Source organism: Breoghania sp., from assembly GCF_963674635.1.
GTDB lineage: Bacteria > Pseudomonadota > Alphaproteobacteria > Rhizobiales > Stappiaceae > Breoghania.
In genome coordinates this window covers 514,245-571,915 of record NZ_OY771475.1, presented here as the reverse complement: position 1 = coordinate 571,915, position 57,671 = coordinate 514,245, and the positions used below count along the sequence as shown (strand labels likewise).

The following is a 57,671-nucleotide window of genomic DNA, read 5'->3' as shown; positions in this document are numbered from 1 at the left end:
CTGAATCAATTCCTGAACCTGAATCAGATTCAGAACTTTAACCACTTCAAGTACCTGAATCAGGACTTGAAGAGATCGCGCGCAACGATCAGCCGCATGATCTCGTTCGTGCCCTCCAGAATCTGGTGAACCCGCACATCCCTCAGATACCGCTCGATCGGATAGTCGCGCAAATAGCCATAGCCGCCGTGAAGTTGCAGCGCCTCGTTGACCACGCGAAAACCCGTGTCGGTCGCGATGCGCTTGGCCATGGCGGCGAAGCGGGTCGCATCGTCCGTCTTTTCGTCCACCTTCATGGCGGCCTTGTGGAGAAGCAGCCGCGCCGCTTCCAGGTCGCTTGCCATGTCGGCAATGCGGAACTGAAGCGCCTGGAATTCGGCCAGCGCCTTGTTGAACTGGCGTCGCTCCTTCATGTAGGCGATGGCGAGATCGAGGCTCGCCTGGGCAGCCCCCAGCGAGCACGCACCGATGTTGAGCCGCCCGCCATCGAGCCCGGCCATGGCGATCTTGAAGCCCATGCCCTCCGCGCCGATGAGATTGGCGGCCGGAACACGACAATCTGAGAAATTGACCTGCGCAGTCGGCTGGCTCTTCCAGCCGAGCTTGATTTCCTGCGCGCCGAAAGAGAGGCCAGGCGTGTCCTTCTCCACCACGATGCAGGAAATCCCCTTCGGCCCTTCCTCGCCCATGCGCACCATCACGACGTAGAGATCCGCCGCGCCGCCGCCGGAGATGAATGCCTTGGAGCCATTGAGCACATAGGCGTCGCCGTCGCGAACGGCCTTTGTCCGCAGCGCCGCCGCATCCGACCCCGAGCCCGGCTCCGTCAGGCAATAGGCCGCGAAATGCTCCATGGAACAGAGCTTTGGCAGAAACCGTTCACGCTGTTCAGGCGCACCGAAACGGTCAATCATCCAGGTCGCCATATTGTGGATGGAGATATAGGCCGCCGTCGACGTGCAGCCCTTGGCAAGCTCCTCAAAGATCACCGCCGCATCGAGCCGTCCGAGCCCGGAGCCGCCCACATCCTCGCCGACATAAATGCCGCCAAAGCCGAGCGCCGCCGCCTTGCGCAGCGTCTCGACGGGGAAGATGCTCTTTTCATCCCACTCGCGCGCATGAGGCTCCATTTCCTCGCGCGCGAAATCCCCGGCCATCTGTTGAAAGGCGCGCTGCTCCTCGCTCAACGCAAAATCCATCCCGTTCCCTCCCCGGAACCGGCTGCCGAACTTGACTGATGTAATCCGGAACGGACCCCGCCCCGGTGCTCCGGTTTCGCGACAGCAAACGAACCGACCCGGCTTTCGGGCATATCCGGCGGATCACTCAGCGTCAACGCCGCGAAAGACGCTGCGTTCGTCGCATCGCCAAGGCGGCGACAATCCGCCTGCGCCCCTGCCCGACCAGGACAGCGAGACATTTGCGCCCGCGCTCGGGCCCTGATCGAAGGTCAAGATCTTCCCCCCGCAACCATGTTCCCCTTCCCGCACCGGGGTGCTACACCATGGCCGCTAGGGAGACATGCGCCGACAGGGAGCTAGAATGATGAACGCCGAACCGCGCAAGCGCAGAGCGATGCCCGAGATCGATATGAGCGAGATCCTTGGCGGCAAGCGCATGCGTCGCAATCGCCGGACCGACTGGTCGCGCAGGCTCGTTCGCGAAACGACGCTGACCGTGGACGACCTGATCTGGCCGATTTTCGTCATCGACGGCGAAAATCGCCGCGAACCCGTTACCTCCATGCCGGACTGCCATCGCCTTTCCATCGACGAGGCCGTGCGCGAGGCCGCCTATGCGGCCTCCCTCGGCATCCCGGCGCTGGCGCTGTTTCCCTATACGGATGACGCCCAGCGAGATGCCACCGGCTCCCAGGCGCTCGACCCGGACAATCTGGTGTGCCGTGCCTGCCGCGCCATCAAGAAGGAAGTGCCCCATATCGGCCTGATCACAGACGTGGCGCTCGACCCCTATACCAGCCACGGCCATGACGGCCTGCTGGAGGGCGAGACCATCCTCAATGACGAGACGGTGCGCGTTCTCATTGCCCAGTCGATCAACCAGGCCGAAGCCGGTTCGGATGTGATCGCGCCCTCCGACATGATGGACGGACGCATCGGCGCGATCCGCGCAGGGCTCGATGCGGTCGGTTTCACCGATATTCAGATCATGGCCTATTCGGCCAAATATGCCTCTGCCTTCTACGGCCCCTTCCGCGACGCCATCGGCACCAATGCCTGCCTGAAGGGCGACAAGCGCACCTACCAGATGGACTACCACAACTCCAATGAAGCGGTGGTGGAGGCGGGCCTCGATCTGGAAGAAGGCGCGGACATGATCATGGTCAAGCCGGGCCTGCCCTATCTGGACATCGTGCGCCGTCTGAAGGACGAGTTCGCGGTGCCGACCTTCGCCTATCAGGTGTCCGGCGAATACGCGATGATCTGCGCGGCCGCGCAAAACGGCTGGCTCGATTTCGACCGCGCGATGATTGAGAGCGTCGCCGCCTTCAAGCGCGCCGGAGCCGACGGCGTCCTCACCTATTTCGCACCGAAGATCGCAAAGCACCTGACCTCTGGGCTTTGAACGCGGGTGGGGCCATGCAAGGCCCCATTCGCCGTCTGATCCATCAGCACAAATGAGACTGGCGCAACCCGGCCCTGCCGCCACCGTTGTTACGGAATGGCCGCACTGCCTGCCATCGGCTGATCGAGCAGACCTTTCAGGATGGCAATCGCCGCCTGGAACCGCTCCTCGCCCGGCACGGCGCAGAAGCTGACGCGCACCGCCTGTGGGGGATTGGTGCGCTCCACCGCGAAACTCGCACCGTCACCAACGCGCACCCCCTGCGCCTCCGCTTCTGCACAGAATTCCGCCACCCGCCAGTTTTCCGGCACCGGCAGCCATGCGATCCCGCCTGTCAGGCGGGATCGGTCAAGCACGGGAAACAGCGCCTTCATCCTGTCGGCTCTGCGCGCCACGCCGGCGCGCACCTTTTCCACGCGCGTCTCCAACAGTCCGCTCGTCAGCACATGGGACGCCGCAGCCCCGAGGATCGGCGGCACCATCAGCGCCATCGCGTTCTGGGCCTGCGCCACCCGCCGCACCAGCCCCCTTGGCCCGACCGCGTAACCCACATGCAACGTCGGAGCCACGCATTTGGACAGTGAGGTGGAAACGATGGCCCGTGTGGGCAACAGCTCCGCGAAACTCGGAGCCGTCTCATCGAACAGGAACCCGTAGACCTCGTCCTGCAGCACGATCAGATCGTGCCTGTCGGCAACTTGCGCCAGTGCCTCGCGCCGCTTTGCGGGCATGGTCATGCCGGTCGGGTTCTGAATTCCCGGCATCAGGCAGACAATCGAGATCGCGTGTGCGCGGCAGGCCGCGTCCAGAGCCTCCGGGATCATTCCCAGGTCATCCATCTCGATCCCAATGACGCGCCGCCCGGAGAGTTCCGCCGCAGCAATCACCCCGGGATAGGTCACGGCATCGGCGGCGACCGCAGTGCCGGGGCGCATCAATCCCGCGAAACCGCAGGAAAAGACCGACTGCGCCCCATTGAACAGAGCGATGTTCTCAAGCTGCGCCTGTGGACACCAGCGCGAAAGCAGAGGCAAAGCGGCCTGCCTGTCCGTCTCGTCGCCCATCATGCCGACATACCGCAGCGGCACGGCCCCATCGCGCGCGCGTATCGCCGCCGCCTCCATGGCCTGCGCCACGATTTCGCCCGCCGGTTCCATGAGGAAGGTGTTGATCGCCATGTCGGCGAAGCGGTCCATTTCCTCATCGCGCAGATGCGACATGCGTTGCGGGGTACCCGTTCCCACAAACGTCCCTCGCCCGACCTCTCCACGAACGAGGCCGGCGACCGTCAGCGCCTGATAGGCCCGAGACACCGTTCCCGGCGCGCAGCCCAATTGCCATGCCGCTTCACGCACGGGAGGAAGCTGCACCCCCTCCGCCAGATCCCCGTTCTCGATTTGGGCCCGGAGAAAGGCTTCAACCTGACGCGCACCCGGCACGCCGTCGCGCCCGACCAGTTTCGAAAATATTGTCATAGATACAATGTATCATTTGTATCCGACAAGACCAGACACAATCATGGAGACAATCGGAAGACAAAAGCCCGGCAACGGACAACCTCTACTGGATTTGCGCCATGCTCACCGAATTGCCCGCCCATCTCCCGTCCTTCATGCCGGCAGAACGATATGCGCTGTTGAGCCTGTTCATACTTGCGGCGAGCGGCACTCCGGGCCCGGGCAACATGGCGCTTGCGGCGCTTGGCGGAACCCACGGCCCGACCCGTACCCTGCCGTTTCTGGCAGGAATGCTCGTCGGGTTCACAACCACCTTGTGGTTGGCGGCAGCCGGTCTGCTGGCCCTGATCTCCAGCGTGCCGGTCCTTCAGGGCGCCCTGCAACTCGCCTGTTTCGCCTATATTCTCTATCTCGCCTGGATCATCGCCTTCGCGCGCGCCGGCACAGTTTCGGGAAGCGCCGCGTCAAGGGCGCCCGGTTTTCTGCGCGGCTTGTGGGTGCATCCCTTGAACCCCAAGGCCTATGCAATGCAGATCGCGGCCTTGTCGCAGTTCGCCGCGCCCGACCATTATCTGCGCGATGTCAGCATCATTTCGCTGACCTTTGTGGTGCTCGGCGGCGGCGCCAATTTCTGCTGGGCGATGGCCGGAACGCTGATGGCGCGGCTGGCAGGCGCCCCCAGCCGCCTGCGCGCCATCAACGTCACACTGGCCGCGCTGATGGTTGCCAGCACGATGGCCAGCCTGCTCATCGCATAAACGCGTACCCCGCTTGCCAATCGCGACAAACGGGTGCACATCGCTGGGTCTCCCCAATATATGCGGTACCACAATGTCCAGCGATCAGGCCCAGCCCACCCCGACCGACCTTCCCGTCACCCTCGCCGATGTCGAGGAAGCCGCGCGGTTGATTGAGGGGCAGGTTGTTCACACGCCCTTCCTGCCCGCCCCGAGCCTCTCGCGGCTGACCGGGGCCGATGTCTGGGTCAAGTTCGAGAACCAGCAATACGTCAATTCCTTCAAGGAACGCGGCGCGCTGACCCGGTTGCTGGATCTGTCGGACGAAGAACGCGCGCGCGGCGTCATTGCCATGTCGGCGGGCAACCATGCGCAGGCCGTCGCCTATCACGCCTCCCGCCTCGGCATTCCCGCCACCATCGTCATGCCCACGACAACACCGCACGTGAAGGTGGCTGCAACCCGTTCCTTCGGCGCAACCGTCGTGCTGGCGGGCGAGACCATCGCCGATGCGCAGGAGACCGTGGAACGCCTGATCAGCGAGCGTGGCCTGGTGCTCGTACATCCCTATGACGACAAGCGCATCATCGCCGGTCAGGGCACCATCGGCCTGGAGATCCTGGACAAGAACGCCGAGCTCGACACGATCATCGTGCCCATCGGCGGCGGCGGGCTCATCTCCGGGATCGCGGTCGCCGTCAAGGCGAAAGCCCCCGAGATCGAGATCATCGGCGTGGAGGCCGCCCTCTACCCCTCCATGTATGCCGAACTGCATGGCGAAGAAGCCCGTTGCGGCGGCAACACGCTGGCGGAAGGCATCGCGGTCAAGAATGTCGGCAAGCTGACCCGGAAGATTACGCAAGCCCTTGTCGATGACGTGGTTCTGGTTGAGGAAGCCGCCATCGAGCGCGCCGTGAACGCGTTTCTGGCGCTTCAAAAGACGGTCGCGGAAGGCGCAGGTGCGGCCGGGCTCGCCGCCATCCTGCAGCACCCGGAACGTTTCCGCGGCAAGCGCGTGGGGCTGGTGCTGTGCGGCGGCAACATCGATCCGCGCCTGCTCGCCTCCATCATCGTGCGCGAGCTGGCACGCGAAGGCCGCATGGTCGCCATCCGCATGGGTATCCCGGACCGTCCCGGTGTCCTTGGAGAGATCTCCACGCTCATCGGCGAGATGGACGGCAACGTGGTGGAGGTCGCCCATCACCGGCTGTTCCTCGACGTGCCCGCCAAGGGCGCCATGCTCGATGTGACTATGGAAACCCGCGACAACGACCACGCCGACGAGATCATCCGCGCACTGGAAGGCCGAGGTTACAAGGTGGACCGGCTGGACGCGGCGGAAACGGCAGACTGAGCACCGCCAGTTCACGGCGCCCCAGCCGCCTCTGCGCACCCGCCTCGCGCCAGTCGTGCGGCGCCGTGCCCAACATTTCGCTGCAAAGGTCCGCATAATCCGGGATGCTCCGCCCGCAGGGAGCCTTCTAGACTATCGGGAACCCCGAAGGCCATCGTGTGAAAGTGCATCGATACGCCACGGACGATTGAAAATCCGCGCCGCGCCCCCAATTTTTAGCAGGGATAGCCCCCGACAGCCCGTAGATGCAAAGGACGCCACATCATGAGCACCATAGAACCCGACGCTCTTTCCGCGCGCGATCCGTTGAAATACATGGCGCTGTTCGAAGGGGTCCGCACGAAGCGCATTCTGGCCTTTGTCATCGATGTCATGGCCATCCTGTTCTTCACGTTCCTGGCCGGGATCGCCGTGTTCTTTCTCGGTATCTTCACGCTCGGCATTGGGTGGCTTGCCTATGCCTTTCTTTGGCAGGGCGTCGCCATTCTCTACAGCGCCTTCACGCTGGGTGGCCCCTCCTCCGCCACGCCCGGCATGCGCGCTTTCGGCCTTCAGCTCCGGCTCGATGACGGCAGCCGCCCCACCCCGCTCGTCGCCATCGCGCATGTAGTGCTCTTCTGGATCTCGATGGGCATGATCACGCCGCTGGTACTGGTGGTTTCCCTCTTCTCCGACAAGAAACGCCTGTTGCACGACATCATCGTGGGAGGCATCGTCGTGAACACCGCAGCACTCGCCCGTCCGTACTGAGCTACACCTCTCCCCCGTCAGCTATGCTTGCGCAGTCCCGGCGAAGTCGCTACCGATAACGCATTGAAGACAGTCTATTGATCGCATGACAGGTAGCGGAATGCCTGCAAGCGCGCGTGCCGGAATGCGCGAGCGAAGGCAAAGGCGGAAGGCTCCAAGAGGCTTCGCCTTCGCGCGTTTGCTGACTTCAGGCCCAGTTTGCTGACTTCAGGCTCAGTTTGCTGACTTCAGGCTCAAAGGGCGCGATCCGGCAGACGCCGGGCAGCTGCCATGCAGGCCGACAGGGGGAATCAAGTGCGGACGCACGTCAGATGACGGTTGCCGATATCCAGATGGCGCTCACCTTCGTGATCATCGGGGTCACGATTGTGCTCTATGCGTTGGAGCGTTTTTCGATCGAGGTCACCGCGCTCGGTTCCGTCGTCGCATTCGTGATCCTTTTCACCGTCCTGCCCATCGATGGCCCGGACGGCGATCTGGGCCCGCAGGTTCTGCTGATGGGCTTCGCCAATCCGGCGCTGATCACCATCATGGCCTTGCTGATCGTCGGTCAGTCGCTTTTTCATACCGATGCGCTCGACAAACCGACACAGCACATCCTGAAGGTGTTCCGAAAGCTCCGTCTAGCCCCCATCACGCCGATCCTCATCGGCGTTGCCGCCATCAGCGCCTTTCTCAACAACACCCCCGTGGTGGTCATGTTCCTGCCGGTACTGGCCGCCATGGCCGCGGCAAACGGCACCGCTGCCGCCCGGGTGCTGATGCCGCTTTCCTTCATCGCGATTCTGGGCGGCATGACGACGCTCATCGGCTCGTCCACCAACCTTCTGGTTGCCGATGTCGCCGAACGCGTGAGCGATATCCAGATCGGCTTCTTCTCCTTCACGCCCATCGGCGCGCTGATGGCAACGATCGGATCGCTCTACATCATCTTCGTGATGCCGAAGATATTGAAGCCGCGCAAGACCATGGCCGACGAAGTTCAGGGCCCTGCCGGCGGCAAGCAGTTCATCGCCCAGATCCCGGTCACCTACAATCACCCGCTCGTTGGCTCGCGCGCCGTCGCGGGCATGTTCCCGAACCTGCGCGACATGACCGTGCGCCTTGTCCAGCGTGGTGAAAAACCCTTCCTTCCTCCATTTGAAGGCGTGGAGCTTCAGGCAGGCGACACAGTCATTGTGGCTGCCACACGACAGACCCTGACCAAGGCGCTGTCGTTGCGCAAACCCATCATGCGCTCCAATGACGGAACAAACCCCACACCGGAACAGCAGATGCTGCCCGAAGGCACCGCGACGCTGGCCGAAGCAGTCGTCGCCCCCGGCTCCCGCATGATCGGGCGCACCACCGCCCAATCCAGCCTGCGCGCGGATAACAATTGCGTCGTCATGGGCCTGCAGCGCCGCTCGCGCATGCCGCGCATGGCCATGAGCGACATCCGCCTGGAAGCGGGCGATGTGCTGCTGCTGGCCGGTTCCCATGACGATATCCAGTCATTGCGCGGAAACCGCGACGTGCTGTTGTTGGACTGGTCGACTGCCGAAGTCCCCAAGCGCCGCCACGCACCGCGCGCGCTCGCCATCTTCATCGCCATTGTCGGATGCGCAGCCTTTGGCATCGTGCCGGTGGTCACAGCCGCTCTTGCCGGCGCCCTGGCGATGATGATTTCGGGATGTATCAACGTGCGCCAGTCGCTGCGTGCGCTCGACAGCCGGATTTTCATGCTCATCGGCGCATCGCTTGCAGCCGCAACCGCGCTGGAGCGCACCGGAGGCGCGAAAGCCGCCGCCGAGGCGCTGATGACGGTCATGGAAGGCCAACCACCGGCCGCGATCCTGTCCATGCTGTTCCTGCTCATCGCCGTCTTGACGAATGTGCTGTCAAACAACGCGACGGCTGTCCTGTTTGCGCCCATCGCGATCAACATTGCCCAACGCACAGGCGTTGACGTCAATGCCTTCGTCACCTGCCTGATCTTTGCCGCCAACTGTTCCTTCGCAACCCCCATCGGCTATCAGACGAACCTGATCGTCATGGGGCCGGGACACTATCGGTTTTCCGATTTCATCCGCGCAGGCGCTCCGCTGGTGCTGATCATGTGGCTTTCTTTTTCCCTGATCGCGCCGTGGTATTATGGTTTTTGACATATCTGATTGCGCAGGCTGAAAATGCGCGGAACAATCTTGTTCGACGCATTAGCCGAGTTTCTTTTTTCGGGTTTGAAATCCTGCCGTTACGGGATACTCCGAGCGACAACTTTGCCCGTTTCGGGAATGTGAATTAGGTGCGAGGCTTGGGCCATGACGAAGCCCATTACGGACAATCCGCAGTTTTATCTGACAGCCCCTTCTCCCTGTCCCTACCTGCCGGACCAGGAAGAGCGAAAGGTATTCACCCATCTTGTGGGCGAGAGGGCGACATTCCTCAACGACATCCTGACCCATGGCGGCTTTCGTCGTTCCCAGAACATCGCCTATCGCCCTGCCTGCGACAATTGCCGGGCCTGCACGTCCGTCCGGGTGCTCGTCGATGACTTCGACTACACCCGCTCCCTGCGCCGCATCCGCAATGCAGGCCGCATCTACGTGGGCAAGGAAGGGCCGCCAACCCCATCCACCGAGCAATACGAGCTTTTCCGCCGCTATCTCGGCACCCGTCACAGCGATGGCGGCATGGCCGACATGCGACTGCTCGACTACGCCCTGATGATCGAGGACACCCACGTCGACACAATCCTCTTGGAGTATCGACGCCGCGCCGAAGACAGGCCCGATCTTCCCGAGGAGGACCGCGGCGACGGCCCACTGGTCGCAGCAGCCCTCACCGATGTGCTCTCCGACGGACTGTCTATGGTCTATTCGTTCTTCGAACCGGAAATGAGCCACTTCTCCTTCGGCACATATCTCATCCTCGATCACATCGAACGCGCCCGGAAAATGGGCCTGCCCTATGTCTATCTCGGCTACTGGGTGCCGGGTTCAAAGAAGATGGAATACAAGACCCGCTTCCAGCCGCAGGAACGCCTCGGCCCGCAAGGATGGATGCCAACACAGCGCAGATGATCGCAATCCGCCGGATTTCAGCCCGGCCGCAGCCCACCTGGAAGGTCGGCAAACGCCTTTTGCTCTGCGGTCCGCCTCAGTTCAGATGCGCAGCGATCGCATCGAAGACATCCCGGAACATCTGCGTCGTGAGCCGTCCGGTATTCGTGTTGTAGCGCGAGCAGTGATAGCTGTCGAAAAGCGTGAAGTCGCCCATGTCATGCGCTGCGTTATGCGCGAACGGATAGGCGGCGCGACGCTTGCCAAGCGTCGTCAGAACCGTCTCGTGCGCAACCCGCCCGAGTGCCAGGATGCCCCCGAGATTGGGCATCTCCGCCAGGGTGTTGATCAGGAAGGGACGGCAGGCCTTGATCTCGGGTCCCGTCGGCTTGTTCTCCGGCGGAACGCAGCGCACGGCGTTGGTGATCGCCGCGCCCACCAGCTCCAACCCGTCATCGGGCCGCGCCTGAAACGTGCCGCGCGAAAAGCCGTAGAGATCGAGCGTCTCGTAAAGGAGATCCCCAGCGTAGTCCCCCGTGAAAGGCCGCCCCGACTTGTTGGCGCCACGCAGCCCCGGTGCAAGGCCAACGATCAGAAGCCGCACACTCTCAGGGCCGCCACGCGGCAGAAAGCTCGGCACAGGCGCGTTGAACCACTCCGGTTCGCGCGCACGATGGAACTCGCGAAACTCGACCAGCCTGGGACAGAGCGGGCAATCCCGATCCGGATCGCACACGGAGGCTGACTGAGACGCAGAAGACATGACACACTTTTCCCGATTTCTGACCGACGGCGCCGACCGGCACAGGCTCCCGATCCCTCGAATCGCCGCTCAGCTCCTGCATAAACCAGATCGGCCCGTCGGAAACGCCCAAACTCGGCACCGTCCAAACCGTTGAAACGAAAAAGCCGGAACCGTGTCGCCACGGTTCCGGCCCTGTCATGGATCGCGCACAAGACATCGGCTCATCGCCACGCGCCCGAAATGTTGGGACGCACGAAGAGCGGACCTCAAAGCGACGAATCAGAGATCGTCATATTCCTCTTCGCGCTCACGCTCCGCCTGACGCTGCTGACGCTCGGACGGATCGCGGCCGATCTTGTTGGCCAGCGCATTGAGGTCGATGAAGTGATCGGCCTGACGGCGCAGATCGTCGGCGATCATCGGCGGCTGGGTCTGCAGCGTGGAGACGACCGAAACCTTGCGACCGCGACGCTGGACAGCTTCCACGAGCGAGCGAAAATCACCATCGCCGGAGAAGAGCACCAGATGATCGACATGTTCGGCCATTTCCATGGCATCGACAGCAAGTTCGATATCCATGCTGCCCTTGATCTTGCGGCGACCGGAAGCATCGATGAATTCTTTGACCGGCTTCGTCACGACCTTGTAGCCATTGTAATCAAGCCAATCGATCAGCGGGCGAATGGACGAATACTCTTGATCCTCAACAAGGGCGGTATAATAGTACGCCCTCAGAAGATATCCCTTGCCCTGAAATTCCTTGAGAAGCCGCTTGTAGTCGATGTCAAAACCAAGAGACTTTGCAGTTGCATAGAGGTTTGCGCCATCGATGAACAACGCAACCTTCTCACGCGGGTCAAACATCTTTGTTCTCTTTTCTTCTATGGGAGTTAATTCGCCATGTGCACAGACAAGAATGAGACCGTTCAGCTACAAAATTCCGAACCCGTGACCAATATGAGCACTAAAAATATAGGCTTGGAATCCGAGCCAACCCGATCAACAGCATTTTTCAGTCGATGTAATATAAATTAATCCGATTTGCAAGAAAACAGTACCACTACAGATTCCCCGGGAATTCGGATCTCCTCTCGTTTTTTTTAAATAGCTTTGATTTTATTCCATTTTCCAAAAGCTGCTTAAAGGTTAGCAACAACGTTTCACCACGGGAAGCAGCCCTGACTACGTGTCTCCGCACACAAGGCGCGACAGCAAAGCGCAGGAAATGACAAGATATCAACAACTGAGGAAAGGATTTGGCGGCTTTTCCGCCAATGCTCATTTGCTTTGGGATTGTCCCCTGTGGGGCCTGCCGCATCCGCCAGCACGTTGAACGGATAGAGCGCGCGTATTCATGCGTTTTACTCTAGGCCAGCGCACGCCCCGCCGGTCCGAGCCGGGACCGTTTGCGCCAACCACGTCCAACGCCCGCGCGCTCTTGAAAATGCGCGGCACTTCGGCAGCGGCGGCAATGAGGTTGCCCCTTGCATTTGCGCTGCGAAAACCCTAATAAAGCGAATTCACTCTCACGAGCGCGTTTGTGCCTGTGGCCCTGCATGTCATGACAACCGCATGGTTGACGTTTGGGCCCAAGGCGAGCGCTCGCCAAAAGACAATGGTCCCGAGCCAGAGACTGGCGCTCCGGGACCCCGGACTGGAGATCTGCAATGGCGCGCGTGACCGTCGAAGATTGCATCGATAAGGTCGATAACCGCTTCGATCTGGTGCTGCTGGCCAGCCATCGTGCCCGGATGATTGCATCCGGCTCGCCGCTGACCATCGATCGCGACAATGACAAGAACCCGGTCGTCGCCCTGCGCGAAATCGCGGAACAGACCGTCAGCCCCGAAGATCTCAAGGAAGATCTGATCCACTCGCTTCAGAAATACGTCGAAGTGGACGAGCCGGAGCCGGAAGCTGTCCCGATGGTGCCCAGCGCAGCCGCAGCTGCCGCAGGCCCCGCTGATTCCGCCGAGCCGCCGATGGAGTTCGATCGCATGTCGGAAGAAGACCTGCTGAAGGGCCTGGAAGGGCTCGTTCCGCCGGATCGCAGCGACGACTACTGACCCTGCTACGGCAGCCCCGCAACAGGGTCCGCCAAACAGGACGAACGAGTTTTACAAAGGGGCGAAAGCGCTTTAGCGCGCGCCCCTTTGTCGTATTCCCCGCCCCCGTTTCCCAACGCGCCCCCTGCCTTGCAAGCTCCCTCGCGGTGCAAAACGCTCACCATTGCGGTGCGGGATGCTGGCGCTTTGCAGACGGGTAACTTATCTAAAGTAAAAATGGATTTCGTGCCGGAAACAGCCCGATTGCGGGCAACCACAGGACTGCGTACCCTGCGCCATGATGCGTCAATACGAGCTCGTTGAACGGGTCAACCGCTATAATCCGACCACTGACGAGGCCCTTCTCAACAAGGCCTACGTCTATGCCATGCAGAAGCACGGCATGCAGACGCGCGCCTCCGGCGACCCCTATTTCTCGCATCCCCTCGAAGTCGCGGCCATCCTGACCGACCTGCGCCTGGACGACGCCACCATTGCCGTCGCCCTGCTGCACGACACCATCGAGGACACCGATGCGACCCGCACCGAGATCGACACCATCTTTGGTGAGGAGATCGGCAAGCTGGTGGAGGGGCTGACCAAGATCAGCCGTCTCGATCTCGTCTCGCGGCGCGCCAAGCAGGCGGAGAATTTCCGCAAATTGCTGCTGGCGATTGCCGACGACGTGCGCGTCCTGCTGGTCAAGCTGGCCGACCGTCTTCACAACATGCGCACGCTGCATTTCGTCAAGGAAGACGAGCGCCGCAACCGCATTGCCGAAGAGACGATGGAAATCTATGCGCCGCTGGCCGGGCGCATGGGCATGCAGGACATGCGCTCCGAACTGGAAGACCTCGCCTTCCAGATCCTCAATCCGCAGGCCTACCAGACGATCACCGAACGGCTGAACGCGCTGCGCGAGAAAAATGCTGCCCTGATCGGCGATATCGAGCGCAATCTGACGGAGCAGCTGGCCGAGCGCCAGATCACCTCCACGGTGCGCGGGCGCATGAAGCGTCCCTATTCCATCTTCCGCAAGATGGAGCAGAAATCGATCGGCTTCGAACAGCTTTCCGATATTTACGGATTCCGCGTGCTCGTTGACGATGTGGAGACCTGCTATTCGGTCCTTGGCATTGTCCATACACGGTGGGCGAGCGTTCCCGGTCGCTTCAAGGACTACATCTCCACGCCCAAGCAGAACGACTATCGCTCCATCCACACCACCGTGGTCGGGCCGGCGCGCCAGCGTGTGGAGCTGCAGATCCGCACCAACGAGATGCACCGTGTCGCCGAATTCGGTATCGCGGCTCATGCGCTTTACAAGGATGGCGTGAAGGGCGGACGCAACATCGCACGCCTGACCGATGAATCGCGCGCCTATGCGTGGTTGCGCCAGACCATCGACATGCTGTCGCAGGGCGACACGCCGGAAGAGTTCCTGGAAAACACCAAGCTTGAGCTCTTCCACGACCAGGTCTTCTGCTTCACGCCCAAGGGCCGCCTGATCGCCCTGCCGCGCGGTGCAACCCCCATCGACTTCGCCTATGCCGTCCACACCGACATCGGCAACACGACGGTTGGCTGCAAGATCAACGGTCAGCTGGTGCCGCTCATCACGGAGCTTCGCAATGGCGACGAGGTGGAGATCATCCGCTCCGGCGCCCAGAAGCCGATGGATGACTGGCTGAACATCGCGGTGACCGGCAAGGCGCGCGCTGCGATCCGCCGGGCCTTGCGCGAAGCACAGCGCGAGAAATACGCCGCGCTCGGCCGTCATATCCTCCAGCGCGGCTTTGAGCGGCGCGGTCTGGAGCTGAACGACCCGATCCTCGCGCCGGTGTTGCTGCGCTTTTCGCAGGCGAGCGTCACGGATCTGATGGCGGCTGTCGGCCGTAGCGACATTCATGCCTCCGACGTGCTCAACGTCATCGACCCGACCCACGAGGAGACGGGCGAACAGGCGACTGCGGACCGCGTCAAGCCCACCGGCATTTCGCCCGAAGAGGGCTGGTTCGATCTGGAGGGCGAGTCGAGCCTCAAATTCCGGGTTCCGGCTGGCGCAACGAAGGAAACCGCGGCCCTGCCGATCCGAGGATTGAAAGGCAATCTTCCCATCCGCTTTGCCCCCGATGGCGGAGCAGTGCCGGGAGACCGTATTGTCGGCATCCTGACGCCTGGAGAAGGCATCACGATCTACCCGATCCACTCCGCTTCGCTGAAGGATTTCGACGATTACGACCAGTGGCTCGACGTGCGTTGGGACATTGAAGGCGATCACGAGGAACGCTTTCCCGCCCGTGTTGCGGTGTCAACGGTCAACGAACCGGGATCTCTGGCAGAGATCGCAAGGATCATCAGCCAGAATGACGGCAACATCGACAACATTCGAATGATCGGGCGGGCGCACGATTTTCACGAGATGACAATCGATCTCGAAGTATGGGATCTGAAGCACCTCAATCGCATCATCAATCAGTTGCGCGGGGCCTCGGTCGTCGCCAACGTGCAACGCAAGAACGACTGACAGGACAGAGCGCGCTCGCAGGGGCGTCACCGGGAAAGGAAGACATGACGAAGGACGAGGTACTGGCCATTTTCCGCGAGTCCGGCGCTATTCTGGAGGGGCATTTCATTCTCTCCTCCGGACTGCGAAGCCCGGTCTTTTTGCAAAAGGCCCGCGTCTTTCAGTATCCGGACCGCACCGAAATCCTGTGCCGCGCGCTGGCGGAGAGGGTCCGCGCGGCGGATCTGGGTCGGATCGACTACATCGTTTCGCCCGCTTTGGGCGGCATCATTCCCGGCTACGAGACAGCGCGCCATCTGAAGGTTCCCGCCATCTGGGTGGAGCGCGAAGGTGGCGAATTCCGCCTGCGTCGCTTCGAGATGGAAAAGCGCGCGCGCGTCATCGTGGTGGAGGACATCGTCTCAACGGGACTGTCGTCGCGTGAGACCGTGGAAGCCCTGAAAGCCATGGGGGCGGAGGTTCTGGCCTGCGCCTGCCTTATTGATCGTTCTGCTGGCGAGGCAAATTGCGGAGTTCCGCTGATCGCCCTTGCCGAGTACAAGGTGCCCGCCTATCCGGCCGACGCCCTGCCGCCCGAACTGGCCGCCCTTCCCGCGGTTAAGCCGGGCAGCCGAGGGCTCGCCTGAATTGGCGGTTTCGAAAACAACCATGAAGAGTGTGGGACCGGCCGCCCAGTACTCAATCCCCGGTTCGGTCGAGTAGAAGCATCGAAATGCTGTTTCAGCGCCGTGATCCTCCCCGCCTTGCCGAAAAGGTCCGCATCGCACTCTGGCCGCGACACAGCTTCGCGCGCTCCGCGAAATACTTCTCCAAGCGTGTTTTGCGCGTGACAGCGACCCCACACGCCATTGCGCTGGGGTTTGCGGCGGGGGCATTTGCCTCCTTCACGCCGTTTGTGGGCTTCCACTTCCTGCTCGGCTTCATCATCGCGGCGCTTCTGGGCGGGAACATCCTGTCTTCTGCGCTGGGCACAGCCGTGGGCAATCCCCTCACCTTCCCGCTGATCTGGACCTCCACCTATCGGCTCGGTCGTCTGGTGCTGGGGCATGCCAACGGACAACATCCCCATCACAAGCTGAACCTGGACCTGCTCAGCCAGTCCTTCGATGCAATCTGGCCGATCTTCAAGCCGATGCTGATTGGCTCCATTCCGCTTGGCGCGATTGCAGCCGCTATTTCCTATTTCGTGATTTATGGCATGGTGCGGACATACCAGATGGCGCGCCGCGAGCGTCTTTCCGCCCGCCGGGAAGCGTCCCGCGCGCGCGCTGCCGCCCCTATCCATCCCGGCACCATGGAGCCGCCCATAGATCCCTCCATGGATGCAGGACGAGCGGAGTAGAGACACCATGACCGCGCACCAGCGCCTCGGTATCAACATCGATCACGTGGCTACCGTCCGCAATGCCCGCGGCGGCGACGCCCCCTCCCCGTTGCGCGCGGCCCTCATGGCGCAGGCAGCTGGTGCCGACGGCATCACCGCACATCTGCGTGAAGATCGCCGCCACATCAGGGACAGCGATATCGCCGATCTCGTCGCCAATATCGATATTCCGTTGAATCTCGAAATGGCGGCCACCGACGAGATGCGCGACATCGCCCTCAAAGCCCGCCCGCATGCGGCGTGTATCGTCCCGGAAAAGCGTGAGGAGCGCACCACGGAAGGCGGTCTGGACGCCGAAGGCGGCTTCAAGACGCTCCAGCCGCTGGTCGAAGCTCTTTACGACGCCGATATCCGCGTTTCGCTCTTCATCGAGCCCGACATCCGGCAGATCGACGCCGCCCGCGCGCTTGGCGCTCCGGTCATCGAGCTGCACACCGGCGCCTATTGCGAGGCAGCACTTGCCGGTGATGAGCCCGCCCGTCAGGGGCATCTCGCCCGCATTCGCGAAGCCGCCCGGCACGCGGCCCATATCGGGCTTGAGGTGCATGCGGGCCACGGCCTGACCTACGACACGGTCACCGATATTGCCGCCATCCCTGAAATCCGGGAGCTGAATATCGGCCATTTCCTGATTGGCGAGGCGATTTTTCTGGGTCTTGGCCCCGCAATTGCCGAAATGCGCCGTTTGATGGATGCCGCGAGGACGGGAATCGGCGCCTGACATCCCGGAATGTGAGAACAAGGCAAGCCGTCCGGCCCGTCCGGACGGAATAACCATGTGCGCGACGCGACCTTGCGTTGCGCAGGCCCCCGAGAGCCGGTATCAAGTCCCTCGTTCCTGCTTCGCAGGTGCGGTGATCGCAAAACGCGCTTTCCGCCCCTCCAAAGCAGGCGCGTCCGACTGAACAAGAGGCCGGACACGCCGCGCAAGCGCCACGCTCGCGTCGGCCACCACCTGAATGAGAGCCCGCTTGGGCACAGACGCTTTCCGACAGCGACGCCCGTGCGGCGCGACAGGACAGAAAGACGGGAAGGACCCGATGAGCGACGTGAACGACAAGCACGATCAGAAGGGCGGTCTCGGCGAAACCGTCAAGATCGTTGTCCAGGCCCTGCTTCTGGCGCTGGTGCTCCGCACTTTCCTGTTTCAGCCCTTCAACATTCCCTCCGGGTCGATGAAGGACACGCTGCTTGTCGGCGACTATCTCTTTGTCTCCAAGTTCAGCTACGGCTACAGCCGCTATTCCTTCCCTTGGGGGCTGGGTCCCTTCTCCGGCCGCATCTTCGCCACCGAGCCGGAACGCGGCGATGTCGCCGTCTTCAAGCTGCCGCGCGACAATTCCACCGATTACATCAAGCGCGTAATCGGCCTGCCGGGCGACGAGATCCAGATGATCGACGGCGAGCTTTACATCAACGGCACAGCCGTGAAGCGCGAGCGCCTTGATGACTACATCGAAACCGATCAGTACGGCCGCACCCAGCGCGCCAGACGCTACCGCGAGACGCTGCCCAACGGCGTCTCCTATGAAACCCTCGATCTGACCCCCAACGCGTCTTCCGACAACACGCGCGTCTTCAAGGTGCCGCAGGGCCATTATTTCATGATGGGCGACAACCGCGACAACTCCGCCGACAGCCGCGTGGCCGGGTCCGGCGTGGGCTATGTGCCTTTCGAGAACTTTGTCGGTCGGGCAGAAATCCTGTTCTTCTCCGTGGAGAACGGCGAACCGGCGTGGATGTTCTGGAAGTGGCCGTGGACCGTACGTTGGGACCGCATTTTCACGACGCTTTGAGGACAGCATGGCACGCGATAACAAGGATGGCCTGGCGAGGCTTGAAAAGCAGCTCGGACACGCGTTTTCCGACCGCGGCCTGATCCAGCGCGCCCTCACCCATGCCAGCGCCCTGCCGCCTGCACGCTCCGCGACCGAGAACTACGAAAGGCTGGAATTCCTGGGCGATCGCGTCCTCGGCCTCGCGGTTGCGGAGATGGTATTCGAGACCTTTCCGAAGGCGGAGGAAGGCGAGCTTGCCCGCCGCCTCAACCATCTGGTGAAGCGCGAGACCTGCGCTGAGGTGGCGAGCGAACTCGGCCTTGGCGACCTGATGGTGATCGGCGAGAGCGAGGCGCAATCGGGCGGACGCGCGAAAGCGGCGTTGCTTGCGGATATCTGCGAGTCCGTTCTCGGTGCGCTTTACCGCGATGCAGGCTGGGCGGTTGCCCGCGCCTTTATCGAAAGCCGGTGGCGCGAGCGCATGTTATCCTGGTCGGGCAATCAGCGAGATGCAAAGACCACCCTGCAGGAATGGGTGCAGGGCAACGGGCTGGCGACGCCCAGTTACAAGATTGCCGAACGTACGGGCCCCGATCATGCCCCCGTTTTCACCGTCGCGGTGAATGTGGATGGCATGACTGCCGGACAAGGAACGGGCCCCTCGAAACGGCTGGCAGAACAAGCCGCGGCCGAAGCCGTGCTGCGCCGCGAAGGCGTATGGTCGGAGACCGACAAGTGACAGACAAAGAGGCCGACAAGGCCGCCCCCGAAGAAAACCTTGACGACCTGGCTCCTGAAGCCGAAGCGCCGGAGGAAACCCGCGCCGGTTTCGTCGCCCTTATCGGCGCTCCCAATGCCGGCAAGTCCACCTTGTTGAACCGTCTGGTCGGCGCCAAGCTTTCCATCGTCACCCACAAGGTGCAGACGACCCGCGCCATCATGCGCGGTGTGGCGATCCATGATGCCTCACAGATCGTCTTTGTCGATACGCCGGGCATCTTCGCGCCCAAACGCCGCCTGGACCGCGCGATGGTCGACACCGCCTGGTCGGGCGCGGAAGGGGCGGATATCGTTGCCCTGCTGATCGACGCACGCAAGGGCATCGACGACGAGATCGCACCTATCCTGAAGCGACTGGCGGAACTGAAGCGCCCAAAGGTGTTGATCCTCAACAAGATCGACGTCACCAAGCGCGACGAACTTCTGGCACTCGCCAGCCGGGCGAATGCGGAGGTGCAGTTCGATCAGACCTTCATGATCTCCGCGCTCGATGGCGACGGTGCCGATGATCTGATGGAGTATTTCGCAACGACCCTGCCGAAGGGCCCGTGGCTCTACCCGGAAGACCAGATTTCCGACCTGCCATTGCGCATGATCGCGGCCGAAATTACCCGCGAGAAGCTGTTCCTGCGTCTCCACCAGGAGATCCCCTACGCCTCCACCGTGGAAACCACGCAGTGGAAGGAACTGAAGGACGGCTCCGCCCGCGTGGAACAGACCATTTATGTGGAGCGCGACAGCCAGAAGAAGATCGTTCTCGGCAAGGGCGGCGCGACGATCAAGGCGATCTCGCAGGGAGCCCGTCAGGACATCATGGCCATGACCGAACGCCCGGTTCACCTGTTCCTGTTCGTGAAGGTGCGCGAAAACTGGGGCAACGACCCGGAACGCTACCGCGAAATGGGCCTGGAATTCCCGCGTTAGGCTTTGCTCGTCACAACGTCTGGCGCAAGCTGCTGAGCTTGCAGCCCGTCTCGATGGACGGGCTGCAAGCGCAACACCCTTGGCAAGCTCCCAGTAGCCACACACACTCGATCCCCCTGCATCCGCACCGACCTCTCCCAAGGGGAGAGGGTTGGGGTGAGGGGGATTGAACTCTCGTGGATACGGATGCACCCAAACCCCTCACCCGGCGCGTCCGCGCCGAGCTCTCCCCATGGGAGAGGTTCTCTGGCCGGGCTCTTCATCGACGCGGGCCTTGTGAAATCGCCACCGCTTCAACCGGCCCGTTCAAGGCCCGCTATTTCGCGAAACGCGAGGTGTGCCCCCTCTCCCAGGGGGAGAGGGCTGGGGTGAGGGGTATCGATCCCTCAAGGATACGCACTCCCCGCTCCCCTCACCCGGCGCATCCGCGCCGACCTCTCCCCATGGGAGAGGTTCTCTGGCCGGGCTCTTCGTCGCCGCCCTTCCCTTGCACATTCCCGACACGCATTCTTTCCGCCTCCCCCGTGCCGGAATCGTCTAAATTCACCCGATGGAATGGACCGACGACGCCATTATTTTGGGCACTCGCAAGCATGGTGAAAGCTCCGTCATCGCGGAAGTGATGACCATCGCCCATGGCCGCCATCTGGGCCTTGTGCGCGGTGGACGGTCGCGCAAGATGCAGCCGACCCTCCAGCCCGGAAACTCGGTGCGCCTCACTTGGCGCGCCCGGCTCGACGGACATCTGGGCAATTTCCAGATGGAAGGGCTGGACCTGCGCGCAGCCGGGCTGATGCAATCGCCCATCGGCATCCATGGTGTCCAGACACTCGCGGCCCTTCTGCGCCTGCTGCCGGAACGCGATCCCTATCCCAACCTCCACGCCGCCATGGAAGTGGTGCTCGCACATATGGACGAGGCGGGCCTCGCCGCCGCCCTTCTGGTGCGGTTCGAGCTTGAGATGCTGAATGAATTGGGCGTCGGCCTCGACCTGTCTGCCTGCGCAGCCACCGGCGTGACGCGCGATCTCATCTGGGTCTCGCCGAAATCGGGCCGCGCTGTCAGCCGCGAGGCCGGCGCGCCCTATGCGGACAAGCTGCTCGCCCTGCCCGGTTTCCTGCGCCGCATGAAAGGCACCAACGTCGCAGCCTCAGCCACACTTGAGGAACTGACCGACGCCTTCCGCCTGACCGGATTCTTCCTCGACCGCCATATTTATGGGCCCCGTCAATTGCCGTGGCCGACATCGCGCGAGGCATTTCTCGCGGCGATGAAACGAGCCCTATCAATCTCCTAGATCGCTTCTCGCCATACATATACTTTTTTCTGAATATATGTACGATCCCAAATGCGGTAAAATGCCAATGCTGTTTAATTAAGGCACTGATTTTTGGGAGTTATTCACATGGCCATTGAAGTCTACCGAAGTGCAGATGACGCCCCCGCCCCTCCTGGGGATCTGGAGTTCTTCACATCGAGGGATGTCTTGTCGCCGTTTGGCTATAAGGCCGTGGAGATTGACGGAACCTGGTTCTGGGTGCCGGGCACCGAAGAGGAATACAGGAGTTCCGAAGCAGAGCGTCTCGGCATCAAACCCCAAGACGTTGAAATCCGCATTTCGTGCTACCAGACCGGGCCGAAATCCTGCGTCGGAACATGTATGAGCGGCTTCTGCCGCCTGATGTTCAATCCCGCCCAGAATTTCTACTACTGCGGCTGCACCTGATCTGACGCGAAATCCAGCGCGGAAGTGGCAGTCTCCCTGTCGCTTCCGCGCATTCCAACCTCACCGCGTCGACCATCCAGGACCGTGGACCGTCCTTTGGATCGCCCGGCCAGTCGACCTTCCGCGAATGTTTGGTCAAAGAGCGATCGCAAATTAACGCGGCTGTCTGCGCATCTGTTTTCCCGCAATGCGGGGTCCCGGGAAGCCTCTGCGGAGCTTCAAACACCAATTCCGTCATTTGTTGCCTGGCACCCAAAGTGCAGCAACCGGACAAAAGACGATTGCGCAGCAAGTTGGTCCCGCAATCCTCAGGCTTTGCGCGCTTTCCCGCCTTGCGCGATTCGCCACCTCGCGATACCCAGAACACATGGGAAACGAGCTGATTCCGCCTAATGGCGCCGGAGGTCCCGAGGGACCGGATGGCATTGAGCCGATCAACCTGCGCGAGGCGCTGGAAGAGCGCTACCTCGCCTATGCGTTGTCGACCATCATGCACCGAGCGCTACCCGATGTGCGCGACGGCATGAAACCGGTTCATCGCCGCCTGCTTTACGCCATGCGGCTGCTCAAGCTCGATCCCGGTCAGGGCTTCAAGAAATGCGCCCGCATCGTCGGCGACGTGATGGGTAAATATCACCCGCACGGCGACGCCGCGATCTATGACGCCCTCGTCCGCCTAGCTCAGGAATTTTCGCAGCGCTACACGCTGGCCGAGGGCCAGGGCAATTTCGGCAATATTGACGGCGATAGCGCCGCCGCCATGCGTTACACCGAAGCCCGCCTCACCGAGACCGCACGGCTGTTGCTGGAAGGCATCGATGAGGATGCCATCGATTTCCGCGACACCTATGACGGGCTCGATCAGGAACCCGTCGTGTTGCCGGGAGGTTTTCCAAACCTGCTGGCGAACGGCTCGTCGGGCATCGCCGTGGGCATGGCGACCTCCATCCCGCCGCACAACGTGGCCGAGATCTGCGATGCCGCCCTCCACCTCATCAAGCATCCCAACGCGGACGTGGAAAAGCTGGTGGAGTTCATCAAGGGACCGGACTTTCCCACCGGCGGCATTCTGGTGGAAGACCCAGCCTCCATTCTGGAAGCCTATCGCACCGGGCGCGGCGGTTTCCGCGTTCAGGCGCGCTGGGAAAAGGAAGAGACAGGCCGCGGCACATGGGTCGTGGTCATCACCGAAATCCCCTATCAGGTCCAGAAGTCGAAGCTGATCGAGAAGATCGCCGAGCTTCTGATGGCCCGTCGGCTGCCGCTTCTGGCCGACATTCGCGACGAATCCGCTGAAGACATCCGCATCGTGCTGGAGCCGCGTTCGCGCAATGTGGACGAGACCCTGCTGATGGCCTCGCTCTTCAAGCTGACGGATCTGGAAAGCCGCTTCCCGCTCAACATGAATGTGTTGTCGCGCGGACAGATCCCCAACGTCCTTAGTCTGAAGGACGTGATCACCCAGTGGCTGGACCACCGCAAGGAAGTCCTGATCCGGCGCTCCCGCTTCCGGCTCGGCAAGATCGAGCACCGCCTGGAAGTGCTCGACGGCTATCTGATCGCCTATCTGAACCTCGACGAGGTTATCCGCATCATCCGCTATGAGGATGAGCCCAAAGCGGACCTGATGAAGACGTTCAAGCTGAGCGAGGTTCAGGCCGAGGCAATCCTCAACATGCGCCTGCGCTCCCTGCGCAAGCTTGAGGAAATGGAAATCCGCACCGAGCACGACAAGCTGTCGGCGGAGCGCGACGAGTTGAACGCGCTTCTCGGCTCCGACGAGCTTCAGTGGAAAAAGATCTCCGGCGAAATCCGCGCCGTGCGCAAATCCTATGGCCCGGAAACGGAACTCGGCAAGCGTCGCACGGATCTTGGCGAGGCCAAGGAAATCGACCTTGAGGAGATCCACAACGCCATGATCGAGCGCGAGCCGATCACGGTGGTTGTGTCCCGCAAGGGCTGGATCCGGGCCATGAAGGGCCATATCTCGGATACCTCCAGCCTCTCCTTCAAGCAGGGCGATGCCCTCGCCTTTGCCTTCCCGGCAGAGACGACCGACAAGCTGCTGGTCTTCTCCACCGGCGGGCGCTTCTTCACCCTGACGCCGGACCGCCTGCCCGGCGGCCGCAGCCAGGGCGAGCCGATCCGCCTGATGGTGGATATGGATCAGGATCAGGACATCGTCGCCGTCTTCGTCCACAAGCCCGGTCGCAAGCTGCTTGTGGCCGCCACCGATGCGCGTGGTTTCGTGGTCAACGAGGACGAGGTTGTCGCCAATACCCGCAAGGGCAAGCAGGTGCTCAACGTCTCGGCAGGCGATGAGGCAAAGCTCTGCGTCCCGGCCGACGGCGACCACATCGCTGTCATCGGCATGAACCGCAAGCTGCTCATCTTCCCGCTGGAACAGGTGGGCGAGATGACCCGTGGCCGCGGTGTGCGCCTGCAACGCTACCGCGACGGCGGCATTTCCGATGCCATTGTGTTCAAGGCCGAAGACGGGCTCACCTGGTCCGACAGTTCCGGGCGCAGCTTCACGCGTACACTGGACGAGCTCTCCGACTGGTGCGGCGACCGCGCTCAGGCTGGTCGCCTCCCGCCGCCAGGCTTCCCGCGCACCAACAAGTTCAACACAAACGGACTTTGAACGAGGCCACTCGCGGGCCCGCGTTGAATCGGAATCTCAACGTCCGGAATCGTTTTCCCAAGTCCTTGAATCACCGTCTCAGATCCTTGAATCCGTTTCTGAGCCAGATGAATCTCCCCCGGAGGTTTTGCGGTCATCCATCTGTAGCCGCTACGTCTTTCCACATAGCGACAGGCAACGACCAGATCGATCCGTGAGAAACCGGCGCATCCGCCTGCAAATGGTGACCGCGCCTATCGCGCGCTCTCGGCGGGCCAGTAGCCAGTTAGAACATCACGCCGCATGACGCGGATTTCCACGTCCGGCTCCAGACAGCGCGAGCATTTCAGCCCGGCCGCGACCTGCTCCAACGATGCCGCCGGATCCAGCCTGTCGGCGTTGAGATAACGAAGCCGCGCGCAATTGGGGCAGCAGATGGCGAGCCGCGCACCTTCATCCCGGATATCGCTGACAGTAATCATCGCCTGGCTCCCCTCCCGTGAATTGACGCAAGACGTCGGGACCGGAGCCTACCCCTTATCGCGCAGGAGGCGACCCTTTTCGCGATCCCAGTCGCGCTTCTTTTCCGTCTCGCGCTTGTCGTGCAGCTTCTTGCCGCGCGCAATCGCCAGCTCCAGTTTGGCACGACCACGGTCGTTGAAATAGAGCTTCAACGGGACGAGCGTCATGCCGTCCTTCTGGATCGCGCCCAGCAGCTTGCCGATCTCGCGCCTGTGCAGCAGCAGCTTGCGCGGCCGCTTGGGCTCGTGGTTGAAGCGATTGCCCTGGAGATATTCCGGCACGAAGCTGTTGATCAGAAAGATCTCGCCGTTGTGCTCGGTGGCATAGGATTCCGCAATCGTGCTCTTGCCGGCGCGCAGCGACTTGACCTCGGTCCCGGTCAGCTCAAGCCCCGCCTCCAGCGTATCGATGATCTCATAATTGAACCGGGCCTTGCGATTGTCGGCGACGACCTTGCGGTTCGCCTGCTCGCTCGACTTCTTTGGAGCCATCTGGTTCAACCCTTCCTCAAGCACGGGGCCGGACGGCGCATCGCCTGTCCGGCCCCGGATCTGTTTGCAATTTCGACCAAGGCCGCCGCCTGGGACAGCAAGCTGCTCAGTCGATCAGGCCCGCATGGACCATCGCCTTGCGAATACGGACCTGCGTTTCCTCGGAAACCGAAATCAACGGCAGGCGCAGCTCGTCATCCACCTTGCCAAGCAGCGACAAGGCATATTTGGCGCCGCCCGGGCTCGGTTCAAGGAACATGGCGCGATGAAGCGGCATCAAACGGTCCTGAAAGGCGAGCGCCTTCGCGAAATCGCCCGCAAGGCAAGCCTCCTGGAACTGCGAACACAGCTTGGGCGCAACATTCGCCGTCACTGAGATGCAACCATGACCACCATGGGCCATGAAGGCCAGTGCGGTCGCGTCTTCACCGGAAAGCTGGTTGAACCCCGCTCCCATCGCCTCGCGCTGGTCGCTGACCCGCGTGAGATTGGCGGTCGCGTCCTTCACGCCGGTGATGTTCTTGCAGTCGACAAACAGCCGCGCCATCGTTTCCGTCTTCATGTCGATCACGGAACGCGGCGGGATGTTGTAGATGATGATCGGAATAGAGATCGCGTCGTTGATCGCCTTGTAGTGCCGATAAAGGCCTTCCTGGCTGGGCTTGTTGTAATAGGGCGTCACAACAAGCACCGCACTCGCACCGGAGGCCTCAGCAGCCTGCGCAAGCTCGATCGCCTCAACCGTGTTGTTGGACCCCGCCCCCGCAATCACGGGCACACGACCATCCGCGGCTTCCACGCAAAGCTGCACGACGCGCTTGTGCTCATCATGGGAAAGCGTGGGCGATTCTCCGGTCGTTCCCACCGGCACAAGCCCATGGGAACCCTCTTTAATCTGCCAGTCCACGAAATCCTGAAACCTTTTCTCGTCGACCGATCCGTTATGGAACGGTGTGACGAGTGCCGGAATAGATCCCTTGAACATTGTGGCTTCCTTCAGTTTTGCCGTTTTCCTGCCGCCTTCGCGCGGTTGGATAGCGCCGGACAATAATCGTCCATCGAAGCATCGGCAAGCAGGCGTATGCGCACATTCGCGCAAAATTCCGCCGCCTTGCTTCGGCCATGGAAAAGCCACGGCCGGGACGGGTTTGGTAAACGCCCCGTTAATTGCTGCCGCGTTAGCATGTTTGCTGTTCGCCCAAATCACATTTGGGTCGGATCACTTGCGATAACACAGGATTTCTGCCGGGTGCGAGAACCAGAAATGGCCAATGCTTTCCGCCATGTATTGTCTTCCAATCATTCCGGCAGCACGTTCCCGCTGCGGCGGGCGCTCCGGCGCGAGCCTTTGCTCGTGCTCATGCTGTCGGCAAGTCTCGCGGCACAATCCTTCCTGTCACCGGCCTTCGCATTCGACCCGTCAGGCACGGTGCCGCGCCCGAAGCCTCAAGGCGAAGCATTTTCTCCCGCGCCGGTCACAGCTTCTGGCGCCATCGCCAACCTGGTGGGCGGCGCAGCCCCCGTGCCGGATCGCAAACCCGACTCCACCGGCGCGATCGGCTATGCCTCCGCCACAGCATCGGCACCCGCCTATCGCGCACCGCCCCCCCGGAACTCCCCGCTCATGTCGGAAGACGAGGATGACGCCGATATGGTCGGCGTCTCTGCCCCCGACAGCACAGGCTCCGTCGCGACCCTGAAAACGGCACTGGATGCGATCGGCAAGCGTGACATCGCCTCCGCGATCGCGATCCGCAACAAGATGCCCGCTTCACTCGACCGTCGCATCATTGACTGGCGACTGATCGTGTCCGGCGATCCGGCGATTCCGTCCTCCTTCATCACCAGTTTTGCCGCCGAGGCCCCGCACTGGCCCAACGCGAAGCTGATGCGGCGCCGCGCGGAGGTTGCCTTCTCGCGCGAGAAGCCCGCGTCCTCCATCATTCTCTCCGCCTACCGCGATGCCGGCCCGATCAGCTTTACCGGCAAGATCGCCTATGCCCGCGCCCTCCTCGACAAGCGTCGCAACAACGAGGCCGCCCGTATCATCCGGGAAATCTGGCATACCGAGACGCTGGAAAAGTCCTCCCAACGGCTGATCCTGAACGAATTTGGCACGCTCCTTCGCAAGGCGGATCATGACCGCCGGATGGAGATGCTTCTTTACAAGGAGCGGGTGAACGAGGCTTCCGAACTGGCGAAACGGCTGGGCTCTGCGGAGCGTGCCTATGTGAAGGCGCGCGGTGCCGTCATCCGCCGTCAAAAGGACCAGAAGAAGCTGATGGACGCAGTGCCGCGCTCCCAGCGCGCGCGTGCCGGTTACATATTTGCCCGCATCCAGATGCTGCGTCGCGCCGACAAGGACCGCGAAGCCATCCAGCTGATGCTCAAAGCCCCCACCAAGGCGACCGACCTGGTCAACGCAGATGAATGGTGGATCGAGCGCAGACTTGAATCGCGCATGGCGCTGGAGCTGGGTGATGCCCGCGCCGCCTACATGATCGCGGCCAATCACGGCGCGGTCTCGCCCGCCAAATATGCCGAAGCGGAATTCCATGCGGGCTGGTATGCCCTGCGCTTCATGAACGATGCCCGGCGCGCAGAGCCCCATTTCCAGAACATCGCACGGATCGGCACCACCCCGATCACCATTTCGCGGGCACAGTACTGGATCGGCAGGGCACAGGAGGCCCAGGGAAAGCAGCAGGCGGCCCGCGCCTCCTTCCAGCAGGCGGCTGTTTTCGGCTCCACCTATTATGGCCAGCTTGCCCGCACCCGCCTTGGCATGGCGCAGGCCGCTGTGCCCGCCTCTCCGCGCCCGACACAGGCCGACCGTTCGGCCTTCGAGCGCAACGAACTGGTCCACGCCATCCGCCGTATTCACAAGGCTGACCGGATGGGAGATGCCACGCTCCTGTTCCGCACACTCGCCCTGACCCTTCCCACGGCGGGCCAGGCGGCCCTGCTCACGGATCTCGCCGAAAAGACCGGCACACACCAGCTCGCCCTGATGGTTGGCAAGCTGGCTGCCGGACGCAACAACGAGTCCGCCCCGCTCGCCTTCCCCACATCCGCGATCCCGTCAAAAGCGCGCATCTCCGCGGTCGAAAAGCCGATGGTCTATGCGATTGCACGTCAGGAAAGTGCCTTCAACCCCCAGGCTAAAAGCCATGCAGGTGCACTTGGCCTGCTCCAGCTCATGCCCGGCACCGCCAAGGCGACGGCCCGAAAGGCAGGCCTGCGATACTCCAAGAGTGCCCTCACTGCCGACCCCGCCTATAACGCAAGGCTGGGCGCGGAACACCTGGCGGAGCTGATGGAAGAGTTCAACGGCTCCTACATCATGACGTTTGCCGCCTACAATGCCGGGCGCAGCCGGGTCTATGAATGGATTGAGCGCTTCGGAGACCCTCGGTCACCGAAAGTCGACGCGATCGATTGGGTTGAACGCATCCCCTTCACCGAGACGCGCAACTACGTTCAGCGCATCACCGAAAACTTGCAGGTCTACCGCGCCCGCATCGACGGTAAGGGCCTGAATATCGCTGCCGACCTCAAACGCGGCGCCCCGCGCTGAGACCTGCGGAGCAGTCACTGCGGCCCCAGTAGTGGCCCGGCGAACGAAAAGGCCCGATGGACTTTGTCCATCGGGCCTTTGTCATTCCTGCGCGAAATGTGCCGGATCAGAACGTGCGCGGAACGCGGAAGACACCGACGAGATCGTCGTCATCCGAGATGCCGCCCAAATTGGCCGCAGTGTTGCCGTCGATCGACTGATATTCGCGTTCGACACCCATCAGGGAACCGGAAACCGGCGACCAGACCTGGTTGCCCTGTACGCTCCACTGGGTCACCTCAGCATCGGGCAAGACAGACAGATCATTGCTGTAGCTCGCGTAATTTGCCGTCACCGCAGAGGACAATGTCGGCGTCCAATGATGGGTGATGCCACCGCCTATGCCCCAGGCTCGCGTCGTCTCCAGAATGCTGATGCTAAGCGCGATCGCATCCGGCGCGAAGGAAGATTCGTGCACGTAGCGAACCGCGCCATCGGCATAAGCACGCGCTCGGGTCGTTGTGGCGTTGCCGTTCCGGGTGCTTCAGTTCGTGTTTCCATCGTCGGAAATGTCACGGAAGCGGAGCTCGACACGCATGCCGCCACCAACGCGCAGGCAGATCTCGGTGCCCGGGATTTAGAAGAAGCCTGGACTGCAGGCGTCGCAGACGCGGACCTAGTCGACCGGCTCCGGCGTGACGGGAAGATCCGCAACTTGCGCAACAGCTGGAAGAAGAGCCGCAGTGGCGGAAAGAGCGGCAAGCGTGGTGGACTTGTCAGGAAGCACTATCTTCATATTTTCGAATGCGAACAATATCTTCCGGAAGCGTCCTCAGAATGTGAAACACCGCAATGTTCACGCGTGGGCCCTGCGCACTTGAAATCCGCCTGTTGAAATTGCTCGGCACACCGGTCGAGAGCTCCCCGTCTCCATCACACTGCCTGCGAAATAGAAAAGGCCCGGCGGATTTCTCCGCCGGGCCTCTCAATCTGTTCCGTAAGGATCAGATTAGAACATGCGCTGAACGCGGAACATGCCGACCAGATCGTCGTCGTCCTGCAGGTTCGCAGACGGACGGTCGTAGGTCTCGTTGAGGTACTCGAGTTCGACACCCATCAGGAAGCCGGAAACCGGCTGCCAGGCGAGGTTACCCTGAACAGACCACTGATCAACGTCGTAGGTCCGGCCGTAAGCTTCAAGCGAAGCGTAGCTCGCGGAGAAGCCGGAGCTCAGCTGGCTGGTCCAGTAGTGCTTGAAGCCACCACCGATGCCCCATGCGGTCGTGGTATCGACCGTGTTGCCGCCCTTGACGACGCCATCGAGGTCCAGGTTCGACGACACGTACTGTGCCGCACCCTGAGCATAGGCAGCCTGGAAGGACACGCTGTCCTTGGGGGCGATCATCGGCAGGTTGAAGGTCACGCCAGCACCCAGGGCCCAGCCCACGGCCGAATCCTGAACGGTGTTGCCGCCATTGACCTGGTGAACCGCACCCATGACCTGGGCAGCGCCCCAACCCTGATCGATGCGCACGTTGGCGACCAGATCGGGAAGCTTGTGACCGCCGAAGGCGTCAACCACGTTGCCATCGGCATCGAAGCCATTGGCAAGCTGGCCGCGGGAGAAGGTGGCGTCTTCGATGGAGAGCGACGCGGACACACCGTTGCCGAAGCCGTAGGTGTAAGCAAAGACCGTCGACTCGTGATCGGAGAAGCCCTGGTCCTGCATGGAGCCCCAGGCGTCGCCGGTGTAGAAGTCGAAGAAGCCGTTTCCGACGCGACCGAAGGTGAAGCCGCCGAACTGGATGAAGCCGTTCTTCAGCGTCACGGTCGGGGTCGTGGAGCCGCCGGAATCACCGGTGAACCACAGGTCCACATAGGTGCGCAGCAGGCCGTATTCGGTTGCCGTACGGCTGTCGAAACGGGTGTAGGCACGAGCGCGGGTCGTCGTGGCGTTGCCGTCACGGGTGCCCCAGTTCGAGTTGCCGTCGTCAGCGAAGTCGCGGAAACGGAACTCAACGCGCATGCCACCGCTGACACGCAGGCAGGTCTCGGTGCCGGGGAGGTAGAAGAACCCCGAACCGTAAGCGTCACAGACGCGGACATAGTTGACCGGCTCAGGGGCGACCGGCAGGTCGGCCGCCTGGGCGCCAGCTGCAGTGAACATGCCAGCCGCTGCGGCCGCAAGAACAAGCTTTGTTGTCATTTCTTAACTTCCATTAGATGTGAGGATGAGAAGCCCAGGGAGAGGGACACCGTTGCCTCATGGGCTGCAAGATATTGAATAGGCCGATGCAAACAATCCCAATATGCCCAAAGCACCGTTTTCAAAGACACATCACAGAAGCCCGTTGCAACAAAGCCACAACTTACGCGACGTAAATTTAATATAACACCACACCCGAATTACTTGCCCATACGTAATACTGGAAGGTCGTCAGACAACTTCAGCAACATTCCTTCATCGTGATGATAGCCAAACGGGATCTGAAATGAATCGGTCGCCCATTTCTGAGCCTTTAGAACCAAGCCCCAGGATACGCAGCGTCCGCGAAAGACCTGCAAGGGATAGAAGGCAGCCCCCCCCCCCCACCTTCGGCCTCCGGGTTTCATCAATCAGATGCACCTTTAGAAAAACGGCGCACACGGATATCCGGGCGCACCTTAAGGCTCCCCACACAATCGCGGGGCGGCGCGAGCATGACGCGCCCCAAACAGACAGAAGCCAGCCACACGATTGACTGACAGTATGCCCCCACGCAAACGACAGACTGACCAGTCAGGCGGCCTTCCCGCCACCAGTCAGCACGAGAATAGAAGTGCGACTGCCGCCCCCCCTAGGCGGGACGACCAATAGAAGAGAAAACAGAGGCTTGGCTGCTCTGAGGTCCCGTTCATGCGCATCAGCTGCCATCGCCAACGGCCCCGCGCGCCGCCCAAGCAGCCGCCCGCCAACATGTTGGGCGGAAACTTTGCATGGACGCCTCCTGCATCAATTCGCGCGCCCTCCCCTGATGTCGGCCAAGGCAAACGATACATATGCGGCGCGCGCGCCCGGGCCCAGCCTGAATCGCCACACGTCCAAGACAGCGTGATTCTTCGAAGACACTTTTGAATGCAAAAGGCCCGGCGGATTTCTCCGCCGGGCCTCTCAGTCCGATCCGGTTGGATCAGATTAGAACGTGCGCTGGACGCGGAAGATACCGACGAGATCGTCGTCGTCGGCGCTGACACCACCAACCTTGACATCAGTGTTCTGGTATTCCAGCTCAACACCCATCAGGAAGCCGGAAACCGGCGACCAGACCAGGTTGCCCTGGATGCCCCACTGATCGGCATCAACGTCAGCCAGAACGCCCTGATCGTTCTCGAACGAAGCGTAGTTGGCGGTCAGAGCGGACGACAGAGTCGGGGTCCAGTGGTGGGTGATACCACCGCCAATGCCCCAGCCAGTGGTCGTCTCGAGATTCGTGACCGACAGGCCAACGAAGTCACTGAGAATGGCCGCTTCATGCACGTAGCGCACAGCGCCGTCGGCATAGGCAGCCTGGAAGGAGATGGTGTCGCCCGGAGCAAGCATCGGAGCGTTGAAGGTCACGCCAGCGCCGATGGCCCAGCCGATCTCGGAGTCAACGATCGGGGCACCGACCGTGGAACCCTTGCCGTTGGCCTGGTGCAGGGCACCCATGACCTGGGCAGAACCCCAACCCTGGTCGACACGCAGGTTGGCAACCAGATCCGGAGCCTTGTGGCCGCCGTAGTTCGCCGCACCGTTACGCACGAAGGTCGCGTCTTCCAAGGACAGCGTGGCGGAGAAGCCGTTGCCGAAGCCGTAGGTGTAAGCGAACAGGTTGGTGCGGTGATCGGAGAAGCCCTGCTGGATGATCGAGCCCCAGTTGTCGCCGGTGTAGAAGTCGAAGAACGACTCGGCGCGACCGAAGGTGAAACCACCGAACTGGATGAAGCCGTTCCACAGCGTCACGGCCGGGGTCGTGGAGCCGCCGGAATCACCGGTGAACCACAGGTCCACATAGGTGCGCAGCAGGCCATATTCGGTGTTGGTGCGGCTGTCGAAGCGGACATAGGCACGCGCACGGGTCGTCGTGGCGTTGCCGTCACGGGTGCCCCAGGCCGTGTTGCCGTCGTCGGCAAAGTCACGGAAGCGGAACTCGACACGCATGCCGCCGCCAACGCGCAGGCAGGTCTCGGTACCCGGGATGTAGAAGAACCCCGAGCCATAGGCGTCACAGACGCGGACGTAGTCGACCGGCTCCGGAGCAACCGGAAGGTCGGCGGCGTGGGCGCCGGATGCGGCGAACACGCCAGCAGCAGCCGCTGCGAATACATAGTTCTTGATCATAATCTGGCTTCCATATCAAAGCAGGTGGGTCTTCAGTTGCGAGATCCCCTCCTCGCATGGTCAACATACCCAGTGGATTTCGCCGTGCAACGGTTTACTCCACTACGTCCGCCTTGAGATGTATCATTCGAAACACTCGTTGCTATTATGTCACTACTTTCTATGTGTTCTTTAAAATGTCTATTTGCTTCATTCGTTCATCTATTAATTTAAAATATGTATTTGAATTATGCCCTATTATACCCCCCCGCCTGCTGCAGAGCTGGGGCGTTTTGCGTTCAGGCTTTGAAAAAAGAGCAGGCCCACGAATAGGAAGCTTCGCCAATCACGCAATTCGCGACCGCATATTCTGGCCGCATCAAAATACAAAATTCAAAATACAAAAAAGGCCCGACGGATTTCTCCGTCGGGCCTCTCAGTCCAATCCGGTTGGATCAGATTAGAACGTGCGCTGGACGCGGAAGATACCGACCAGGTTGTCGTCGTCGGCGCTCACGCCACCGAGCTTGGCTTCGGTGTTCTCGTATTCGAGTTCAACACCCATGAAGAAGCCGGAAACCGGCGACCAGACCAGGTTACCCTGAACGCCCCACTGATCGATTTCGGCATCGGGCAGAGCACCGAGATCGTTCTCGAACGAGGTGTAGTAGGAGGTCAGAGCGGACGACAGCATCGGGGTCCAGTGATGGGTGATACCACCGCCAATGCCCCAACCAGTGGTCGTCTCGAGATCCGTCTGGGAAAGACCAACGAAGTCACCACCAAGGGCACTCTCATGCACATAGCGCGTTGCGCCATCGGCATAAGAAGCCTGGAAGGAGATGGTGTCGCCAGCAGCGAGCATCGGAGCGTTGAAGGTCACGCCAGCACCGATGGCAAAGCCGACCTCGGAGTCAGCGATCGGGGCACCGGTCGCGGATCCCCTGCCGTTGACCTGATGCAGGGCAGCCATGACCTGAGCCGAACCCCAGCCCTGATCAACGCGTACGTTGGCAACCAGATCCGGAGCCTTGTGGCCACCATAGACCCTGCCACCGAAGACGGGGCCGACCAGAGACTCGTTACGCACGAAGGTCGCGTCTTCCAAGGACAGCGTGGCGGAAACGCCATTGCCGAAGCCGTAGGTGTAGGCGAACAGGTTGGTGCGGTGATCAGAGAAGCCCTGCTGGATGATCGAGCCCCAGTTGTCGCCGGTGTAGAAGTCGAAGAACGACTCGGCGCGACCGAAGGTGAAGCCGCCGAACTGGATGAAGCCGTTCCAGAGCTGAACGCGCGGGGTCGTGGAGCCGCCGGAATCACCGGTGAACCACAGGTCCACATAGGTGCGCAGCAGGCCATATTCGGTGTTGGTGCGGCTGTCGAAGCGGACATAGGCACGCGCACGGGTCGTCGTGGCGTTGCCGTCACGGGTTCCCCAGGCCGTGTTGCCGTCGTCGGCAAAGTCACGGAAGCGGAGTTCGACACGCATGCCACCGCCAACGCGCAGGCAGGTCTCGGTGCCCGGGATGTAGAAGAAGCCCGAACCGTAGGCGTCGCAGACGCGGACGTAGTCGACCGGCTCCGGAGCAACCGGAAGATCGGCGGCGTGGGCGCCAGCAACAGCCAGCGTGCCCGCAGCGGCACCGAGGACGAGGGTCTTAATAGTCATTTCCTGACCTCCAAATCATAGTCACTTGGAAGAGGTCTTGGGCCCTTACCCAATTTGGCGACCGCTTCCGTTTCCCCGCGATTTGCGTCTTCGGTTGTCTCTCACGGCACTTGCCGGTCTTGAGTTGAGATCCGAAGCTGCATTGTTACGACGTTCCCGCCGTTCGCAGGGGCAACATGATCTCGAATGTTCCGCCGTTCAACCGACAAGACGGCTCGAGCAGTGTCAAACGGCCACTTAAAATCACACTGTTGCATGAAAAGCACGAAGCCCTCGATGGCCTTAAACTTCCATTAAGTTTCGGATGCCGAAAAGATATGTAATAATGACATTTCTCATGAATATTTATCATGACACATATCACGAGGGACTATCGGACCTCGACCCGGATGCGCGCCGAATTGCCGGCAGAATCAACGACGGACACCGTCGAAAAGCCCGCGCCATCGGGCTTCCAGACAATGCTCCGGCGGCTTGGAGCGATCCCGACCAGCGCCCCGTTCGAGTACCAGTAGAAGGGCGGCTTTCCGCGCCGGGCTTTCAGCATGACGCCGCCAAGCCGCTGTGCCCCCACCGTCTCAAGATCAAGAAGAGCCCCTTCCGGGGGAAAGGAAATGGCTATTTTGCCACCTTCCGCATGGCCTTGCGGGATACGGACCGTGCGCAAGGGAACAGGCAGGTCGGCGCTTGCCGCCTGAAGAGCATTCGCAGGCGCTCCCGGCAAGGCTGCAAGCGTCCGCCCCAGACGCGCAAAGGCATCGAACAGAATCGGCGCGGCCGCCAGATATCCGGTTGCTCCCGCAATGGCCGCGCCATCCGCACGCCCCGTCCACACGGCAATCACGGTTGATCCGTCATATCCCACGGCCCAGGCGTCGCGATAACCGTAAGACGTGCCGGTCTTGAAGGCGATGCGCCCGCCTATGGTTGATATTGGCGGCGGAGCCCCGGCAAGAATGTCGCCCACATACCAGGAGGCGAGCGGCGAAAGAACGTGCCCTCCCCCAGGCAACGGCCTCGGTGCGTCCGGGCCGTCCGCGATCCGCCGATCCTTTGATTCGTGAAGACGCACGGCCTCACCGCCGCGCGCAATCGCACAATAGAGTGCGGCGAGATCGTGCAATGTAACGCCCACGCCGCCAAGACCGATCGCCAGTCCGGGCATTTCGCTTTCCGGCAATTGCGGATCCATGCCCGCCACGCGCATGCGCTCCATCAGTCGCGCAGGCCCCACCGCATCCAGCATCGCCACCGCCGGAACGTTGAGGGACAAAGCCAATGCGTCCCGCACGGTGACCGTTCCGCGAAAGTCATGATCGAAGTTGGTCGGCGCATACCCGGAGATCGTCGTTGGACGGTCTTCAATCAGGCTCTGGGGCGCCGCAAGCCCCTCCTCAAACCCGAGCCCATATATAAGAGGCTTCAAAGTGGACCCTGGCGAGCGTACCGCACGGGTCATGTCGATGGCCCCACGGCGCGCTTCATCGAGATAGCCCGGAGACCCGACGGAGGCGAGAACCTCTCCGCTGGCATGATCGGCCACCACAATCGCCACAGACCGGCGATCCCCCAACCGCGCCGCGCGCATCCGCACCAGATCCTCAAGCCGCGCCTGCAAGCCCGCATCGATGGTCAACCGGTGACGCCCAGAAGCCCGATCGCCTGCAATCGCGCGGTCTGCGACATGGGCCGCCAGCATCGGAAAGGCCCGGCGGCGATCCGGCACCCGTTCGCGTGCTGCCGCCTGCGCCTCACCTTCACCAATCACACCGGCTGAGACCATCCGCGCCAACACGCGACCGCGCGCCTCCCTTGCCCGCGCACTGTGCCTGTCGGGGCGGCGATGTTCCGGCGATTGCGGAAGGGCCACCAGCAAGGCGGCCTGAGCCGGGGTCAGACGCTTCGGCTCCTTGCCGAAATAGGCAAGCGTTGCAGCGCGCACGCCTTCGATATTGCCGCCGTAAGGAGCCTTCAGGAGATAGAGCGCGAGAATCTGTTGCTTGGTGAGACGCCGCTCGATCTTCCAGGCGCACAGGATCTGATGGATCTTGCCCGCAAGCGAGCGCTGTCCACCGCACTCGATAAGCCGGGCCACCTGCATCGTCAGGGTCGAACCGCCGGAAACGATCCGCCCTGAACGCACCGTCTGCCAGGCCGCCCGACCAAGTGCCCTGAAATCCACACCGCCATGTTCGAAGAAACGCCGGTCCTCATAAGCGAGAAGCATGGACAGGAATTTCGGATCCACCTCCTCGGCGGAAACGGATAGCCGCCACCGACCATCCGCCGCCGCATAGGCTCGCAGCAACCGGTCATCCCTGTCCAGAACCTCTATCGAGCGCGCAATGGCTGCAGGATCGGGGACCGGATCATCGATCAGACGAGGCCCTATATAATAGAAGAGTGAGAATGCCAGACCGGCGAGCCCGAAGGCCCCCGCGCAAAAGACGGCAACGCGGGCCGGTTTGCGCCGGATGGCCCGCGTCACGACGGCCCGGATCCCCCTTCCCCGGTCATCACCGGTCATGGCGGCGGCCTAACGGTTCGGCCCGATCACCTCCACGCGCTCTGCATCGGTGCGCGCGAAGCGTTCGGGGCGGTACATGTCTTCAACCTGCGCGGGAGCGCGCGCATAGCTGCCGGGTGTCACGGCCCGCGCCATGTAGGCGAAGGTCGTGGTGCGCGAATCTCGGGCCGTGCGGTCAAAGGTGACGACGAACCGGTCGGCCCGGAATTCGGAATGGGTGATCTCATCATCGAGAGCCAGCCAGTCCAGCGCGCCCAGATCGCCGCTGCGCACGAGCCGCGGATTGTCGATCTCAAGCCCTGCGGGGAGCGGATCGACCAGCATCAACCGTCCCGCGACATCGTCAAGCGCACTCACCCGCAACACCACGACCACCCGTTGATTCTGGACGAGCGCGCTTGCATCCACCGGCTCGCCGTCAAGATCATAGGTCTCGCGGGTGACGGTGAAGCCATTCCCGGCGGCCATCAGAGGATTGAGCGACGGTCCGGTGATCGTGGTCGCAACATCGACCGGCTCCTGTCCGCCATTGGAGAGCTGCAACGCCGCGTTCATCAAGAGCCCACCATCCACAATGCGACTTGCCGGAGTACCCAGCGCCGCACCATCAAGGCTCAGTTTCGCGTCGGTGTCCTTCTTGAGAAGCGCATCGGCCGCCATCAGCATCCAGGCCTTGTCCTGGGTGGAAAGCCGCGCGCGCACGGAAACGCCCTTGGCAATCGCGTGGGTCAGCGCCGTCAGATCGACACCGACATTCCCGGCTTCCGCCGACAAGGCCAGAATGCCCGCCGCATCGCGGATCGGCGAGCCATAGTCGGCCCGATAGGTCCAGGCTTTCGCCTTCTCCACGTCCAACGCATCAAGCGCGGCGGCGAAGGCGCGCTGGGCCCGCTCCTGTTCACCGTAAAGAGCGGCAGCAGCCCCCAGTTGCGCCTTGGCCAGCGGCGTGGCGAAACGGTCAAGCCGGGTGTCAATATAGTAGCGGATATCGCCGATGGAGGCGCGGCCCGCCCGCGTCAGAACATAGAGGGCATAGGCCAGATCCTCGCCTCCGGTTTCAAAGTCGGAGGCATAGGCGAGGCTGTTGGCGAGATTGTCGAGTGCTTGCGTGTAGGCAAGCTCGGGCACATCGAACTTGGCCTCGCGCGCCCGGGTCAGGAAATCGGACACATAGGAATCAAGCCACAGGTTCTTGCCCGACCCGTTCGGCGACCAGACGCCGAAATCACCGCTGGAGGACTGGTTGGACAACACACCGGCCAGTGCCTTGGTCACCCGACCTTCAAGAGCCTTGTCATCCGCCATGCCGGAGGCGAGCGCCACACGGTTCAGATAAAGGAGCGGCAAGGCCGCGCTCGTGAGCTGTTCGGTACAGCCATAGGGATAGCGATTGAGCGAGGAAAGAAGCCCCGCGACATCAAGACCTGCAAGCGCGCCCGCGCTGAAGCTCACCTGCGAGGCATCCGGCCTCAGGCCATCCAGCATGTTGGATCCGAGATAGATCGATTGCCCCGGCACCAGCGAGACAAGCGAGCGCCGGGTGATGTCGGGCGAAAGATCACGCACCCCCAGAGCAAATGTCTTGGAGGCCACAGGCCCGTCCGGCCCATTGATCACCAGCGACAGCTCCGCATCCCCCACCATACGTCCCTCGATGGGAACGCGAATGGCGATACGCTGCCTCTCGTCGAGTTCCACCGTCAGATCGGAATCAGTGGCCGCAATGGCAACTTCCGGCGTTTCGGTGAAGGAGAGCGAATAGGTCCCCGCCGGGCCCTCCACATTGTCCAGTTCCACCAGCATCCGCGATGTATCGCCGGGGCTGAGGAAATGCGGAAGGCTCACGGAGGCCACCACAGGATCGCGCACGATCACATCACGATCCGCGTGACCGACGCCGGATGCGGTCCAGGCGACGGCCATGATTTTCACCGTGCCGGTGAAATCGGGAATATCGAAGGTGACGACCGCCTCTGCGTCCTCGTCCACCTTCACGATACCAGAGAACAGCGCCAACGGCTTCTGTGTTGGCGGCGGGCCTTCGGCGCGAAGGCCCATGCCGTCGCCGCCCGAACGCACCGCACCGCGCGTTCCCGCCATCCGGTCGATGAGCTGGCCATAGAGATCACGCATCTCCATGCCCAGCGCGCGCTGACCGAAATACCAGTCATCAGGCGCCGGCGGCTCGTACCGCGTCAGATTGAGAATACCCACATCCACCGCCGCAACCGTCACGTAGGCCTCGCTGCCCCGCGTCACGTTGGCGAGGTGGATCGGCAGGGTCAGCGTTGCGTTGGGGCGCATGGCTTGCGGCGCATCCAACGAGATCTCGATCTTGCGATCGCCGGGATCGACATCAAGCCAGGTCAGCCCGACGGCCCGCGACGGCATGCGCTTGGCTTCCAGATCCATCGGTCTGTAAAGCGTTGCGGTCACATAGGCCCCGGCTCCCCATTCGTCGGTGACGGGCAGTTCAACGCTTGCCTGCTTCTGACCTTCGACCTCGACCACCTTGGTGGTGATCAGCCCGTCGGCCATGACGGAAATGAGCGCCGTCCCGGAAAAGCGCGGCTCAAGCCTCAGCTTGGCGATATCACCGGGCGCATAGCGTTCCTTGTCGAGCCCCACCTCCAGAACGTCCGGCGTCTCCGCGCTGGCCTTGGCGGCATACCAGCCTGCGGAGAACTCCACGCTTGTCGCGCTGGCATCCGGCCCGCCGGTCACCTCAAGACGGTAACGCCCCCAATCGACCGGCAGCGAAAGTCGGGCCGGATCGCCCTCTCCGACCGCCACCGTCCCATTGGCGACCCGGCGCGTGGTTTTCACCGCATCGAACTGCCACGATCCGTTGGCCCTGAACCACTGGTAGTTTGTCTCGATGCGCGAGAGTTCCCAGGTGATGGCGTCGGCCGCGATCCGCTTTCCGGTCGCGTCCGCCAGAATGAGATTGAATTCCGCAGGCCCGCCTTCGCCGACGGACCCGTCAAACAGCGGACGCAGCCCGAGCCTTGCCCCATCGGGCAAGACCTCGCGCTTCAGGCTCCGTTCCACGTAGCGCCCACCCGCATCGACCAGCCGCGCAACGATCTCCGCCTCCAGAAGCTGCGTTTCGGCGGGGCTTTCGGGGAAGACGACCGAAAAGGCGAGCTTTCCCTCGGCATCCGTCTTCAAGCCGGAAGGCAGCGAGCCGGAGGTCGGGTAGGCCTGCTCATCCTCCAGACCGAAGAAATACCCCTTGAAGGCGGTCCATGTACGTGTCGGGCGCAGCTGCACCTCACCTTCAAGCTTCATGTCACCCGCGGGCGCGCCATAGAGATAGTCGGCCTGAACCGTCACCTCGGCGGGCTCATCCAGCGAAAAATGCTCCGCGGCGCTGTCCAGCTCGAACGCCACCCGCTCCGGCTCGAAATCCTCCACCAGGAAGTTGACGGTCGAAAGAGCCTCGCCCTTGGGGTCTGCGTGAACGGCGAGCGTCCAGGTGCCAAACATGGCGCTTTGCGGCAAACGCAGGTCGACCGCATGCCCGCCAAGCCCGGCATCCGCAGACACGATACGCGCCTGCTCCACCCCGTCGGGACGGGTGAAAATGAATGTCATGGGAAGGTGCGGCTGGGCATTGGCCTTCTCGTCACGCGCCAGAGCAACCGCATGAACGCTCGCACCGGGCCGATAGACCCCGCGTTCGGTATAGGCATAGGTGTCGATCGGGCCTGGCGCAGGCCGCCCATCAACGCCACGATCGGTCAGATCGAACGGCGCCTTGGTGAGATCCAGGAAGGCATAGTCGCCGCCAGACACTTGCGCATTCAAGACAGCCGGGCGATTGCCGCCCGTGCCGCGCGACAGCCCCGGATCAAACGTGGCCCGCCCCGCCGCATCTGTCACCGCCTTGCCCAGGACCTCGTTATTTGCCGCAACAAGGGTGACGGCGACATCGGCGACGGCCTTGGCACTGGAAAGCGAACGCACAAAGACATGCAGCCCGTCCCGCCCCGAATAGGTCGTCAAGCCGAGATCGGACACGATGAACCATTGTGTCGCGAAGGGTCCCCACTTGTTGTTCGTGTCGTTCGGAACCTTGGCCACCAGCGCATAGGCACCGGGTGTCATGTCGAGCTTGATATCGTCGAGCGGGATGGCCGTGGTCACGTCTTGGTTAAGCTCGTTGCCAACCTCCACCGTGCCTTCCCAGATCTTTGAACCGACGTCATCGCCCAACTGGCTGGTCCGCCATGAGCTGAGCTGATCAAGGAAGTTGTTTTCACGAACAAGGTCGGCAAGCGCACGGTCGCTGACCCGATAGATCTCCGCCTCCAGCGTGTCCGTGTTGACGGTGACGACCGGGATGGTCGGATCCTTGCCGCGTGGCAGCACATAGGCGCGGCCCATGAAGCGAACCGTGGGGGACCGATCCCGTACATAAACGGTCAGATCGGACGCCTTTTCCAGCGTCTCGCCATCTGCCGCGGGCAACCCCGGACGCACCGAAATATCGTAGCGCGCCCCATGGCGCACACCATCCACGCAAATCTGGCTGTCTTCGCCAACCACGGAGGTGCCCGGCGCGCCGGTGACGGCCACGAAATCGGCGAGGTTCGGACGGCTGGTGCTCAGCTTGTCGGAGAAGACGAGGCAGATACGCGGCGAGGCCGCATCGGAATCCACCTTGTGCTCCGTGATGCGAAAGCCATGTTCGGCGACGACAGCATCATAATCGGCGCGAAGCCGGGCATTCTCGCGAATGGCGAGGGCCGCACGGTAGCTGCGGATGGCAGGCTTCCAGAGCTGACGGGCTTTCAGCGAAACCGCCATGGCTTCGAGCGCGCGGATACGCTGATCGTCATCGACCGCACGGATATAGGCGTTTACCGCCGAAGCCGTCGCCGCCTCGCGCATACGCCGCTTTTCGCGCCAATCATCAGGGCTTGCCGAGGACGCAGCTCTCGACATGGAAAGCCAGAGATCGGACCGTTCCTGGGCCAGAACCAGCGCACGACCGAAAGAGGTGACAGCCTCCTCCAGGTTGCCTGCGGTCGACGCGGCCTCTGCCTGATCAATCAATGCGCCCAGCCCCAGCGAGCCGGGATCATAACGTGTGGCGAGGCTGGCGGCGAAGCGGTCCGCCTCCTGACGCAGTGAGGAGGGAAGATAGTCGAGCTCGGCGCGACGTTGCGCGGTCTCCTGCGCCGAAGCCTGCGGTTTGACCTCCACAACACGCCCGGCAATGGCCCCTGCGAAACTGCGCAGATCCCCGAAATCGCTTTTCAGGAAGCACCAGCGTGCCTCTTCATTGTAGGTGAAGGCCTTGCACTCGGGATCATCAAGACAGATGGCCTTGCAGGCCTCCAGATCGACATCCTTGGCGGTGCGATAATCCGCGCCGAAATAGTCCGCATTGGGAACGGTCACGATGCGGCGTTCCGCGGCCGTGGCGCCAGCGCCCAGCAGGAGGGACAGACCGAAAGCGGCAATGCCCCTCAGAGCCCCGCCCCCGAGCGTTTCGACCCAGCGCTTGCGCTCGCCATCCATGACTGTGACCTCCAGAAACGGGATCGGGAGGCGCTTGTCGCGCGGCGACTCGCATCGTCAGGTCAGCGGCTCCCGGTTTTCGCCTGTCAGTGAAGACGTGCGGGACCAAGAAAGCAAGCCGAAACACCCGCAGAAGTGGCGACTGCGGCCATCTCCAACCATTGAAAAACAAGCTGGGGCCGGATCTATCGCCCCATCGTCCAGCTATCCCGCTTGCGATAAAGTGTGGACGGGCTGACGCCCAGCATCTTTGCCGCGCGCGGCAGGGAACCGTCGCAGGCATCGATGGTCGCCTCGATGAAGTTGCGCTCCATGTCCGCAAGCGTGATGCCGATATCGACCTTGAGGACCGGGCCTTCATCCTCATGCGGATCATCCGCGACCGTTTGCATATCCGACGCGGATGCATCTTCGGCCGCGCCTGGCTTCTCCGCGTCCTGCGGGCTCTCAGGCGTCTCGTTCGCGATGGCACCACCGAGAAAGGACGGCAGCATGTCCACGCTGAGAGACACGCCGTCATGTGCCGCCACCGCCTCATGGATCACCGAATGAAGCTCGCGCACATTGCCCGGCCAGTCATAGGCGGCGATTGCCGCGCGCGCTTCCGGCGTGAGAGTGCGAAAGCGCTTGCCCGCCTCCGCTGCCGCCTCGCGCAAGGTCCGCCCGGCTATTTCCACCGCATCCCCGCCCCGATCACGCAGAGCCGGCAAGTGAATCGGAAGGACATGCAGGCGATAGAAGAGATCCTGACGGAAACGCCCCGCGGTCACCTCCTTCATCGGATCGCGGTCGGTATCGCAGATGACACGTACATCGACGTCGTTGACCGGGACCTGGCCGTCCGTCGAGTTTCCGAACGGCACATGGCTCCCCGTCTGGAGAAACTTCAGGATCTTCTCCTGAAGCGGCAGGTCCAGCGCGCAAATCTCGCGAATGAAAAGGGTGCCACCATTCGCCTTGGCAATCGCTCCGCCGGGTCCGAAATCCGTGTCGATTTCGAGCTCGGGCGCATAGCCGAAAATGGAAGCATCCAGCTTGTCCTGTGCGACGGCGGTGCAGTCCACACAAACGAAAGGCGCCCCCGCATTCGGCCCGGCCTTGTGGATCGCGTTGGCGCACACGATCTTTCCCGTCCCGCGTTCGCCCGTAATGAAAACGGTCGCGCGCGACGCCGCCACGCTCTCCATCATCCGGTAGACCGAGCGCATCGCAACAGAGCGCCCGATAAACCCGAAATAGCCCGCAGGCCCCATATCCGGACTGAGATCTTCCACCGCCGCATGAAGCATGGCCCGTTCGCGCGCATTGCGCAGCGCCGTGACAAGTTTCAAAGCGCTGACCGGCTCGATCAGAAAATCATAGGCGCCGCGCACCCGGTTTGCCGTCGGCTCGCCCTCGTTTTTCAAGGCAATCAAGGCTGTGTGCGAGAGGTTTCGCTCCCTGAGCGCGCGCAGCAAGGCCACCCCCTCCATGTCAGGCAGCCTCTCGCCAACCAGCCAGACCTGTGGCACCGGTTTCTGCGCGAAAGCCAGGGCCGCGGCCCCATCGGCCACATGCTCGACGGCAAGCCCCGCATCGCGCAGGATTTTCTCCCTGTCCCCCACCATCAACACATCGCCAACGGCAAGGATAACCGGTTTGCCGAATTCCCCGTCACTCATTCTCATTCTCCGCGGCGGCCCCGTCTGCGCCCCCGGCCCCGCCACACTGTGCGGGGCCAATCCGAACGATAGACGAATCCCATTTTGCAAAGCTTAAGCCCAAGCGGAAAAATGCCAACTCCGCCCGCCTCCAGGTCGCGACGCGCGGACATGGCTCCCTCTCCGCACCGCAACGATGCCCCTCAGGATGCCCGAACCGACATCCCGATCCGGCGTTTCCGACAGGCTGCCATTCAGGGTATTCCAAGGAAAACATGGGCTTGATGGCCGGTCCAGCATAACCGTCTGACCCGCCTCAGGCGGCCCGGCTTCGGACAGCGATGGATGGTGATGGGAGCAATGAGCGTTACGCGGTTCCCAGATAATGCTCGGTGTGCCACATGCCCCGGATCGCCTCAGCACCTTGCTGGTTGATCTGGAACTCGTGCCACCACCTGGCCGCCTGCCAGATGGCCTCCGGACAGCTTGCGCGGCTTTCAAGCCCCGGCGTCAGATCGTACCCGTTTGCGGAACACAGCGCCTCGATAAAGGCCGCAGAGGGAAGCCCGTACCCATCGAAGAGAGGGTTGGCGGCTCGTCCCACGCCCCACACATAACCCAGCCAAAGCACGAGCAACTCGACACAATCGAGATCCACGCGCTGCCTCTTGAATTGCAGGATCGTCTTCTTCATGTCGCTGAGCTTCACCGGAATCCGCATCACCGCGATATTCGGGTACATGTTCTTGCTGGAATAGTTGGAAAGATGCGCCTCCTCGACCGCATTATCGGATGGCGGATAGCCAAACCCTTCCGCAGGTTCCAGCGATATCTCCCACAACGCGCCTTTTTCGGTCGGCCCGGACCCTTGCAGCAGGGCGACATGAGACCAGTGGCTGGGCGTCATGTCGTTTCGCATGTGGCCTTGCGCAACGCGCGTGTGAAAATAGGACTGCTTCTTCCCGCCGATGAGCACGAGATAGGACATTCCCTTCGCCCCGTCTTCGCCTGCAAGCGTTTCAAGGTGACGACGAAACCACGTCTCGTTGTTCTCGTTACCCCTGCGGGGCTCGCGAACAAATTGCGGATTGAGCTCCTTGGCCGTGGAAGAAATAATATTCAACACGTCATGTCCCCCAAATTTTTCAACGCAAAAGGCCGAGGTCTATTTCTCTCGGAGAGTTCGGCCTTTCGTGGACCTCATAATATGTAACCTTGGCCTCAATCCCGCCGGCGGCCTGCCGGAATGCGAGCATCGCGAGTTGATCTCCCTGATGCTTGCAGACGACGTCTGTCGTGAAGCGCTTGCCAAAGACTTGCGGGGCGAAATACGGCTCCGGGTCTGGCGCGGAGGCATGACGCGGCCAGCGCGTCCTCTCGCCCCGGAAAAACCTGCGAAATCCGGCACCGATGCTCCTCAGCTGATCGTTGCCGATTGTCGTCACCAGCGAGGACGGCGAGCAGATGATCTCGATGAATCTCGTGCGCCCTTCCTCCCGGATCCGGGTGACGCGCCCCCAGTGAACGTCTCCGGTGAGCAGCAGGACGGGCCGCCCGGCATCGGCCAGCCGCCGAAGGGCCTTCAGGATGCTCTCGTAGTCGCCGTAATTGGACAAAACCCAGTCCGCTGCGGCTCCCTGGATTTTGCCGACCGGCTTGTCGAGGAGCGACTGTCCCGTCACCACGGCCCCGATCTTGCGCCCGGCGATCAGGCGATCGACCCACTCGTTGAGCTGTTGCAGCCCGGATGGCCCAAGGGTTGCGGTTCGGTCATCCTGTCTTTGCGATCGCTGATCGAGGACCATGATCGAAAGCGGATCGACATCGACAACGATGTTGTCGCCACGCGCGGCTGGCGGTGTGCACTGGAAGGCGTCATAGACCTGATCGGCAGCAACCTTCCACCGCTCCCGCGACGCCTTTTTCCATGAGTTCTGAATGATGGGAGAAGCGTGGGGAAAGTTGTTCCAGTATTCGTGATCATCGGGACAAAACACCGCCGGGGCGGCGTTGAACAGCGGTTCCAGCCCGAGATTCGTGGTCCAGTTGGTGCGGTAATAGCGCTCGAACCGGTCCGCCAACTTTGCACTGTCATCGGGATAATTGTTGAGCGTCGGCAGATCCAGATAGACCTGATCGCCCATGAACAGCGAAAGATCCTGACGTTGCGCGGCCGGAATATTCTGAAAGACCCTGGCAAGCAGCGCCTGGTGGTTTTCCGCCTGATGGAAGCAGGAACACAACAGAACGCGAAACCAGTCCTCCCGCCCGATCGAAGAGGGAAACGGCCTCACCTCCAGCCGCGCCGACGATCCGGCAGCCTCGACGTCCACCACGTCGAAAGGCGTATCCGCCCCGCCGGCCGCGAACTCGAACACGCCAGTCATGACGGTATTGCGAAATGCATGCGACGGGGCGAGCGGACGCAGAACAGCTGGCTGGGCAGCCGCACCGTTCAGTTTCCATTTCACAAGCGGGGGCTCACCCTGCGCGCCATCCGCGCACAGCCAAACCCGTATCCGGTCTTTCGTGGCAGCACGAGCGTGCAATGTCAGCCCGGCCATCCCCCCTCCCAGTCGGTATGCTCAAATCCTGAAATTATCTCTCACGCAAAAGCACATTACGCTACGCAATCTTCAAGCCCGATACTCTCCCCCACCTCACCCCGGGGGCCCGTTCTACTGAGGTTACGACATCGCGCCCAAGTTGGCCAAGACAATCTCCCCTCTCGAACCTGCTCGTTCGCTTCCCGTTGCCTAGGAGGGGCTTTGCTTATCCTGATGCGGGCGGGATTGAGGCCCGGATACATCCGGACCTGCAAGCCGCCGCAGGCACCACTCAGGAAAGAGATACCCAGGCAAGCGCCCGCAACATCAAGGCGGCGGAGACAACGCAAGCGAGTGTGCGCAGCGTGTTGAAGAACGTCCAACGCGGCACATAGGTGGCCTGCCAATAGGCAAGTGTGCCATCGGCCTTGGGGTCCATCCCGGCCAGAGCTTCATTCATCGGCACATTGAAAGCCACGGTGACCGCAAAGCACCCCACCAGATAGACCAGCGCCGCCCAAAGCATGAGCGTTCCCGCGGGCCCCTCAACACTGGTCCAGGCATAGCCTAGAATGAGCATTGAAACCCCGGTCATGCCGAGAAACAAGGTCATGAAGACCCAGCGAAAGACCTCGCGGTTGATGACCTGCATGGCCTCCACGCCACCGACGCCCCTCGTGCGGGCCAAAGACCGCATGACGAAATCGGAAAAGGTCAGAAAAGCGCCACCGACAAGCGCATAGGCAAGAACGGTGAATTGCATCAAGACGAACATGAAAGGCGACATCTCACTCTCCTTTTTCTCCCTTGAGCGAGACGAAAGAAGCTGCCTTTCCGCCTCGCTATTGCCCCGTTCAGGCCGCCTGAGCCCAGGCGCCGGAGGCCGCAGTCCGCGTTGCGAAATCCGAAAAGTCGCGCGGCGCCCGCCCCAATGCCCGCTGAACGCCGTCGCCCAGGTGCGCGTTGCGACCATCCAGCGTTTCACGCGCGATCGCGGTTACGAGATCGGCGAAGTCCGTCCCGGCCGATGCCGCAATACCGGCGTGAAACGCCTCGAACGAAATCGGCATGTGCCGGATTTCCCGCCCGATCGCCGCCGAGAGATCCGCCGCCATTTCGGCGAATGTCATCAGCCGGGGGCCCGTAACCTCGTAAAGCTCGCCCTTGTGGCGCTCATCCGTCAGCGCGGCTGCCGCCACATCGGCAATATCTTCGATGTCGATGATCGGTTCGGCGATATCTCCCCCGGGCATCGGCAGCACACCGGCAAGCACGGGCTGAAGAAACGCGCCTTCACTGAAGTTCTGGGCAAACCACGCCGCACGAACAATGGTGAAATCGACGCCCGAAGCGCGCACGACCTCTTCGCCGAGACGTGCGTGATGTTCGCCACGCCCGGAAAGAAGAACGAGGTGAGAAACGCCCGCAGCCTTCGCCGTCTCGCACAGGGATTCCAGTTTCTCCACGGCGCCGGGTACGGCCAGATCGGGGTAATAGGTCACATAGGCGGCGCGCACACCGTCCATCGCGCCAGCCCATGTCTGCGGCGCGTCCCAATCGAAGGGTGTTGGCGATTTCCGCGAACCGCGACGCACCGAAAGTCCCTGCGCCTCAAGCCGGGCACACACGCGCGAGCCGGTCTTGCCGGTGGCGCCGATGACGAGAATTGGTTGGGTCTGCATGAAAAGTCCTCCTTGGGTTGCAGGAATGCGAAGGAGGAATAGGTCACGCACGCGGGTACGGTCTTGACCGGCCTCGCCACGGTTTTGACATTGGTCGCCAATTGCCGGGCCTAGCCGGAGGCGTGGTCCTTTCGGAAGCTCGCCGGTGTTATCCCGACCCAGCGCTTGAAGGCGCGCGTGAAGGAACTCTGCTCCGAAAACCCGGTCAGAAACGCAATTTCCGCCAGCGTGTAATTCGGTTCGCGCAGAAGCCCTTCGGCCAGATCGCGCCGCGTCTCTTCCGTCAGGCCCTGAAAATTCAAGCCCTGTTCGGATAGACGACGGTGGAACGATCGCCCGCTCAAGCCGAGCTCATGGGCGATATCTTCCATTTTCGGCACACCTTCGCTCAAGCCCTGCGCAATCGCGTCCCTTGCGCGCCTGACCAGCGTGTCCTCTGGCGCGATTTGCGACAATTCCGCGTCCAGATGCGATGTCAGATAGCGCGAAATGCCCTCATCGCCGAGGATGTTGGCCCGCCCCAGTGCCTCATCGGAAATCCGCAAGGCATCCAGCTCCGCATCGAACCGCAAGGGACACCCGAACCACGCTTCATGCGCGTCGGTTCGTTTCGGGGCGGAATGCCGGATCAGCACCTCGATCGGCACAAAAGGCGCAGAGCTGACCTGCCGGACCAGCGAGACGGCACTGGCCAGCGTCGTTTCGTTCGACAGGCGCAGGCCGAGTCGGCGCGGCCCCAAGCGGTGCAGGATGAACAATGTCCCTTGAGGGTCCGGCCGAACCTCATAGGAAACCACGCTGGTCCAGAGCCTTGCGTAACGCTCCACCCGCGACAGGGAGCCACGCAAATCGGGGGCGGCCTTCCACGCCAGACCCAGGGCACCATAGTCGTCGCAACGCATCGAAGCCCCGCCGCGAACCGGCAGATCCGTCACGTCCGTCTGTTCCGCAATGCCCTCCAGCAGATCATAGTAGGCCGTATCGGGGATCATGACCTTGGGATCCCACGCACCTTCCGGATCCAGCCCGGCGGCTTGCAGCAAGGCGGGCCCATCCACGCCCTCTCCTGCCGCGGCGACCATTTTCCGAGCAAAGAGAGACGTCACATAGGCCATGCCCCGAACCCATCATTTTTCCGCAGCGGCACTTTAGAGGGTTTTTCCGAAATACCGAACCCGAAGGGGGCCTCAAACAATCGGTCCATTTAAGGTCGCAACGCCCGGCAGCCCCCCGATCAGCGCGCGGCCGTTTCCAGATGACCGGCCAGAACGGAATTCAGCCGCGGACTTGCGAAATCGATGAAGGCGCGAAGTTTCTGCGGAACGAGACCACCGCCGCCATAGACGATATGTGCCGGCCACGGCTCCGGCTCTTCGTTTTGAAGAATGATCTCCAGACGCCCCTCTGCCACCGCGCGGGCCACCTGATAGGACAAAACCCGCGTGACCCCGAGGCCGGCCGCGGCAGCGTCAATCGCGGCCTCCGCCGTATTGACCACCATCCGTGAACGCACCCGGATCAACCGTTCCCCGCGCCCCTCCCCGAACCGCCAGCGATCCGCGGCCATCAGGCTCTCGAATGTCACGCATGCATGATCGGCAAGGTCTTCCGCGCGCTGTGGACGACCGTGCTCCTCCAGATAGGCCGGACTGGCGCACAAGACACGCCTCACCTCGCCAAGCCGCCTTGCCCGAAGACTGCTGTCCGGCAGATGCCCGATCCGCACCGCCGCATCGATATGCTCCTCCCGCAGACTGACAAGCCGATCGCTCTGTTCCAGCCGCACATCGACATCCGGATAGACCTTCAGAAACTCGGCAATCACCGGAAGCATGTGCAGCCGTCCGAAGACGATGGGCGCGGTCAGGGAAAGAAGGCCCACAGGCGTGCTGTATTCGCCCGCCGCCGCACGCTCCGCTTCCGCCACCTCTTCCAGGATCCGCCGACACGCGGCGACATAGGCCGCGCCCGCCTCCGTCAGCGCCAGACCGCGCGCAGACCTGAGCAGCAATTGCGTGCGCAGCCCCTCTTCCAGTTCCGCCACCCGTCGACTGACCGTCGGCAAGGGCATGCCGAGGTCGCGCGCCGCAGCCGAAAGGCTGCCCGCATCCACGGCAGCAACCAGGATGGACATGGAGTCGAGACGGTCAGCCATACTTCCACTTTTCGAGAGGTTACTTCTCAAAATTACCGTCTGCATGAAATTTTTGGAAGCCCCTATCTTGAGGTCATTCGAGACATTGATCGAAACAAACCCCAAGGAGAACTGTTATGTCCCGCATTGAAATCCCCGCAACGATCGCCGCCGCGCCGGAAGCCTCCCAGCCGCTTCTGGAGCAGGTCACCAAACAGCTCGGCAGCGCCCCGAACCTGTTCCGCCTCGCCGCCCAGAGCCCGGCGGCGCTGGAAGGCTATCTCGGCCTGTTCGGCGCGCTCGGCAAGGGCCGCCTGCCCGCCGCCACCCGTGAACGGATCGCGCTGGCCATCGCCCAGTTCAACGGCTGCGGCTACTGCCTCTCCGCCCACACCTATCTGGGTGCGAACCTCGCCAAGCTGTCGCCGGAAGAAATCGCGGCCAACCGCAAGGGCCGCTCCACCGACGCCAAGGCCAACGCCGCCGTCGGCTTCGCGATCAAGATCGCCGAGCACCGCGGCCACGTCTCCGACACCGACCTGCGTGACGTACGCGCAGCCGGTTACGACGATGCCCAGATCATCGAGATCGTGCAGCACGTCGCGCTGAACATCTGGACCAACTACCTCAATGAAGTGGCCCAGACCGAGATCGACTTCCCCGTGGCCGAAGGCGTCGCCGCCTGAACCTCGCCCTGCCCCCTGGCGGTGGGCCTTGCGCCCGCCGCCGATCACCCATGAAGGATCCCGATATGAGCCGCCCTCCTCTTCCCCCTTTCACCGCCGAAACCGCCGCCCAGAAGGTGCGCCTGGCCGAAGACGCCTGGAACAGCCGCGACCCGGAAGCGGTTTCGCGCGCCTATACCCCGCAAAGCCGCTGGCGCAACCGCGCGTCCTTCCAGAACGGACGTGCCGAAATTGTCGACTTCCTTGCCGCCAAGTGGCGCAATGAGGAGGAATACCGCCTGATCAAGGAGCTTTGGGCCTATGAGGGCAAACGCATCGCCGTGCGCTTTGCCTATGAATGGCGCGATGAAACCGGCCAGTGGTACCGCTCCTATGGCAACGAGAACTGGCAGTTCGATGCCGACGGCCTGATGGAGGAGCGTCATGCCAGCATCAACGATCTGCCCATCGAGGCCTCGCAGCGCAAGTTCCGCTGGCCGCTGGGTCGTCGGCCCGACGATCACCCCTCCCTGAGCGAATTGGGGCTGTAGCCATGGCGCAAGCACGCAGCACCCCCAGCGACGTTGCCTTCTCCGCCGCGGTCAAGGCGATCCAGACAGCCAAGGGATCGCGGGAAATGTATGCGCGTATGGAAGAGCGTCGCCCCTGGCAGAACCGGATCACGCCGGATCTGGCCCAGTTCATCGGTGCCCAGACAAGCGTTTTTCTCGGCACCGCGAGCGCGGACGGCCAACCCTATATCCAGCACCGCGGCGGCCCGGCGGGTTTCTTGAAGGTTCTCGACGAGAGCCGGATCGGCTTTGCCGATCTGGCGGGCAACCGGCAATACATCACCCTTGGCAACCTTTCGGAAAACCCGCAGGCCTTCCTGTTTCTGATCGATTACGAACAGGCGCGGCGAGTGAAGCTCTGGGGGACCGCTGCGGTCCATGAGAACGCGCCCGATCTCATGGAGCGGCTGCGCGTGGAGGACGGAAAGGGCCGCGCGGAGCGGGCCATCGTCTTTTCCATCGAAACCTGGGACGTGAACTGCCCGCAGCACATACCGGTGCGCTTCGACGCAAGCCGTGTTGCCGCAGCGATTGCCGATCGCGACGCCCGGATCGCGAAACTGGAGGCTGAGCTGAACAGGCAGCGATATTGAGCGCCCCCTGCCGGAACAGGCCGTTCAATCCCGCATCTGCGGAAAACCCGGTATTTGCGGTGCCAGAAGCCGGGAACGGCCTGTTTCACGGCGCGCCCGGCTCAACGCTGTCATTGCCCGCAAGCGCGCCAGAGGCTCCCCCCGGACTGCGCTGCCAATCTGTCGCGCGGGATCCGGCAATGGCGCCTCAGGACATTCAAACGCCCTTGAAGCCGAGAGCCTTCGATATGGTGGCGGCGGTTTTCCGCACGGCGTCCGTATAGATCTTCGTTTCTGCAGCTGGCGTCACGCTCGTCAGCGTGGAAATGGACACAGCCGCCACCACCTTCCCGGTGTGATCGAAGACCGGCGCGCCAACGCATCGCACCCCCATTGTGTGTTCCTCGTCGTCACAGGCGGCCCCTTCTTGCGCCACCTTGTCCAATTCAGCGACGAACGCCTCCATGGTGACGATGGTACGCTCGGTAAACGGCTCGAACACGTAGTCCTTCAGAAGCTCCCTCACCTTGTTGCGATCCATCCCGGAAAGCAGAGACTTGCCGATTGCCGTGCAATGGATGGGCAACTGCCGCCCGATACGGGAATAGGCGATCAGCACCCCCGGCCCCTCCACCTTGTCGATATAGACGCCGTGACAACCTTCCAGAATGCCAAGGTGTGCGGTCTGCCCGGTCTCACGCGACAAATCGACAAGCATCGGATTGGCCCGCTTGCGCAGATCGATGGAGTTGACCACCAGCGATCCCCGCTCGATGAGCTTGAGCCCGAGGCGGTAGCGCCCATTCTCCGCGTTCTGGTCGATGTAGCCAGCCGCCTGCAAGGTCTTCAGCAGCGAATGCAACGTGCTCTTGTGCAGACCGGTCGCAGTGCTGATTTCGGAGATCCTCAGCTCGGTCTTGTGTTCGTCGAACAATTCGAGGATTTGCAGCGCCCGCTGCACGGATTGGATGATCGGCATTGCTTGTTTTCGGGTCCCGGAGCGACCGGCGTCACATGGACCGGCGATCCGCATTGGTTGATGAGTGTTCACGGCATTTTCCGGCCTCACGAGCGACCGGCATGTGCCCTCGTGCAGCCGACATGAAATACGGATCGTCAGATCGAAAGGTAGGCGCGAAGCGGAACGTCCCGGCGATCATAGCCCGCCCGCTCAGAGCGGTTCAATTGTCCTGCCACGCCCAAGTATATGTCCGCCCGAGCACAAACGACGCGGAAACGAACGCCAGATTGCTTGGCAAGTCCTCTCTCCAGAGGCCGGGTTTCTGCCCCGTTTGGACCTTTCACGCTTCGGCCAAGCCCCGCATGGGCTCGGTTTCCCCGACATCCGATCGGCTGCCGCATGGCGTCTCCTGCCGCCGCGACAAACTGCCCATGGCGCGGGGCTCGACGAAGGGTAGCCGGCATGATCTATAATATAGTCATTCGTTTTACAATATAAAACGATAAGGAAACATGGTCCTGCCGCCTCGCGGCAAAACACCTGGACGATACCGTCGGAGAGAAAATGGCAGACAGCACGAAGTTCGCGGGCATCATCCCACCCGTCTCAACCCTGTTCACCTCGGATGGAGCAATCGACCGGGTCGGCATGCAGACGCTGATCGACATGCTCATCGAGCAAGGCGTCAATGGGCTCTTTTTCCTGGGAACGGGCGGAGAATTCTCCCAGATGACCGAGGCCGAGCGCCGGGAATTCGCCGCATTCGCCGTGGAGGCAGTGGGGCACCGGGTGCCGGTTCTGATCGGCACCGGCCACACCAACATGCGCGCAGCCATCGAGCTCAGCCGTCATGCCGAAGACGTGGGCGCCGATGCCGTCGTCGCCATCAATCCCTATTACTGGAAGATCACCGAGGCAAACCTGCGTGCCTATTTCGGGCAGATCGCCGACGCGGTTTCCATCCCGGTTCTGATCTACAACTTCCCCGACCTCACCGGGCAGAATCTGACGCCTGAGTTCATCAAGTCGCTTGTCGACGTCCATCCCAACATTGCCGGGGTCAAGGACACGATCGATTCCGTCGGCCACCTGCGCAGCATGATCCAGGTGATCAAGGGCGCGCACCCGCACTTCTCCGTCCTCTGCGGCTACGACGACCACCTCGTGAACACCCTTCTGCTGGGGGGCGACGGCGCAATCAGCGCCAGTGTCAACTTCGCACCGCAGCTCTCCGTCGGCATCTACAAGGCTTTCTGCGAGGGCGATCTGGAGAAGATGGTCCAACTCAATCGCCAGCTGCTCAAGCTGCCGCTCATCTACACCCTGGACACCCCCTTCGTGAACGCCGTGAAGGAAGCGATGGTCCAGACCGGGCAGGACATCTCGACCTGGTGCCTGCCCCCCACCAGTCCCCTTTCCGACCCCAAGAAGGAGCAAGTCAAAGCGATCCTCAAAAGCGCGGGCCTGATCTGACCTGCCGGGCGGGGAGGCCCGCCGCTTCAACAAATACCTGAAGAGAGGAGGTTGGAGATGTCACTTGACACTCTCTACGATGAAACACATGCCGATATCTACGATGTAACGACCAACGCAGCGGGGCCTGAGGGAACCCTCCCGCTCACACCAGAGATCCTGATCAACCGCCCTTCCGGCGATATATTCGGCATGACGCTGAATGCCGGCATGGGCTGGGATCCGGCCCAACTTCTGCGCAAGGAAGTCATGCTGATCGGGACCACGGGAGGTATCCGACAGCCTGACGGCAAGCCCCTCGCACTGGGGTTGCACACCGGACATTACGAGATCGAGGCCCTGATGGCCGAGGCTGCCCGGGTCGCAGACGAATGCAACCGGCTCCCCTATGCCTCCTTCGTCTCCGACCCCTGCGATGGTCGCACACAAGGCACCGAGGGCATGTTCGACAGCCTGCCCTATCGCAACGATGCCGCCATTGTCTTCCGCCGCCTCCTCCGCTCCCTGCCGAACTGCACCGCCATTGTCGGCGTGGCGACCTGCGACAAGGGGCTCCCGGGCCTGATGATGGCCCTTGCATCCATGCATGACCAATCCACGATCATCGTCCCCGGCGGCGCGACGCTGGCGCCGACAAAGGGCGACGATGCGGGCAAGGTGCAGACCATCGGCGCACGGTTTGCCGCGGGCGAGCTGTCGTTGGAGGAAGCTTCCTGGCTAGGCTGCAAGGCCTGCGCTTCGGCTGGCGGCGGCTGCCAGTTCCTGGGAACCGCCGGCACCTCGCAGGTTGTGGCCGAAGGACTGGGCCTCGCCCTGCCCCACTCCGCGCTCTCGCCCTCCGGCGAGGCGGTCTGGTACGAGGTGGCCCGCGCCTCCACGCGCGCCGCGATTGCGCTTGATGAAAAGGGTATCACCACCAAGGATATCCTGACCGACAAGGCCATCGAGAATGCCATGGTGGTCCACGCCGCCTTCGGCGGATCGACCAACCTCCTCCTTCACCTTCCCGCCATCGCCCATGCAGCCGGTTGCGCCATGCCGGACGTCAACGAGTGGACGCGGGTTAACCGGCTGGTGCCGCGTCTGGTGTCGGTCATTCCTAACGGCCCGGTCTATCATCCGACCGTGCGTGCGTTCATGGCCGGTGGTGTGCCGGAAGTGATGCTTCACTTGCGCAAGCTCGGCCTGCTCAACGAGGACGTGCTGACCGTCACGGGCATGACGCTCAAGGAAAACCTCGATTGGTGGGAGACCTCGCAGCGCCGCACGAAGTTCCGCCAACTCCTGGTGAAGCTCGACAATGTGGAACCCGACGACGTCATCATGTCGCCGGAACTGGCTGCAAAACGCGGCCTCACCTCCACCATCACCTTCCCGCTCGGCAACATCGCCCCGGAAGGTTCGGTCATCAAGTCGACCGCCATCGATGCCTCCAAGATCGATGAGAACGGCATCTACCATCACAAGGCCAAGGCCAAGGTCTTCGCAGCCGAAGCGACGGCGATCAAGGCCATCAAGTCCGGCCAGATCGAAGCCGGAGACATCATGGTGGTGATGGGAGGCGGGCCTTCGGGCACCGGCATGGAGGAGACCTACCAGCTGACCTCCTCGCTCAAGCACGTCTCCTGGGGCAAACACGTCTCGCTGATCACCGACGCGCGGTTCTCCGGCGTTTCCACCGGCGCCTGCATCGGGCATGTCGGACCGGAGGCGCTCGCAGGCGGCCCGATCGGCAAGCTCAGGGACGGCGACATCATCGAGATCGTCGTCGATTGCCGCAAGCTGGAAGGCTCGGTCAACTTCCTGGGCACCGAGGACAAGGAGGTCAGCGCGCAGGAAGGCGCCCGGATCCTCGCCGCCCGCGAAACCCACCCGGAACTCGCGCCCGCGCCCAAGCTGCCGGACGATACCCGTCTGTGGGCCGCGCTGCAGGCCGCTTCGGGGGGAACCTGGCGGGGCTGCGTCTATGACGCGGATCGCATCGTGAAGACGCTTCAAGCCGGCATGAAAGCCTTGCAGGAAGCACAGTAGAGCTGGACGGGCGGCGCAAGACGCCGCCCGAGCCCCACGGCATATCGCGGGCGACCCGACACAGGATGGGCCGCCGGCTCCTGGCAACGCACATGCACCCTCTCCCTGGTTGAGGAATGAAGCCGCTTGCAAGAGCGGCAACGGGAGAGGTGCATCCGCCCGGCTGCTGAAAACGGGTGGGAAAATCGAGGAGAGTTTTCATGCCACTCTTTATCGTCGCAATCGGCATCGCTGTACTGCTGATGCTGATCATGCGCCTGAAGTTGAACACCTTCGTGGCCCTCATGCTGGTGTCCTTCGGCGTC

The 57,671-nt window shown here is 62.2% G+C and carries 45 protein-coding genes (1 of these 45 only partly in view); 24 read left to right on the top strand and 21 right to left on the bottom strand.

Annotation, left to right across the window (positions count from 1 at the left end; translation table 11 throughout):
• Window positions 1-59 precede the first annotated feature (59 nt).
• On the bottom strand, window positions 60-1,199 hold the full coding sequence (locus tag ABGM93_RS02595; RefSeq protein ID WP_321503212.1) for an acyl-CoA dehydrogenase family protein: 1,140 nt from the start codon (window positions 1,197-1,199) through the stop codon (window positions 60-62).
• 391 nt (window positions 1,200-1,590) lie between these two features.
• Here ABGM93_RS02595 and hemB point away from each other — a divergent pair, with 391 nt between their 5' ends.
• Window positions 1,591-2,586 (top strand): porphobilinogen synthase, encoded by a 996-nt coding sequence (gene hemB / locus ABGM93_RS02590; RefSeq protein WP_321505710.1) that lies wholly within the window; start codon window positions 1,591-1,593, stop codon window positions 2,584-2,586.
• 89 nt (window positions 2,587-2,675) lie between these two features.
• Here hemB and ABGM93_RS02585 read toward each other — a convergent pair whose 3' ends face one another.
• Entirely contained in the window at window positions 2,676-4,061 is a 1,386-nt protein-coding gene (locus ABGM93_RS02585) for a PLP-dependent aminotransferase family protein (RefSeq protein WP_321503209.1), read from the bottom strand.
• A gap of 101 nt (window positions 4,062-4,162) precedes the next feature.
• Here ABGM93_RS02585 and ABGM93_RS02580 point away from each other — a divergent pair, with 101 nt between their 5' ends.
• The 5 genes from ABGM93_RS02580 to ABGM93_RS02560 all read left to right on the top strand — a co-directional run bounded on the left by ABGM93_RS02580 (window position 4,163) and on the right by ABGM93_RS02560 (window position 9,946).
• Entirely contained in the window at window positions 4,163-4,801 is a 639-nt protein-coding gene (locus ABGM93_RS02580) for a LysE family translocator (RefSeq protein WP_321503205.1), read from the top strand.
• Between the two features lie 73 nt (window positions 4,802-4,874).
• Window positions 4,875-6,134 carry a threonine ammonia-lyase gene (locus ABGM93_RS02575; RefSeq protein WP_321503201.1) on the top strand — a complete coding sequence of 420 codons (1,260 nt, stop codon included), beginning with the start codon at window positions 4,875-4,877 and terminating at the stop codon, window positions 6,132-6,134.
• Between the two features lie 264 nt (window positions 6,135-6,398).
• Window positions 6,399-6,884: an RDD family protein gene (locus ABGM93_RS02570; RefSeq protein WP_321503198.1), complete on the top strand. Its 486-nt coding sequence runs from the start codon at window positions 6,399-6,401 to the stop codon at window positions 6,882-6,884.
• A 311-nt stretch (window positions 6,885-7,195) separates the two neighbouring features.
• The gene (locus ABGM93_RS02565; protein ID WP_321503196.1) at window positions 7,196-9,028 is read left to right on the top strand and encodes an SLC13 family permease; all 1,833 of its coding nucleotides are present in this window, start codon (window positions 7,196-7,198) and stop codon (window positions 9,026-9,028) included.
• Between the two features lie 156 nt (window positions 9,029-9,184).
• The gene (locus ABGM93_RS02560; RefSeq protein ID WP_321503191.1) at window positions 9,185-9,946 is read left to right on the top strand and encodes an arginyltransferase; all 762 of its coding nucleotides are present in this window, start codon (window positions 9,185-9,187) and stop codon (window positions 9,944-9,946) included.
• Between the two features lie 76 nt (window positions 9,947-10,022).
• Here the strand turns inward: ABGM93_RS02560 and ABGM93_RS02555 are convergent, their stop codons facing one another.
• Both ABGM93_RS02555 and ABGM93_RS02550 read right to left on the bottom strand, forming a co-directional pair.
• Window positions 10,023-10,688: a uracil-DNA glycosylase gene (locus ABGM93_RS02555; RefSeq protein WP_321503187.1), complete on the bottom strand. Its 666-nt coding sequence runs from the start codon at window positions 10,686-10,688 to the stop codon at window positions 10,023-10,025.
• 261 nt (window positions 10,689-10,949) lie between these two features.
• Window positions 10,950-11,534 carry an NYN domain-containing protein gene (locus ABGM93_RS02550; protein WP_319773319.1) on the bottom strand — a complete coding sequence of 195 codons (585 nt, stop codon included), beginning with the start codon at window positions 11,532-11,534 and terminating at the stop codon, window positions 10,950-10,952.
• An 803-nt stretch (window positions 11,535-12,337) separates the two neighbouring features.
• Between ABGM93_RS02550 and rpoZ the strand changes: the two genes are divergently transcribed.
• The 11 genes from rpoZ to parC all read left to right on the top strand — a co-directional run bounded on the left by rpoZ (window position 12,338) and on the right by parC (window position 24,478).
• On the top strand, window positions 12,338-12,736 hold the full coding sequence (rpoZ, locus tag ABGM93_RS02545; RefSeq protein WP_321503185.1) for a DNA-directed RNA polymerase subunit omega: 399 nt from the start codon (window positions 12,338-12,340) through the stop codon (window positions 12,734-12,736).
• A gap of 277 nt (window positions 12,737-13,013) precedes the next feature.
• Window positions 13,014-15,242, top strand: a complete 2,229-nt coding sequence (locus ABGM93_RS02540; protein WP_321503184.1) for a bifunctional (p)ppGpp synthetase/guanosine-3',5'-bis(diphosphate) 3'-pyrophosphohydrolase — start codon at window positions 13,014-13,016, stop codon at window positions 15,240-15,242.
• Between the two features lie 44 nt (window positions 15,243-15,286).
• A complete protein-coding gene (gene pyrE, locus ABGM93_RS02535; RefSeq protein ID WP_321503182.1) occupies window positions 15,287-15,868 on the top strand; it encodes an orotate phosphoribosyltransferase in 582 nt (193 codons plus the stop codon).
• Between the two features lie 86 nt (window positions 15,869-15,954).
• Window positions 15,955-16,584, top strand: a complete 630-nt coding sequence (locus tag ABGM93_RS02530) for a DUF2062 domain-containing protein (RefSeq protein WP_321503179.1) — start codon at window positions 15,955-15,957, stop codon at window positions 16,582-16,584.
• A 7-nt stretch (window positions 16,585-16,591) separates the two neighbouring features.
• The gene (locus ABGM93_RS02525) at window positions 16,592-17,347 is read left to right on the top strand and encodes a pyridoxine 5'-phosphate synthase (RefSeq protein ID WP_321503177.1); all 756 of its coding nucleotides are present in this window, start codon (window positions 16,592-16,594) and stop codon (window positions 17,345-17,347) included.
• Window positions 17,348-17,666: 319 nt separating this feature from the next.
• Window positions 17,667-18,422, top strand: a complete 756-nt coding sequence (gene lepB, locus ABGM93_RS02520) for a signal peptidase I (protein ID WP_319773313.1) — start codon at window positions 17,667-17,669, stop codon at window positions 18,420-18,422.
• A gap of 7 nt (window positions 18,423-18,429) precedes the next feature.
• Entirely contained in the window at window positions 18,430-19,143 is a 714-nt protein-coding gene (rnc, locus tag ABGM93_RS02515) for a ribonuclease III (protein ID WP_319773312.1), read from the top strand.
• 47 nt (window positions 19,144-19,190) lie between these two features.
• Window positions 19,191-20,108, top strand: coding sequence for a GTPase Era (gene era, locus ABGM93_RS02510; RefSeq protein ID WP_319774224.1), 918 nt, complete (start codon window positions 19,191-19,193; stop codon window positions 20,106-20,108).
• 550 nt (window positions 20,109-20,658) lie between these two features.
• Window positions 20,659-21,405, top strand: a complete 747-nt coding sequence (recO, locus tag ABGM93_RS02505) for a DNA repair protein RecO (RefSeq protein ID WP_321503176.1) — start codon at window positions 20,659-20,661, stop codon at window positions 21,403-21,405.
• A 108-nt stretch (window positions 21,406-21,513) separates the two neighbouring features.
• Window positions 21,514-21,834: a hypothetical protein gene (locus tag ABGM93_RS02500; RefSeq protein WP_321503175.1), complete on the top strand. Its 321-nt coding sequence runs from the start codon at window positions 21,514-21,516 to the stop codon at window positions 21,832-21,834.
• Between the two features lie 367 nt (window positions 21,835-22,201).
• Window positions 22,202-24,478 carry a DNA topoisomerase IV subunit A gene (gene parC / locus ABGM93_RS02495; RefSeq protein ID WP_321503174.1) on the top strand — a complete coding sequence of 759 codons (2,277 nt, stop codon included), beginning with the start codon at window positions 22,202-22,204 and terminating at the stop codon, window positions 24,476-24,478.
• A gap of 233 nt (window positions 24,479-24,711) precedes the next feature.
• Here parC and ABGM93_RS02490 read toward each other — a convergent pair whose 3' ends face one another.
• From ABGM93_RS02490 to dapA, 3 genes are all read right to left on the bottom strand, one after another.
• Window positions 24,712-24,939, bottom strand: coding sequence for a hypothetical protein (locus ABGM93_RS02490; RefSeq protein ID WP_319773308.1), 228 nt, complete (start codon window positions 24,937-24,939; stop codon window positions 24,712-24,714).
• A gap of 48 nt (window positions 24,940-24,987) precedes the next feature.
• Complete coding sequence (gene smpB, locus ABGM93_RS02485; RefSeq protein WP_321337585.1) at window positions 24,988-25,470, bottom strand: SsrA-binding protein SmpB; 483 nt, start codon at window positions 25,468-25,470, stop codon at window positions 24,988-24,990.
• A gap of 106 nt (window positions 25,471-25,576) precedes the next feature.
• On the bottom strand, window positions 25,577-26,455 hold the full coding sequence (gene dapA, locus ABGM93_RS02480; protein WP_321503172.1) for a 4-hydroxy-tetrahydrodipicolinate synthase: 879 nt from the start codon (window positions 26,453-26,455) through the stop codon (window positions 25,577-25,579).
• A gap of 279 nt (window positions 26,456-26,734) precedes the next feature.
• On the opposite strand from dapA, the gene ABGM93_RS02475 reads away from it, so the two are divergent.
• The gene (locus tag ABGM93_RS02475; protein WP_321503169.1) at window positions 26,735-29,047 is read left to right on the top strand and encodes a lytic transglycosylase domain-containing protein; all 2,313 of its coding nucleotides are present in this window, start codon (window positions 26,735-26,737) and stop codon (window positions 29,045-29,047) included.
• A gap of 106 nt (window positions 29,048-29,153) precedes the next feature.
• Here the strand turns inward: ABGM93_RS02475 and ABGM93_RS02470 are convergent, their stop codons facing one another.
• From ABGM93_RS02470 to ABGM93_RS02410, 13 genes are all read right to left on the bottom strand, one after another.
• Window positions 29,154-29,504 (bottom strand): hypothetical protein, encoded by a 351-nt coding sequence (locus tag ABGM93_RS02470; protein WP_321503167.1) that lies wholly within the window; start codon window positions 29,502-29,504, stop codon window positions 29,154-29,156.
• Between the two features lie 531 nt (window positions 29,505-30,035).
• Window positions 30,036-31,232: a porin gene (locus ABGM93_RS02465; protein WP_321503165.1), complete on the bottom strand. Its 1,197-nt coding sequence runs from the start codon at window positions 31,230-31,232 to the stop codon at window positions 30,036-30,038.
• Between the two features lie 969 nt (window positions 31,233-32,201).
• A complete protein-coding gene (locus ABGM93_RS02460) occupies window positions 32,202-33,386 on the bottom strand; it encodes a porin (RefSeq protein ID WP_321503163.1) in 1,185 nt (394 codons plus the stop codon).
• Between the two features lie 439 nt (window positions 33,387-33,825).
• Entirely contained in the window at window positions 33,826-35,034 is a 1,209-nt protein-coding gene (locus ABGM93_RS02455; RefSeq protein WP_321503161.1) for a porin, read from the bottom strand.
• Between the two features lie 370 nt (window positions 35,035-35,404).
• Window positions 35,405-37,522, bottom strand: coding sequence for a penicillin-binding protein 1C (gene pbpC, locus ABGM93_RS02450; protein ID WP_321503159.1), 2,118 nt, complete (start codon window positions 37,520-37,522; stop codon window positions 35,405-35,407).
• Between the two features lie 48 nt (window positions 37,523-37,570).
• Window positions 37,571-43,090 carry an alpha-2-macroglobulin family protein gene (locus ABGM93_RS02445; RefSeq protein ID WP_321503157.1) on the bottom strand — a complete coding sequence of 1,840 codons (5,520 nt, stop codon included), beginning with the start codon at window positions 43,088-43,090 and terminating at the stop codon, window positions 37,571-37,573.
• A gap of 185 nt (window positions 43,091-43,275) precedes the next feature.
• Window positions 43,276-44,751: a sigma-54 dependent transcriptional regulator gene (locus ABGM93_RS02440; protein WP_321503155.1), complete on the bottom strand. Its 1,476-nt coding sequence runs from the start codon at window positions 44,749-44,751 to the stop codon at window positions 43,276-43,278.
• Window positions 44,752-45,097: 346 nt separating this feature from the next.
• Window positions 45,098-45,853, bottom strand: coding sequence for a hypothetical protein (locus ABGM93_RS02435; RefSeq protein ID WP_321503153.1), 756 nt, complete (start codon window positions 45,851-45,853; stop codon window positions 45,098-45,100).
• Between the two features lie 22 nt (window positions 45,854-45,875).
• Window positions 45,876-47,117: an alkaline phosphatase D family protein gene (locus ABGM93_RS02430; protein ID WP_321503151.1), complete on the bottom strand. Its 1,242-nt coding sequence runs from the start codon at window positions 47,115-47,117 to the stop codon at window positions 45,876-45,878.
• Between the two features lie 451 nt (window positions 47,118-47,568).
• Window positions 47,569-48,063, bottom strand: coding sequence for an anthrone oxygenase family protein (locus ABGM93_RS02425; protein WP_321337607.1), 495 nt, complete (start codon window positions 48,061-48,063; stop codon window positions 47,569-47,571).
• Window positions 48,064-48,130: 67 nt separating this feature from the next.
• Window positions 48,131-48,958, bottom strand: a complete 828-nt coding sequence (locus tag ABGM93_RS02420; RefSeq protein ID WP_321503149.1) for an NAD(P)H-binding protein — start codon at window positions 48,956-48,958, stop codon at window positions 48,131-48,133.
• Window positions 48,959-49,068: 110 nt separating this feature from the next.
• Entirely contained in the window at window positions 49,069-50,016 is a 948-nt protein-coding gene (locus tag ABGM93_RS02415) for an AraC family transcriptional regulator (RefSeq protein ID WP_321503147.1), read from the bottom strand.
• Between the two features lie 176 nt (window positions 50,017-50,192).
• Complete coding sequence (locus ABGM93_RS02410; protein WP_321503146.1) at window positions 50,193-51,113, bottom strand: LysR family transcriptional regulator; 921 nt, start codon at window positions 51,111-51,113, stop codon at window positions 50,193-50,195.
• Between the two features lie 116 nt (window positions 51,114-51,229).
• Here ABGM93_RS02410 and ABGM93_RS02405 point away from each other — a divergent pair, with 116 nt between their 5' ends.
• From ABGM93_RS02405 to ABGM93_RS02395, 3 genes are all read left to right on the top strand, one after another.
• A complete protein-coding gene (locus tag ABGM93_RS02405; RefSeq protein WP_321503144.1) occupies window positions 51,230-51,778 on the top strand; it encodes a peroxidase-related enzyme in 549 nt (182 codons plus the stop codon).
• 65 nt (window positions 51,779-51,843) lie between these two features.
• Window positions 51,844-52,308 (top strand): nuclear transport factor 2 family protein, encoded by a 465-nt coding sequence (locus ABGM93_RS02400; RefSeq protein ID WP_321503143.1) that lies wholly within the window; start codon window positions 51,844-51,846, stop codon window positions 52,306-52,308.
• Between the two features lie 2 nt (window positions 52,309-52,310).
• On the top strand, window positions 52,311-52,922 hold the full coding sequence (locus ABGM93_RS02395) for a pyridoxamine 5'-phosphate oxidase family protein (RefSeq protein ID WP_321337616.1): 612 nt from the start codon (window positions 52,311-52,313) through the stop codon (window positions 52,920-52,922).
• A 196-nt stretch (window positions 52,923-53,118) separates the two neighbouring features.
• Here the strand turns inward: ABGM93_RS02395 and ABGM93_RS02390 are convergent, their stop codons facing one another.
• Entirely contained in the window at window positions 53,119-53,880 is a 762-nt protein-coding gene (locus tag ABGM93_RS02390) for an IclR family transcriptional regulator (RefSeq protein WP_321503141.1), read from the bottom strand.
• Between the two features lie 546 nt (window positions 53,881-54,426).
• Between ABGM93_RS02390 and ABGM93_RS02385 the strand changes: the two genes are divergently transcribed.
• From ABGM93_RS02385 to ABGM93_RS02375, 3 genes are all read left to right on the top strand, one after another.
• On the top strand, window positions 54,427-55,335 hold the full coding sequence (locus tag ABGM93_RS02385; protein WP_321503139.1) for a dihydrodipicolinate synthase family protein: 909 nt from the start codon (window positions 54,427-54,429) through the stop codon (window positions 55,333-55,335).
• Between the two features lie 57 nt (window positions 55,336-55,392).
• Window positions 55,393-57,366, top strand: coding sequence for a YjhG/YagF family D-xylonate dehydratase (locus tag ABGM93_RS02380; protein ID WP_321503137.1), 1,974 nt, complete (start codon window positions 55,393-55,395; stop codon window positions 57,364-57,366).
• A 200-nt stretch (window positions 57,367-57,566) separates the two neighbouring features.
• On the top strand, window positions 57,567-57,671 hold the start of the coding sequence (locus ABGM93_RS02375; RefSeq protein ID WP_321503136.1) for a gluconate:H+ symporter. Its footprint extends 1,242 nt past the window's final position; only the first 105 of its 1,347 coding nucleotides appear in the window; it begins with the start codon at window positions 57,567-57,569; its stop codon lies beyond the right edge, outside the window.

Bases quoted from the DNA above. Each gene is read 5' to 3' on its own strand.
- ABGM93_RS02525 (WP_321503177.1), top strand. From the start codon at position 16,592: ATGACCGCGCACCAGCGCCTCGGTATCAACATCGATCACGTGGCTACC.
- ABGM93_RS02595 (WP_321503212.1), bottom strand. From the start codon at position 1,199: ATGGATTTTGCGTTGAGCGAGGAGCAGCGCGCCTTTCAACAGATGGCC.
- hemB (WP_321505710.1), top strand. From the start codon at position 1,591: ATGAGCGAGATCCTTGGCGGCAAGCGCATGCGTCGCAATCGCCGGACC.
- ABGM93_RS02395 (WP_321337616.1), top strand. From the start codon at position 52,311: ATGGCGCAAGCACGCAGCACCCCCAGCGACGTTGCCTTCTCCGCCGCG.
- ABGM93_RS02570 (WP_321503198.1), top strand. From the start codon at position 6,399: ATGAGCACCATAGAACCCGACGCTCTTTCCGCGCGCGATCCGTTGAAA.
- ABGM93_RS02565 (WP_321503196.1), top strand. From the start codon at position 7,196: ATGACGGTTGCCGATATCCAGATGGCGCTCACCTTCGTGATCATCGGG.
- ABGM93_RS02560 (WP_321503191.1), top strand. From the start codon at position 9,185: ATGACGAAGCCCATTACGGACAATCCGCAGTTTTATCTGACAGCCCCT.
- ABGM93_RS02500 (WP_321503175.1), top strand. From the start codon at position 21,514: ATGGCCATTGAAGTCTACCGAAGTGCAGATGACGCCCCCGCCCCTCCT.
- parC (WP_321503174.1), top strand. From the start codon at position 22,202: ATGGGAAACGAGCTGATTCCGCCTAATGGCGCCGGAGGTCCCGAGGGA.
- ABGM93_RS02550 (WP_319773319.1), bottom strand. From the start codon at position 11,534: ATGTTTGACCCGCGTGAGAAGGTTGCGTTGTTCATCGATGGCGCAAAC.
- rnc (WP_319773312.1), top strand. From the start codon at position 18,430: ATGGCACGCGATAACAAGGATGGCCTGGCGAGGCTTGAAAAGCAGCTC.
- ABGM93_RS02400 (WP_321503143.1), top strand. From the start codon at position 51,844: ATGAGCCGCCCTCCTCTTCCCCCTTTCACCGCCGAAACCGCCGCCCAG.
- ABGM93_RS02460 (WP_321503163.1), bottom strand. From the start codon at position 33,386: ATGATCAAGAACTATGTATTCGCAGCGGCTGCTGCTGGCGTGTTCGCC.
- ABGM93_RS02575 (WP_321503201.1), top strand. From the start codon at position 4,875: ATGTCCAGCGATCAGGCCCAGCCCACCCCGACCGACCTTCCCGTCACC.
- ABGM93_RS02425 (WP_321337607.1), bottom strand. From the start codon at position 48,063: ATGTCGCCTTTCATGTTCGTCTTGATGCAATTCACCGTTCTTGCCTAT.
- ABGM93_RS02380 (WP_321503137.1), top strand. From the start codon at position 55,393: ATGTCACTTGACACTCTCTACGATGAAACACATGCCGATATCTACGAT.
- ABGM93_RS02440 (WP_321503155.1), bottom strand. From the start codon at position 44,751: ATGAGTGACGGGGAATTCGGCAAACCGGTTATCCTTGCCGTTGGCGAT.
- ABGM93_RS02455 (WP_321503161.1), bottom strand. From the start codon at position 35,034: ATGACTATTAAGACCCTCGTCCTCGGTGCCGCTGCGGGCACGCTGGCT.
- ABGM93_RS02585 (WP_321503209.1), bottom strand. From the start codon at position 4,061: ATGACAATATTTTCGAAACTGGTCGGGCGCGACGGCGTGCCGGGTGCG.
- ABGM93_RS02420 (WP_321503149.1), bottom strand. From the start codon at position 48,958: ATGCAGACCCAACCAATTCTCGTCATCGGCGCCACCGGCAAGACCGGC.
- ABGM93_RS02385 (WP_321503139.1), top strand. From the start codon at position 54,427: ATGGCAGACAGCACGAAGTTCGCGGGCATCATCCCACCCGTCTCAACC.
- ABGM93_RS02465 (WP_321503165.1), bottom strand. From the start codon at position 31,232: ATGACAACAAAGCTTGTTCTTGCGGCCGCAGCGGCTGGCATGTTCACT.
- lepB (WP_319773313.1), top strand. From the start codon at position 17,667: ATGAGCGACGTGAACGACAAGCACGATCAGAAGGGCGGTCTCGGCGAA.
- dapA (WP_321503172.1), bottom strand. From the start codon at position 26,455: ATGTTCAAGGGATCTATTCCGGCACTCGTCACACCGTTCCATAACGGA.
- ABGM93_RS02475 (WP_321503169.1), top strand. From the start codon at position 26,735: ATGGCCAATGCTTTCCGCCATGTATTGTCTTCCAATCATTCCGGCAGC.
- smpB (WP_321337585.1), bottom strand. From the start codon at position 25,470: ATGGCTCCAAAGAAGTCGAGCGAGCAGGCGAACCGCAAGGTCGTCGCC.
- ABGM93_RS02530 (WP_321503179.1), top strand. From the start codon at position 15,955: ATGCTGTTTCAGCGCCGTGATCCTCCCCGCCTTGCCGAAAAGGTCCGC.
- ABGM93_RS02555 (WP_321503187.1), bottom strand. From the start codon at position 10,688: ATGTCTTCTGCGTCTCAGTCAGCCTCCGTGTGCGATCCGGATCGGGAT.
- recO (WP_321503176.1), top strand. From the start codon at position 20,659: ATGGAATGGACCGACGACGCCATTATTTTGGGCACTCGCAAGCATGGT.
- ABGM93_RS02405 (WP_321503144.1), top strand. From the start codon at position 51,230: ATGTCCCGCATTGAAATCCCCGCAACGATCGCCGCCGCGCCGGAAGCC.
- ABGM93_RS02540 (WP_321503184.1), top strand. From the start codon at position 13,014: ATGATGCGTCAATACGAGCTCGTTGAACGGGTCAACCGCTATAATCCG.
- ABGM93_RS02390 (WP_321503141.1), bottom strand. From the start codon at position 53,880: ATGCCGATCATCCAATCCGTGCAGCGGGCGCTGCAAATCCTCGAATTG.
- ABGM93_RS02490 (WP_319773308.1), bottom strand. From the start codon at position 24,939: ATGATTACTGTCAGCGATATCCGGGATGAAGGTGCGCGGCTCGCCATC.
- ABGM93_RS02445 (WP_321503157.1), bottom strand. From the start codon at position 43,090: ATGGATGGCGAGCGCAAGCGCTGGGTCGAAACGCTCGGGGGCGGGGCT.
- ABGM93_RS02430 (WP_321503151.1), bottom strand. From the start codon at position 47,117: ATGACTGGCGTGTTCGAGTTCGCGGCCGGCGGGGCGGATACGCCTTTC.
- rpoZ (WP_321503185.1), top strand. From the start codon at position 12,338: ATGGCGCGCGTGACCGTCGAAGATTGCATCGATAAGGTCGATAACCGC.
- pyrE (WP_321503182.1), top strand. From the start codon at position 15,287: ATGACGAAGGACGAGGTACTGGCCATTTTCCGCGAGTCCGGCGCTATT.
- ABGM93_RS02410 (WP_321503146.1), bottom strand. From the start codon at position 51,113: ATGGCTGACCGTCTCGACTCCATGTCCATCCTGGTTGCTGCCGTGGAT.
- ABGM93_RS02580 (WP_321503205.1), top strand. From the start codon at position 4,163: ATGCTCACCGAATTGCCCGCCCATCTCCCGTCCTTCATGCCGGCAGAA.